A 57385-nucleotide genomic window follows, 5' to 3' on the forward strand; every position below is an offset into this window, starting at 1 on the left:
CCTCGCGTATTGGAAAGGCACGATCGTCATCTGCACGATCGACGGCCGCCTGATTGCGCTCGACGCCAAGACCGGCAAGCAGCGCTGGAGCACGCAGACCACCGACAAGAGCAAGCCGCTCTACATCTCCGGTCACCCGAAGGTGTTCCGCGGCCTGGTGCTGATCGGTAACGGCGGCACCGAGTTCGGCGCCTCGCGCGGCTACGTCAGCGCCTACCACATCACCACCGGCAAGCTGGCCTGGCGCTGGTTCGTGGTTCCGGGCAATCCGAAGGACGGTTTCGAGGATCCGTCGCAGGAGATGGCGGCCAAGACCTGGACCGGCGAGTGGTGGAAGTTCGGTGGCGGCGGCAACGTCTGGAACGGCCTCACCTACGATCCCGAGTTCAACCAGATCCTGCTCGGCACCGGCAACGGTTCGCCGTGGAACCGCAAGGTGCGCAGCCCGGGTGGTGGCGACAATCTGTTCCTGTGCTCGATCGTCGCCCTCGACGCCGACACCGGCAAGTACAAGTGGCACTACCAGACCAACCCCGGCGAGACCTGGGACTACAACTCCAGCATGGACATCGTGCTGGCGGACCTGGATCTGAACGGCAACGGCAAGAAGACCAAGGCGCTCATGCACGCGCCGAAGAACGGTTTCTTCTACGTGGTGGATCGCTCCAACGGCAAGCTGCTCAAGGCCGAGAAGATCGCCAAGGTGACCTGGGCCACCGGCATCGACATGAAGACCGGCCGTCCCATCGAGGTCGAGGGCGCACGCTACGAAGATGGCGAGGAAGTCGTGTGGCCGGGTCCGCTGGGCGCGCACAACTGGCACGCGATGTCGTACAGCCCAAAGACCGGCCTGGTCTACATCCCGAAGTCGGAACAGCCGGCCCAGTTCAACGACACCAAGATCAAGATGGTGGACTGGCGCTCGCCGTACTTCGCCACCGACACCGCGGTCGGCATGGGCCTGGAGAACGACGTGCCGCCCGGCGTGTCGACCAGCAGCCTGATCGCCTGGGACCCGATCAAGCAGGTGAAGGTCTGGGAGCAGCCGACGAAAGAGTTCTGGAATCCCGGAACGATGGTCACCGCGGGCGACGTGGTGTTCCAGGGCGGCATCGACGGCAGCTTTTCTGCCTACCACGCGGTCAGCGGCGAAAAGCTGTGGAGCGTAAACCTCGGCTCGGGCATCAGCGCCCCACCGATCACCTATGAAGTGGACGGCAAGCAGTACGTCTCGCTGTTGGTGGGCTTCGGTGGCGCCGGCGTGTCGTTCGTCGGTGGCGAAGCGCTGCGGCAATTCGGGTGGGCGTACGGCGCGCAGACGCGCCAGCTCTACACCTTTGCGCTCGATGGCAAGACGCCGTTGCCCAAGGTCGGCGATCCGTTCATCCCGAAGCCGATCGTGCCGACCGACTTCAAGGTCGATCCCGCCCTCGTCGCCAAGGGTGAGCCGCTCTACGTGTCCCACTGCACGATGTGCCACGGCGCCGGCGCCGCGTCGGGTGGATACGCGCCCGACCTGCGCGCCTCGCCGATGGTGGTGTCCCTGCCGGCGTTCAAGGCCGTGGTCCAGAACGGCGCCAAGGTCCAGCCCTTTGGCATGCCGCAGTTCAAGGAGATCAGCGACTCCGATCTCGAAGCGCTGCAGCACTTCGTGCGCTCGCGTGCGGAGATCGCGGTCAAGAACAGCGAGAGCGCGGCGAAGAAGGAATAACGGCTCCGCGCCAGGCGGCACGCAGCAACCGAAGGGAGCCTAGTGCTCCCTTCGTTCTATGTGGGCGGCGATCCAGCGAAGCGGTTCGGCGGCATCGCCGAGCCCGCTCAGCGCCAGGCGCGCATCGCAGAACAGTTCCGCTGCGCGCTCCTTGGCCGCGCGCAGGCCCATGACGGCCGGGTACGTCGACTTGTGGCTCGCCTCGTCCTTGCCCGCGGTCTTGCCCAGGGTTGCCGTGTCGCCTTCGATATCGAGCACGTCGTCCTGGATCTGGAACGCAAGGCCGATGCACTTGCCGTAGCGATCCAGCGCCTCGCAGCGGGCCGCATCGAGATCCGGCTGCGCGTGGCAGGCCAGCCGCAGGCAGGCCAGGATGATCGCGCCGGTCTTGTGGATGTGCAGGGCCTCGAGTTCGGCCAGCGACAGCTGCTTGCCCTCGGATTCGAGATCGATGGCCTGTCCGCCGACCATGCCGCGCGAGCCGGCGGCTTCCGACAGCGTTTCGATCATCTTCACGCGCTGTGCGGGATCGAGCGCCTCTTCGCGGGCGATCACCCGGAACGCCAGCGACTGCAGGGCATCGCCGACCAGGATCGCGGTGGCCTCGTCGAACTTGCGGTGCACCGTGGGCTGACCGCGGCGCAGGTCGTCGTCGTCCATCGACGGCAGGTCGTCGTGCACCAGCGAGTACGCATGGATCATTTCGATCGCGCAGGCGGCGGCATCCACCTGGCGAGCGTCGAGGGCGAGCGTCTCGGCGGCCGCGTAGACGATCAGCGGGCGCAGGCGCTTTCCGCCGGCGGTGGCGTAGTGCATCGCCTCGTGCAGCCGCGCGGGGTATTGCGTGGCAGGCGGCAGGCGCTGCGTGAGCGCCTCGGAGAAGCGCGAGCGGACGTGCTCGACCCTCGACCCGAACGTCGGTCCGGTCATGCCCGGTCGCTGTCGGTGTCGTCGCCGAGCAGGGTTTTGACCTTCAGCTCGGCTGTATCCAGCGACTTGCGGCAGGAGCGCGCCAGGTGCGTTCCGCGCTCGAACAGCTTCAGCGAATCTTCCAGGCGCAGGTCGCCTTTTTCCATCTGCGACACGATCGTTTCCAGTTCCTGCATCTCCTGCTCGAAGCGCGCGACGGCGTCGTCGGCGGCGGCAGGGACGGTCGCGTCCGGCACCTCGAGCGGCAGGGTCGGTGCGGCGGGTTCGGAGCGCTTGGGCATGATTCGAGGACGGCGAAGCGGGGCGGCAGTTTAACTCCGGCATCCGGTTGCGGGGTCCGGAACCATGGGCTACGGTTCGCGCCGCTCCAACACCAGATTCTCCCTTTCCCGCTTCGCGGGCGAGGGATATCCGCATCGCTTCACGATAGACAGGTTCATGGCCGACTCCAAGAATTACGGCGCAGACGCCATCGAAGTCCTCGAAGGACTCGACCCGGTACGCAAGCGTCCGGGCATGTACACCGATACGACGCGGCCGAACCACCTTGCGCAGGAAGTGATCGACAACGCGGTCGACGAGGCGCTGGCCGGCCACGCGTCGAAGATCGACGTCGTGGTGTTCGCCGACGGCTCGCTGCAGGTCGCCGACGATGGTCGCGGCATGCCGGTGGACATCAATCCGAAATTCGGCGTCAGCGGCGTCGAGCTGATCCTGACCAAGCTGCATTCGGGCGCGAAGTTCTCCAACAAGATGTACACGTTCTCCGGCGGCCTGCATGGCGTCGGTGTGAGCGTGGTGAACGCGCTGTCATCCAAGCTCGAGGTACGCGTGTGCCGCGGGGCCGCCGAGCACGCGATGGAATTCCGTGACGGCAACAAATACACGGCACTCAAGCCGATCGGCACGGTGCCGAAGTCGCGCACCGGCACCACGGTGCGCTTCTGGCCCGATCCGAAGTATTTCGACTCGCCCAAGTTCGCGCTGCCGCGCCTCAAGCAGGTGCTGCGCGCCAAGGCCGTGCTGTGCCCGAACCTGCGCGTGAGCCTCGATGACCAGATCAACAACGAGCAGATCGTCTGGCAGTTCGAGAACGGGCTGACGGACTACCTCAAGGATTCGCTGCGCGGCGTCGACGTGCTGCCTGCCGAGCCCTTCGTCGGCCACTTCAAGGGCGAGCGCGAGGAATCGGACTGGGCGCTGTTCTGGATCAACGGCGATGGGCCGAGCGAGCCGATCGCCGAGTCCTACGTGAACCTGATTCCGACGACGCAGGGCGGCACGCACGTCAACGGCCTGCGCACCGGCCTGACCGAGGCGATCCGCGAGTTCTGCGAGTTCCGCAACCTGCTGCCGCGCGGCATGAAGCTGACCCCTGAAGACGTCTGGCAGGGATGCGCCTATGTGCTCAGCGTGAAGATGCAGGACCCGCAGTTCGCCGGTCAGACCAAGGAGCGGCTGTCGTCACGAGAGACCGCGGCTTTCGTCGGCGGCGTCGTGCACGACTCGTTCGGCCTGTGGCTGAACCAGCATCCGGACCAGGGTGAGCTGGTCGCGCAGCTGGTGATCGCGAACGCCAACGCGCGCATGAAGCTGGCCAAGCAGGTCGTGCGCAAGAAGATCACCAGCGGTCCCGCGCTGCCGGGCAAGCTCGCCGACTGCGTGCTGACGGACCTGGCGCTGACCGAGCTGTTCCTGGTGGAAGGTGACTCGGCTGGCGGTTCGGCCAAGCAGGCCCGCGACCGCGACACGCAGGCGATCATGCCGCTGCGCGGCAAGATCCTGAACACCTGGGAAGTGGATTCCAACGAAGCGCTCGGCTCGCAGGAAATCCACGACATCAGCGTGGCGATCGGCGTGGATCCGGGATCCAGCGATCTGACGCAGCTGCGCTACGGCAAGGTCTGCGTGCTCGCCGATGCGGACTCCGACGGCCTGCACATCGCAACCCTGCTGTGCGCGCTGTTCCTCAAGCATTACCGTCCGCTGGTCGAAGCCGGACACGTCTACATCGCGATGCCGCCGCTGTTTCGCATCGACGCCGGCAAGCACGTCTACTACGCGCTCGACGAAGCCGAGCGGCAGGGCGTGTTCGATCGGCTCGCCGCCGAGGGCAACCGCGCCAAGATCCAGGTCACGCGCTTCAAGGGCCTGGGCGAGATGAATCCGATCCAGCTGCGCGAAACCACGATGGCGCGCGATACGCGTCGCCTGGTGCAGCTGACGCTCGACGAGAGTCCGGCGGATGTGGTCATGGACATGCTGCTGGCGAAGAAGCGCGCTTCGGATCGCAAGGAATGGCTCGAGCGCGAGGGCGACAAGGCGGAGGTGTAGAACGCCATCGCCGCAACCGTAGCCCGGATGAAACCCGGGGCTGCGTTCCGCATCCGAGGGGAACCCCGGGTTTCACCCGGGCTACGATCGCGGCAGCACCGCATCTGCGTACCCGGTCCCACCCGCAACCGTTTGCTAGTCTGCCCGGGTCTCCCCGGCGTTCGCTTTCCATGTCGTCATCCTCGTCGCCAACGGCTGTGGCAGAAGTACCGCCTGCGCCTTCCGGCTCGCTCGCCGCCGCGCTGAAACGCTGGTTCGGTTTCGACGCCTTCCGCCCAGGCCAGGAAGCGGTCGTCCGCGATGCGATGGCCGGCCGCGACGTGCTGGCGATCATGCCCACCGGCGGCGGCAAGTCGCTGTGCTTCCAGTTGCCGGCGCTGCTGCGGCCGGGGCTGATGATCGTGGTGTCCCCGCTGATCGCGCTGATGCAGGACCAGGTCCGGCAGCTGCGCGTGATGGGCATTCCGGCGGGCTTCCTGAATTCGAGCCTGAGCGCGCGGGAATCCGCCGAGGTGCTGTCGGCCGCCGCTGCCGGCACGTACCGGCTCTTGTATCTGGCGCCCGAGCGTCTGCTGATGCCGGACTTCCTGAACGGGCCGCTCGCGCGTCTCGCGGAATCGCCGGGCCTGTCGGCGTTCACGATCGACGAGGCGCACTGCGTGTCCGAGTGGGGCCACGATTTTCGGCCCGAGTACCGCCAGCTCGGCAGCCTGCGCGACCGATTCCCCGATGTGCCGGTGTTCGCGTTCACCGCCACTGCGACCGAGCGCGTGCGCGCCGACATCGTCGCGCAGCTGCGCCTGCGCAAGACGGGCCTGCACATCGCGAGCTTCAATCGCCCGAACCTGTTCTACGCGGTGCGGCCCAAGGCCAAGCAGGCCTGGCCCGAACTGCTGGCGCAGGCGCGCAAGGGCGGAGCGGGCATCGTGTACTGCCTGTCGCGCAAGCGCGTCGACGAGCTCGCGTTCCAGCTCGCCGAGCAGGGCATCCGCGCGTTGCCGTACCACGCCGGGCTCGATGCCGAGACGCGCCGCGTGAACCAGGAGCGCTTCATCCGCGACGACGCGCAGGTCATGTGCGCGACCGTCGCTTTCGGCATGGGCATCAACAAGCCCGACGTGCGCTGGGTGATCCACTACGACCTGCCGCGCACGATCGAAGGCTATTACCAGGAGGCGGGGCGTGCCGGACGCGATGGCGAACCGGCTGCCTGCACGCTGTATTTCGGACCCGGTGACATTCGCACCGCCGAGTTCCTGATCGCGCAGAAAGTGGACCCGAACACGCAGCAACCGCTCGAAGCCGAACAGCGCATCGCGCGGCAGCAGCTGCGCCAGATCATCGACTACGCCGAATCCACCGCCTGCCGGCGCACGATCCAGCTGCGTTACTTCGGCGAGGAATTCGCCGGCGACTGCGGCGCCTGTGACAACTGCACGCAGCCACGCGACACGCAGGACTGGACGCTGGAGGCGCAGCAGCTGCTGTCCTGCGTGGCGCGACTCGCGCAGCGCGGCCAGCGTTTCGGCGCGGCGACGACGATCGAGATCCTGCGCGGCGTCGAGAACCAGAAGCTGATCGATCGCGGCCATCAGAGCCTGAGCACCTACGGCATCGGCAAGCATCGTTCGCAGGACGAATGGCGGCACCTGGTGCGTGCGCTGCTGCACCAGGGCCTGCTGGCCGAGTCCAACGACGGCTATCCGGTGCTGAGCCTGATCGAGGCCAGTCGCGCCGTGCTCAAGGGTGAACGGCGCGTGCAGGTTGCAGCGCCGCCGCCGCGCGTGCGCGTCGCGCGCGGCAAGAAGGGCGCGGCCAAGCGCCAGGAGACCGAGGCCGTCGAGGCGCAGCCGCAATCCGAAGCGCTGTTCATGCGGCTGCGCAGCCTGCGCAAGGAGATCGCCGATGCGCAGAGCCTGCCGCCCTACGTCGTCTTCAGCGACGCCAGCCTGCGCGAGATGTCCACGCGCCAGCCCTGCGAAGCGGAAACCTTCGCCGAGGTGTCGGGCGTCGGCAGCCGCAAGCTGGCGCAGTACGGACCGGCGTTCGTCGCCAGCATCCGCGCATTCCGTGCGGAACTGAACCTGCCGGTGGCCGGTTCGGCTTCGGCAGGTTTCGAGCCCGAGCGCAGCGAAGCGGTGGGTGCAGGCGCCGATGCCGTCGACACCGAGACGGTGCGCAAGACGCGCGCGATGTTCGACAGCGGCATGAGCCCGGAACGGATCGCCGCCGAGCGCGGTCTGTCGAGCAACACCGTCGCGGCGCACCTGGAAGCCCTGCTGGCCGCGGGCACACCGCTGAACCTGAGCGCCGTGCTGTCCGCGGATCGATTGCAGACGATGGTCCAGGCGCTGCAACTGCACGGCGATACGCGGCTCAAGCAGGCCTGGGATGCGCTGGGAGGCGAGTACGCCTACGACGAGCTGCGACTGGCACGCGGATGGCTGAGGGGGCACACCACTTGATGCCCCGGCGAGTGGGGGGTTAGCTTCGGACGAAGCGACCCGGTCCACGAAGGTCGCACCACGCGAAGCTGGAGATACGAGACATGGAGAAGCAGATTCCGGGTGTCGGCGAACTTCTGAAGAATGCCCCCAAGAACTGGGGTCGCTGGGGCGCCGAAGACGAGGTCGGGTCGCTGAACTTCCTGACGTCGGCCGAAGTGTTGCGCGGCGTCGGCAGCGTCAAGCAGGGCAAGACCTTCACGTTGCAGGTGCAGATGGGCAATCCGAAGGGCGATCCGGTGTGGCCGGGCCGCGATCCGTCGAAGCGCATGAACGTGCTCGACGAGGGTCACTTCCTGTGCGGCAAGGGCCCTGCGTTTCCGGGCGGCCTGCACTATGCCGACGACGTGATGTTCATGTACCTGCAGGGCTCCACGCAGTACGACGCGCTCGGCCATGTCTGGTGCGACGGCAAGCTCTACAACGGTTACGACGCCATGAGCACGATCGGCGGCATGTCGAAAGTCAGCGTGCTGCCGCTGGCCGAGCGCGGCATCGTCGGTCGCGGTATGCTGATCGACATGGCGCGCCATCGCGGCAAGACCTCGCTGGATCCGGGCGAAACGTTCACGCACGAGGATCTGCTGGCCGCCGCCAAGAAGCAGGGCGTCACGATCGAGAAGCACGACATCCTGGTGGTGCGTACCGGCTGGATCAGCGCGTTCTACGAGAAGGATCGCGTCGAGTTCTACAAGAACTTCGTCGAGCCGGGCCTGACGTACACACCCGAGCTGGTGGACTGGTTCCACAAGATGGAAATTCCCAACCTGGTGACCGACACCATCGCCAACGAGGTGACGATCGATCCGGTCTCCGGCGCCGCGCTGCCGCTGCACATCGCGCTGATGAGCTATCTGGGCATCACGTTCACCGAGATCGCACAGCTCGACCTGCTCGCGGCGGACTGCGAGAAGGACGGCCAGTGGTCGTTCCTTTACGTTGCCGCGCCGCTGAAGGTCGTCAACGGATCCGGTGCGCCGGTGAACCCGGTGGTCATCAAGTAACCATGCGAAAGATCCTGGCAGCGGTGACGTTTCTCGCGGCGACGCTGTCCGGGTCTGCAAACGCGATGTCGGCTTCGGCCTCCGGCGTGTTCGTGGCCGTCGACGACGCCGGACAGCCCACGGAGAAAGTGCTGCGCGTATCGCACACGCCGGTGGGCTGGAAGTTCGAGGATCGCCAGCCCGACGGCTCCTGGCTCGACGTGAGTTGCCACGGGGGCTGCGAACACCGTGAGTCGGCTCCCGAGGACCTCGAGGAATTCTTCGGCGGTCCGCCGCCGAACGACATCAAGCCCGAATGCGTGCAGAACGAGCAGTACGCGTTCTGCCACTTCCTGAAGACCGCGCCGGGAGCCGAGCGCGAGGGCTTCGTGCTGGTGGTGCGCATCGCCGCCGACTGGTTGCCGGTGTCGATGATCCGCCTGCCGGGGCCGCCGCAGGATGGCGACGACGAGGATGACGACGACGGCGGCAAGGCGCCGACGCCCAAGCTCGAGTCGGCACGCTACACCCACTGAAACCACGACGATGACGACGACGCGACCCTGGACTGCGCTGTATTCCCGCGGGCATGCCGCCGACATCACGATCGAACATCCGCACGCGCTGTCGTTGTTCCGCGCCGCCGTGGCGCGCGCGGCGGACAAGCCGGCGATCCATTATTTCGACGCCACGCTCAGCTATGCCGAGGTCGATGCGCTCAGCGATGCGCTGGCCTGCGCGCTGATCGAGGGCGGCGTTCGTCGCGGCGATCGCGTCGCGATGTACCTGCAGAACGTGCCGCAGTTCGTCATCGGCCTGGTCGCGAGCTGGAAGGCGGGCGCGATCGCGGTCTCGATCAACCCGATGAACCGCGAGCGCGAGCTGGGGCTGCTGCTGGCGGACTCCCAGCCGGCAGCGATCCTGGCGCACGAGTCGGCGTACCGCGACGTGCTCGGCAAGGTGCTGCAGGAACATCCGGTCCCGACCGTCATCACGACCTCGGAACTGGAATTCCAGACCCGGGGCGATGCGCGCCTGTTCGCATCGAGCGCGCACGACCGCCCGGTGACGACGATCGATTTCATGGAGTGCATCGACCGGCATCGCGGCGAGAAGCCGCCTGCCGTCGAGTACGACGGCAACGACGTGGCGATGCTCGTCTACACCTCGGGCACCACCGGCCTGCCCAAGGGCGCGATGAACTCGCATCGCAGCGTTGCGTTCACCGCGCAGGTCTATCGCGACTGGATGGGGCTGCCGGAAGGCGCCGGCGTGCTGGGCATCGCGCCGCTGTTCCACATCACCGGGCTGATCGGGCACATCGCGCTGTCACTGCTGATCGCGGGACCGCTGACGCTGGCCTATCGCTTCGAACCCGGCGTCGTGCTCGACGCCATCGCCGAGCATCGTCCGGTGTTCACGATCGGCGCCATCACCGCGCTGATCGCGCTGATGAACCATCCTGCGGCCACGCCGCAGATCCTGGGCAGCCTGAAGACGATCTATTCGGGTGGCGCTCCGATCGCGCCGGCCGTCGTCGAACAGTTCGAATCGAAGTTCGGCATCTACATCCGCAACGCCTACGGCCTGACGGAGACCACGTCGCCGAGCACCGTGACGCCCAAGGACCTGCGCGGTCCGGTGGACCCGGACTTCGGCGCGCTGTCGGTCGGCGTGCCGACGTTCAACACCGAGATCCGCATCGTCGATGTCGAGACCGCGCAGCCGGTGAAGTCCGGCGAGTCCGGCGAGATCGTGATCCGCGGTCCGCAGGTCGTCGGCGGTTACTGGAACAAGCCCAAGGAAACCGCCGAGGCGATCCGCGACGGCTGGCTGCACACCGGCGATATCGGCGTGCTCGATGCCGCGGGCTGGCTGTACCTGGTCGATCGCAAGAAGGACATGATCAACGCGTCCGGCTACAAGGTCTGGCCGCGCGAGGTCGAGGACGTGCTGTACACGCATCCGGCCGTGCGCGAGGCGGCGGTGGTGGGCATTCCGGACGAATACCGCGGCGAGAGTGTGAAGGCCGTGGTCAGCCTCAAGCCCGGCACGAGCGCGACGGCCGAGGAGATCACCGAGTTCTGCAAGGCGCGCATGGCCGCCTACAAGTACCCGCGCGTCGTCCAGTTCCTGCCCGAACTGCCGAAGACGGTGACGGGGAAGATCCTGCGGCGGGAGTTGCGTTAGGTCGTGCGCGTAGCGGCTGGCGAGTGGCGCAGCCAGGGTAAACGTCTGGGAACGAAGGCTCGGGCAGTGTCGTAGCCCGGGTGAAACCCGGGACCGGCACTCAGAACATCTTCGCCAGCTTCAACACCGCGTCATCCTTCGCATACGCGCGGAACAAGGTCCGCGCCAGCACGCCCATCATCCGGTGCACCTCTTCCGGCGTCTTGTAGCGCAGCGGCAACACCACGGCTTCCATCAGCGAGATCATCGCGCGGGAAATGTCCTCGAGATCGCCGGCCAGATCGAAGCGGCCCTGCTCGACGCCGCGGCGCAGAACCGCCTCGATCACCGCCTGCGAGGCCGATTCGAATTCCGCCTGCGCGTGCAGCATGGCCTGCGTTTCCGGCGCGTCGGGAATCAGCCAGTAGCCCGCGACGCCCTGTTCCAAGGTCGGGTCGCGCAAGGCCTGCTCGAGACCCCGGAACATGTAGAGGATGCCGGCGACAGGATCCTCGGTCCGGGACATCGGGTCGAAGATGTACTGCCGGAACAGTCCGTGCAGCCGGCCCAGGCAGTGCAGATACAATTCCGCCTTGCCGCTGAAGTGCCAGTAGAGGGCACCCTTGCTGAGCTTCGCGGCCTGGGCGATGTCGCCGATGGAGACACCCTCGTAGCCGTGGCGACCGAACAGGTGAAAGGCTTGATCCTGGATGGCCTTGAGCGTATCGAACTGCTCGTGCGCGGGTTTGCGAGGCATGAGGCAAGACGGATGGATAAGGTGAGGATTATGCGGTCCGTGCCGGTACGGCGCATCGACAGGGAGCTTCGGACAAGGTGAGCGTCGACGCGCTGATCCAGGAAGCGGGCGCGATGCTGCGACGGGCACGGCGGGTGCTGGTGATCACCGGCGCCGGCATCTCGGCCGACTCCGGCCTGCCGACGTATCGCGGCATCGGCGGCCTCTACGAATCGGATCTCACCGACGACGCCATTCCCATCGAGGTGGCCCTTTCCGGACAGATGCTGCGTACGCGCCCCGATGTCACCTGGAAATACCTCGTGCAGGTGGAGTCATCCTGTCGCGGTGCGCGGCCCAACGCCGGTCATCTGGCGCTGGCGCGCATGGCCAACGGATTCCGCAATTTCACGGTGCTGACGCAGAACATCGACGGTTTCCACCGCGACGCCGGGCAGGAGAAGCTGATCGAGATCCACGGCAACGTTCACGAGCTGTTCTGCACCGAGTGCAAGCGCCAGTGGTGGGTCAAGGACTACGCGCACCTGCAGGTGCCCCCGCGCTGCGACGACTGTCACGGCGCGGTCCGCCCCCGCGTGGTGCTGTTCGGCGAAGCCTTGCCACCGCGGGCGCTCGAGCGCCTGGAGGCCGCGATGCGTGAAGGCGTGGACCTGGTGATGAGCATCGGCACCACCGCCGTCTTTCCGTACATCTCTGGCCCGGTGGTCCATGCTGCGCGCATGGGTGTTCCCACGATCGAGATCAACCCGGGCGAATCGGAAATCTCCCCGGTGGTGCGCGTGCGCATTCCCGAGCGTGCCGCCGTGGTGCTGCCGCGCCTGCAGGCGCTCGCCAGCCAGACATGATCGCGAGCCTCGCACGATGGCAGCAGCCCTGGGCCGAGCTCGGCCTGGTGGCGCGCATGGAGCTGAACGCCGATCTTCGCAAGCGCTACTCCGAGCCGCATCGCGCGTACCACACGCTGCACCACATCGCCGAGTGCCTGGAACTGCTCGCCCAGACGCAGACGCTGGCACAGAGCAGTGCGTCGATCGAACTGGCGATCTGGTTTCACGACGCCTTCTACGACCCGCGCAAGACCGACAACGAGCTGCGCAGCGCAGAATGGGCGCAACGCGAGCTCAAGCGTGCCGGCGCGTCGCCGGCCCTGCAGGACCGCATCGTGTCCTTGATCATGGTCACCTGCCACGACGGTGATCCGCAGACGGCCGACGAGGAGCTGATGTCGGATATCGACCTGTCGATTCTCGGCGCAGGCGCGAAGCGCTTCGACGAGTACGAGCAGCAGGTGCGCCAGGAGTATCGGCACGTGCCGATGCAGCAGTTCCGCAGCGGGCGGCGCAAGATCCTGAGCCAGTTCCTGGAACGCGATCCGATCTACTTCACCGACTGGTTCCGTTCGCGGCGCGAGGCGCAGGCGCGGACCAACCTGCAGCGATCGTTGACGAGGCTGGCGGGAAAGTTCTGGTAGCCGGCGGGCGGGTGAGTCTCTCCGGAAAATTCACGACGACTCGCGTTTCGATGGCGTCCGCCGACGGCCACTTGTTTCGCATCGGCGTGCCCGAGGTCGCGACCGATGCATTCAGACTCGTCACCGACGGGCGACTCGACACGTCGCCGGCCTGGTCGCCGTTGCACCGATGAGGGCGAGAAGCACCCATGAAAAAGGCCGGTCGCAACCGGCCTTTTTCCCCGGCGCGAAGCCTCAACCGGGGATGCGCAGGACCTGCCCGGGGAAAATCTTGTCCGGGTGCTTGAGCATGGGCTTGTTGGCTTCGAAGATTTCCGGATAGCGGTTGGCGGTGCCCAGTGTTTCCTTGGCGATCTTCGACAGCGTGTCGCCGCTCTTGACCGTGTAGAACACCGACGTCGGCTTGACGTCTTCCTCGGGTGCCAGCGCCGCCGGCTTCTCTTCCGCGGGAGTGGGGGCTGCGGTCGTTGCAGCCGGTGGCGGCGGCGGGGCGCCGATGCGCAGATGTTCGTTGACCTTGCTGATGCCCTGCAGGTTGCCGACAGCAAGGATCAATTTCTCCTTGGTCGCCAGATCGGGAACGTAGCCGAAGATGTCCACCGATTCGCCGTCCTCGTTGAACGAGGCCAGGAAGCGTTCGACCGGCAGGCCCAGCGACTTGATATGCGCCGAGAGGTTTTCCTTCTGGATTTTCTCGCCACCGCCAAGTTTTTCGCCGATGGACTTCACGAAGCTGAACAGACCCATGCGCATACCCCTTGCGTCGAATGAATGGGAAGACTGCACGGGCGTTATGACAGGCGGCCATGCCGCAGACAAGAGCACCCGCGACACCGGGAAGCGGAAGTCCGCGGCGCCTGCAGGACCGCGCTGACGGGCGCCCGTATTCACGAGCCCTTTGCGGACCCGGTCCTGTGCCGTCGAGCTGCGATCGGGAGGGTCTCGACGCTGCGAGCGCTAGCGCCGACCGGATGCGTCCGAATCGACGTCTTTCAGCCGGCCTTGGCGAGCACCGGCGCCGTCATGCGGTCCTCGCGGCGGCGTCCTTCCTTGCGATCCTGCGCGATGCCTGCGAGGTAGGGCGGCCGTCCGCGCAATTCGCGGAAGTGTTTCAGCGTGGCGACGGCGTTGGTGTCCCGGCCGCGGCTGTCCAGCAAGCCGAATGAGGCGTCGAGCAGTTCGGCGCGCGGTCCGTTCGCATCGGTCGTGAGCTTGACGAAGCCGGCGCGGGCCAGGCTGTCGAGCGCATTGCCGAGGTCGCGCTGACGCAGGCCGGTCAGCGACCAGACATGCATCATCTGTTTGACGCCCATGCCCTGACCGGTACGCAGCACGCCTGCGTCGCTGAGGGTGCGATGGACGGCGAGCCAGAGAGCCTTGGTGGTGACGATCATGGGGGTGTGGGGACCGAGCAGGAAGAAAAAGCGCGTCCCGCGAAGGGATTGCGCAGGTGTCTTCCAATCCTTGTGCCACGTCATGCCGGATCATCCCGGGCGTCGATCAGCGGTCCGCCACGGCAGACGAGCGGAGCGAGGAAACGCCGGGCAAAGGCGTCCCCACGAGCGTGCGCGACGGCTGCCGGAAATCCGTATGTTCGCGACCTCTTCGTTGCCGCATCGGGTGCCCGCTTCTAGAATCGACGCTCATCCAGCGAGCCCGGCGGATCACGATCATGGCGCTGAGTACCTCACGCTGCGCCGATGTCCTGCTTCTGCGTCCCAAGGGGCGCATCGATCACAACAATGCCGAAGAATTCGCCGATGCGGTCAAGCCGTACTTGGCGGACTGCAAGGCGGGTGGCGATTCGCTGATCTTCGATCTGTCGGAACTCGAATACATCTCGAGTGCCGGCCTGCGCGTGCTGATGCTGGTGTCGAAGAACGTCGGCCCGAATGGCGGCAAGGTCGCGTTGGCCCAGCCGCAGCGGGTGGTCGGAGAAATCCTGCAGATCAGCCGCTTCAAGTACGTGTTCCCCATTCACGACACGGTCGCGGCCGGAATCGCGGCGCTCTCGCCGGACGCCGCGGCGGCGTACGCGAGGACCTGAGCGTGCGGGTCCGCTTCTGGGGCACCCGGGGCTCGCTGCCGGTTGCGCTGACGGCGGCGGAGCTTCGGATGCGAATGGCGCGAGCCTTGGTTGCGGCGCGCGGCCGCAAGTTTTCCGGCCAGCGCGAGGCGGAAAGCTTTCTCGACGAACTTCCGCGCGGATGGGCGCACACCTGGGGCGGGCATTCGAGCTGCGTGCAGATCGAACTCGACGGGCCGCGCGATCAGGCGCGCGAGTTCGTGCTCTGCGATCTGGGCTCCGGCGTGCGCCGCTTCGGTCAGGAACTGCTGGCGACGCTGGGACGGGACATGCGCTGCACGTTTCATGTGTTCATGTCGCACCTGCACTGGGACCACATCATGGGGTTCCCCTTTTTCACGCCGGCTTACCTGCCGGGCAACACGGTGCGCATCTACGGCGGTCACGCCAACCTGCGGGCCGCATTCGAACGCCAGCAGGACGCACCGTCTTTTCCGGTGCCGCTGTCGGCGCTCGGCGCGCGTCTGGAATTCGTGCAGCTGGAGCCGGATCGCCGCTACGACATCGCCGGGCTGAACGTGAAGGCAAAGCTGCAGCGGCACTCCGGCGGCTCCTACGGATTCCGCTTCGAGCGCAATGGGCGCGCGGTGGTGTACTCGACGGATTCGGAGCACACGCTGGAGGCACGCGAGGAGATCGACGGCTTTGTCGATTTCTTCCGCGATGCGGATCTGGTGATCTTCGATGCGATGTATTCGCTGGCCGACGTGATGACGGTCAAGGCCGACTGGGGCCACTCGAGCAACGTCGTCGGCGTGGAGTTGTGCCAGCTCGCCGGTGCACGCCATCTTGCGCTGTACCACCACGAACCGATCTTCGGCGACGAGCGCATCGCCGAGATCGAGGCCGAGACGCGTCGCCTCGAAGAGATCACGCGCGCAGGGCGCTCTCCGCTCCAGGTCACGGCAGCCTGGGACGGCCTTGAAATCGAACTCTGAGGCGCCTGCATCGCGGAGCCCCGCATCGTCCGGCAGTGGCCGCCGGATGCGGATTCTCGGCGCGCTGCTCACCTGTCTGATGCTGCTGCTCCAGCATGCGGATACTGCGACGCGGCTGTCGCTTCGTTCCGAGGTGTTCGACGCCTATCAGCGCGAAGTGCCGCGCAGGCGCGGCGACGACCGCGTCATCGTGCTCGCCATCGACGATCTGAGCCTGCAGCGTCGCGGGCAGTGGCCGTGGCCGCGTTGCGATCTGGCAGACCTCGTCGACAAGCTGGCGGCGCAGCGGCCCGCGGCGATCGCCATCGACATGATCTTTGCCGAGGCGGATCGCCTGTCGCCGCGCATCCAGGCGCAGCGGCTCGAGGCGATGGGGTACGCGGCGGGAGCAAGCGCGGCCGCGAAGCTGCCGGACTGCGACCGGATCTTCGCCCAATCCGTGCGCAACGCAGGCGTGGTGCTGGGCGTGGGTGGCCTGTCCGGAGATCCGCGGCTGAAGGATCCGGTCGACTACCGCGCGCCGGTGGTCGAGATCGGCGGCGCTGCCGGGCCGTTCCTGCGGCCGTTCCCGTCGGTGTTGCGGAGTCTCGACAGCATCGATCGGGCAGCGGCCGGCCACGGCGTGCTCAACGCGGACGCCGAAGATGGCGTGGTGCGCAGCGTCCCGGCCCTGGCGGCCGTCGGCGGACACGTGATTCCCGGATTGGCGGTCGAGGTGCTGCGACAGACGTCCGACGATCCGGTGTTGCGGGCTCACGTGACCGGGCATGGCCTGTCCCAGGTCGAGGTCGCGGGCCGCGCGGTGCCGACATCGGGCGACGGCAGCTGGTGGATCCATTTTTCCGATCCGGAGCTGAGGCCGATCTTCCCGGTGATCGCATTCCTCGACGGCACGCTTCCCGCGGAGCTGATCACAGGGCGCATCGTGCTGATCGGCGCCGCGGCCTCCGGGCTGCAGGATCGCGTCATCACGCCGCTCGGTCCGATGCCGGGCGTGTCGGTGCACGCCGAGGCGCTGGACAACGTGTACGACGGCCGTCTGCTGTCCCGCCCTTACTGGAGCACATGGGTGGAGGCAGGACTGCTGGTCCTGCTGTGCCTGTTCTCGATCGTCGCGGTTACTGCGCTGCGACCGCTGCACTCGGTGCTGATGTTCGGCGCCGTGCTGCTGCTCGATGCCGCGATCGGCCTTGGGGCATTCGTCTGGCGCGGCTGGCTGCTCGATGTCGGGACGCCGATGGCCGGGGCGGGCATCGTGTTCGCGATGATGCTGTCGGTCGCACTCGGACAGGCGCAGCAGCAGCGGCGAACGCTTCGCGTGGCGCTCGCGGTCTCGCGCGAGGAGCAGGCGCGCATGGACGGCGAGCTGGATGCCGCGCGACGCATCCAGAGAGGCATGCTGCCGGATCCGGCCGAGGTGCTGGCCGGCGAAAGGCGCGTGGATCTGGCCGCGCTGATGCACCCCGCGCGAACCGTCGGCGGTGATCTGTACGACTTCTTTCGGCTCGACGACGATCGCCTGTTCTTCCTGGTGGGCGACGTTTCGGGCAAGGGCCTGCCGGCGAGCCTGTTCATGGCCTTGAGCAAGGCGCTGATCAAGAACGCTGCACTCGATGCGGACGGAGATCCCGGTCGCGGGCTTTCGCAGGCGGCACGCGTGCTCGCGCTGGAGAATCCGGAATCGATGTTCGTCAGCGTGGTGGCGGGCGTGCTGAACATGACCACCGGCGAACTCGTCTGGTGCAGCGCCGGGCACGAAGGCCCTTATCTCGTGAGCGCGGCCAAAGCGGTGGTCATGCAGCTCGTCACGGCCGGCGGTCCACCGCTGTGCATGCTCGACGGCTTCGACTACCCGATCGAACGGATCAAGCTGAAATCCGGCGATGCGTTGTGCCTGATCACGGATGGCGTCACCGAGGCGATGGACGCGCGCGATCGGCCGTATGGATCGGCGCGGCTCGTCGACGAGCTCGCGTCGGCCGAGTCCGGCATGGCCAGTCGCAGGATCGTGGAGCGGCTGCGCCGCGACGTGGAGAAATTTGCGTCGGGACGCGAACCTGCCGACGACCTGACGATCCTCGTCATTCGCTGGAAGCCCTGATCGCCGCCACGCGGCGCGATGTCAGCGCGCGTGCAGTTCGACGCGGCGATTGCGCGGCTCGTCGACGCCGTCAGGGGTGGGCACGATCGGGCTGCGCTCGCCCATGCCCGCAACGGAGATGTTGAACGCGCTGATCCCTGTTGCGATCAGGCGTGCACGCACGAGCATCGCGCGCGTCAGCGAAAGCTGGTCGTTGTGCCGCTCGCTGCCCTGCGTGTCGGAGTGGCCGACGAGCACGATCTCCACCGCCGACCGGGCCGCGAGCTCGTTGAAGATCGCCGTCGCCTCGGCCTCGGATTCGGCCGTGAGCAATGTCGAGTCGGCGCGAAAGTAGAGGTTGCGTGTGACCGGACGCGCCGGAAGGCCGGCCAGTTCGGCGTCGAATTCCTTGCGCACGTCCGCGGCCTCCAGGATGGCGCTGTCCAGGTGGCCGCGATCATCCGTATTCGCCGACGCATACGGCTCGCCGATGACGGTTTCCTGGCCGTCGCGCAGGATCGCGATCTTGCCGACACCGCCGTCGGAGTTCGGCAGCAGGATCACGCGATCGTGCGTGGCACAGCCTGCCAGCAGCACCACGAGCAGCGCCGCGCGCAGCTTCACGGAACGCGATCCGCGAGCGGCTTCACCGGCCCGCCTCGACGACGAACTCGGTTCCGCGTACGCCGAGCAGCGACGTGGGCGTGCGTACCTTCATCGCGTCGATCTGCGACTTGGCGATCTTGCCGGAGACCACCGCCATGCGGCCCTTGGACAGCGTGCTCTGGAACTCGCCGCCGTTCGATGTGCGGTCGAACCGGAAGCGATCGATGACGAAGCGGCTGCGGGCGCCCAGCGAGATCAGCGTGTTGTCCGCGAAGGTCAGGCCGGCCGAACCATCCGAGCCGGTGACGATCGTGTCCTCCTGCAGCAGGGCGGTGCCGACCGCGACCGGAAGTTCGCGGCCGCCGCGCTGGATGCGGACGTCGCCCTTGAGCGATTTGACGGTGGCGACACCGTCGATGACCGCAGCCGCCGGAACAACGGATCCGGCCAGGCACAGGGCCAGCAGCAGACGGGCGAGGGAGGGCAGGGTCATGAGAGGCGTAGGCGCGTGGGCAGCGCCCGCATCATAATCCCGGCCCTGCGTAGCGGGCCGTTTGCCGTAAAGGAAATCGGGCCGTCGCGCGCCGCACCCGCCCCTCCCGCTTTCCCGGTGCATGGCCGACTTTCCCGCCCGACTCGATGAGCTGACCGCAGTGCTCGCCTTCGTCGAGCGCCGCAGCGGAGAACTGGGCACGTCACGCGACGTCGCACTGCGGGCTGCCCTGATCGCCGAAGAGCTTTTCGTGAACTGCCTGCGTCACGGCCTGGCGCCCGAACGAAGCCGGGTGCGGATCGAACTCCAGTGTGTCGACGGCGAGCTCGAACTCGGTTTCGAGGACGAGGGCCTTGCGTTCGACCCGTTCACGCGACCCCTGGCGGACGCACCTCATCTCAGGCCGCCGCACGAACGTCCGATCGGCGGGCTGGGGGTGGTGCTGGTCGACAGCTTCGCGCTGCGCCGTGATTACCGCCGTCTGGATGCGCGCAACTGCGTGCGCATCTGGCTCCCCGCCGGCACGGCCTGAGCCGGAACGCGCTGCCGTCCAGGCGGCTGGCGGCACCCTTGATCGACTCGTCGGACCTGTTCCGCCGCTGACCCGACGGGGACGGCACCCGACTTGCAGCTTGCGCTCCAGTAGACGCGCGACGACGGCCTTCCGGCACCAAGGGGTCGCCGCGCGGCGCAACGCGAAGAGGGTGGGGACCGACATGATCAACTGGGTTATCGCAGGGGCACTGATGGCCGTATTGCTGGCCGAACTCGTGGACGCCTGGGCGTTGCGCCAGCTCACGCTTCAGTGCCTGGGCATGCGTCCGCGCTCGCAGGCCGAGCTGCGGCAGATCCGCTGGTACGCCGAGGGCTTCGACCATTCCATCGCGGTCACGTCGTGGCTGTTCGGCGGCAGCCTGTTGCTCGCCGCGGTGGCGGGTGCGTGCAGCGCTCACCCCCTGGTCATCGGCGCCTGTCTGTTGCTGGCGCTGGGGGCGGCCGGCGAGCGCGGTTTCAGTGCTCACCTGCGCCGACGCGTGCGCAGCGTGCGGCCGGTGCGCTGAACCAGTCTTCGCGCCGCACCGCGTCCATCGTCGCGCTCGGGCCTCTGTTGCCTACGACGCGTTGATCGCACCGCTTTGGCGGTGCCGGGCATAGGCCGCCACGAGATGGGCGCACAGATGCGCCTCGGCCCAGCAGACCGGCTCGCCGAACCGGCCGGCCGAGATGAAGCCGACGTGTCCTCCGCGCGGTGACAGTTCCAGCGTCACGCTGGACGACAGCCGCGAGGCATCGGGCACCACGGACGGCACCATGAAAGGGTCGTCCAGCGCGTGCAGCACCAGCGTCGGCCGCTGGATTCGCGGCAGGTACTGGCCGCAGGCCGCGCGCGCGTAATAGTCCTCGGCGTCGCGATAGCCGTTCAGAGGCGCCGTGAAGGCGTCGTCGAATTCGAAGAAGTCGCGAGCGGCGAGGGCCTTCCCGAGATCGGCGGGCGCCGTCACCGGCTGTCGCGCGTGCTTGCGGCGCACCATGTCCTTGAGCGAATCGAGCAGGCGCTTCTGGTAGTGGCGGGCAAAACCGATACGCAGATGCTCGGCGCACTCGTGCAGGCTGAACGGAACGCTGACCGCGCAGGCGACATCCGTCGGTGCGCCCGCGCCTTCCTCGCCCAGCGCCTTGAGCGTGACGTTGCCGCCCAGCGACCAGCCGATCGTGGCGATGAAGGCGCCGGGCTCGCGCTCGCGCAGCACACGCCACAGATGACGCAGATCGGCGGTGTCGCCCTGGTTGTAGGCGCGCGGCAGACGGTTGGGTTCTTCGCTGGCCCCACGCAGCAGCAGGACGCACACGCGCCAGCCCGCAGTGACGAGGCGCAGGGCGCTGCCGCGCAGGTACTTCGATTCGAAGTTGCCGCCCAGGCCGTGGACGAGCACGGCGATCGGCGCTTGCGCGTGCTCCTCGCCGGTCCATCCGAGATCGACGAAATCGCCGTCCGGCGTCTCCAGCCGCTCGACACGAAGGCGCAGGGCCGGCGTCGGCCGCAGCAGGGCCGGCGCGATGGTCTGCGCATGCGCGCCGCGCAGCAGCGGATGCGGCCGGAAGGCGGAAGCGAGAATGCGGCCGGAGGTCGTGGACATGCGCAAGCCAGGCTTCGTGTCGGGCATCGAGACCGGCGAACTCGCCCGGAAACCGGGCAGGCCCGCCACCCCTCAGCGCGGCGTCGGAGCCTCCTGCGTGGAGGAGTCGCCGGCGGGCTGCTGCGCCTCGGCTCCCGGTTCCGCCGACGCCTTGTCGGCGTCGTGGATCCACACCGAGGTCTGCGGAAACCGGACCGCGGGATCCGCCGCGGCGATGCGGCGCAGCAGTTCGAAGCGGATGTCGCTGGCCACGGTGCCGCGCGCGTGGATGTTGCGCACCGACGCGCCCATCTCGAAGCGCAGGCTGCTCTCGGTGATGTCCTTGAGCACCACCGAAGGACCGCCGATGTCGCCGCGCTCGCCGGTCTTGAACACCTGCGGATGCGCGTTGGCGACCTCCAGCATCATCGTGCGCACCACGTCGGCATCACTGCCGTGCGCCACGTTGATGCCGATCACGGCGCGACCCAGGCTGTTGCGATAGTTCCAGTTCTGCACCTCGGCCTGCAGCAGCGAGGAGTTGGGGACGATGACGCTGATGCGATCGTCGTTCTCCAGTTCGGTGGAGCGGATGCGGATCTGGCGCACGTAGCCTTCGGTGCTGCCGACCTTGATGAAGTCGCCCACGCGCACCGGCCGCTCGAACAGCAGGATCAGGCCCGACACGAAATTGTTGACGATGTTCTGCAGGCCAAAACCGATGCCCACCGACAGCGCACCGGCCACCAGCGCGATCTTCGACAGGTCGAGCCCCGCGAACGACAGGCCCACCAGCACCGCGATGACGAACGTGACGTAGCCGTAGAGCGTGGCCACCGACATCCGCACGCTCGGCTCCATCTGCGTCATCGGCAGCCAGTCGCGCTCGAGCTTGCGCTTGAACCAGCGCGTGAACGTGACCAGCAGCAGGAAGGACATCAGGCCGAACAGCACCTTGCCCGGAACGATCGTCGTGGTCTTGCCGACCTTGACGCCGGTGTCGAGCAGCTTGTCGATGAAGTTGTGCCCCAGCTCTTCGAGATTCCAGAGTCGCAGCAGCACGTAGCCCAGCAGCGGCCACAGCGCGAGTAGGACGGTCAGGGCAACCCAGCGCAGCTCGCCGATGCGGCGCTCCGGCAACACGCCCATGCGCTGGCGCACCGCGCGCGACCACGCGTGCTTGCCTTCGTTGAGCGACTTGGCCAGCCACTGGACGAGCCAGCTGAGGAACACGCCACCGACGAAGACGGCGAGGCCGGTCTGGATCCAGTTGGGGGGAAGGTCGTACATCCGCCGATTTTAAGCGTGCCGCGGCGATTGCCGCCGCGGCACGTGAAACTTCAGCCGTTGACGGCCTTGCGGTACTCGAGCCCGCCGTCGTCGTTGACCTCGGCGAAATACTGTTCGGGCGTGAACTCGTCGACCTGGATCGCGTCGATGCGCGCCTCGAGAGCCAGCTTCAGCCGCTTGGCGTCCTCGCCGTCGATCACGGCGGCCTTCACCGCCTCGTCCGCGATCTCGGCCGGCAGATAGCCGCGCGGCAGCTTGCGCGCCTTCTGCGCCTGGATGATGCGGTCGGCAGCGGGCTGCGCCTGCGAGACGATGCGGAACGCGCGCAGCAGCCGGCCCAGCCCGAGCGTTTCGTCCTTGGGCAGGTAGATGCCGGCGGCGAGCCGCTGGAACTGGGCGTTGTCGGTCTGGATGCAGCGCGCGGCGCGCGCGCTCTGTGCATCGGTCGGCGCGCCGCCCAGCGGATTGATGTGCGCTTCGAAGACGCCGATGGTCTTGGTCCACCATCCAAGCGGCCCGTCGAAATTGCGGTAGATGCCGACAAAAGCCTCCTGGATCTTCCACAGCGCATGTTCCGCCGCGTACTGCACCAGCGGCAGGTCCTCTTTGCGCCGACCTTCCGCCTCGTAGCGACGCAGCGCGCTGCTGGCGAGCGTCAGCCAGGCCAGCACGTCGGCGTAACGGCCGGTGAGCTTTCCGCGCTTCTTCAGGCGTCCGCCGATGGCGAACATCGCGAGATCCGTCATCACGCCGAAGCGGGCGGTGGCCCAGCCCAGCCGGCGATAGAAGCTGCGCGTTTCGGGCGCCACATCCGGCACCGAAACGAACAGTCCGCGCGTCAGGTAATGGCCTTCGGCGCGCAGCAGACCAAGGATGAAATGACCGATCCAGCCCAGCAGCTTGGAGCGGAACAGGCCGACGTCGTTCTTCTCCACGCCCTCGACCACGCTCAGCGCATACGGATGGCAGCGCGTCGCGCCCTGGCCGAAGATCATCAGGGTACGCGTCAGGATGTTCGCGCCTTCCACCGTGACGGCGACCGGCGCCGACTTGTAGCCCATGCCCAGGATGTTGTTCGGGCCTTGCATCACGGCGGCGCCGGCGAACACGTCCATGCCGTCGATGACGAGTTGCTGCGAGATCTCGGTGGTGTAGGCCTTGAGCACGGCCGAGATCACCGGAGGCTTCTGGCCGTTGTCGACCGCCGAGCAGCCGAACACGCGGGCGCCTTCGAGCATGTAGCTCAGGCCGGCGATGCGGCCGACTTTTTCCTCGACGCCTTCCATGCGGCCGATCGGCAGCCCGAACTGCTGGCGCACGGCGGAATACGCGCCGGTAGCGGCCGCGACGACCTTGGTGCCACCGACGGCGCCCGCGGGCAGCGACACCGCGCGACCGCCGGCGAGCTGCTGCATCAGCATCTTCCAGCCCTGACCCGCGTACTCGGGGCCGCCGATGATGTTGTCGAGCGGAACGACCACGTCCTTGCCGTACAGCGGGCCGTTGTAGAACGGATCGCCGATCGGATCGTGGTGATCACCGCTGGTGAAGCCCGGCGTCCCCTTGTGCACCATCACGCAGGTGATGCCCAGGTCGCCATCGGTGTTCTGCGCGTTGCGGCCCAGCAGGTTTTCCGGGTCGCGCAACCGGCACGCGATCGTGCAGAGGTTGGCGATCGGCGCGAGCGTGATGTAGCGCTTGCGGAAATTGAGGCGGATCTTCGTGGCGCCGTCGGCATCGCGGAACAGCAGGCCCTCGGCCTTGATCGACGCGGCGTCGGAACCGGCGGTGGGTTCGGTGAGACCGAAGCAGGGCAGGTACTCGCCGCGCGCCAGCCTGGGCAGGTAGTGATCCTTCTGCGCCTGCGTGCCGTAATGGATGATCAGCTCGGCGGCCCCGAGCGAATTCGGGATCACCACCAGCGTGCCGACGGTGGCGCTCACCGGGCCGATCTTGGCCATGATCGTGCTGATGGCGAGCGTCGAGAACTGCTTGCCGCCGTACTCGCGCGGAATCAGGAAGCTCATGAAGCCCTGGTCCTTGATGAACTGCATCAGTTCATCCGAGACCTTCCGGGTCCGGCCGATCTCGAAGCGGTTGGTGCGGGCCAGCAGTTCTTCGACGGGCCCGTCGAGGAAGGCCTGCTCCTCGTCCGAGAGCTTCGAATACGGCTCGGCGATCAGGCGCGCGAAATCCGCCTTGCCCCTGAAGAAGTCGCCATCGATCCAGACGGTGCCCGCCTCCAGGGCCTCGCGCTCCGTGTCCGAGATGCTCGGCAGGATCTTGTTCGACTTCATCCACTTCATCAGCAGAGCAAACATGCAGGTCGTTCTCCGGGTCGGTCAGGCCCAAGCCTCGCCAATCCGGTGAGGGGGCGGCAGTGCCGTCAGGACGCGGCGGCACTGGCGCGCGGGTTTCGCAATTGCGGTGCCCGGCCTCCCGGGGGCGCTCATGTCCGGCTGCCCGCCGGGCGGGTTGTGGCCGTACAATCGCCGCCCCGCTGGCCCGACGGCCTTGAAACGCGGGACGTGGACCTCAAGGTCTGGACCGTCACTCACCGCTCCGTAAACGATATGTCTGGTACGCCTGTTCCCGAAGAAGGCTCCGTTACGAACGACGAGAACGCGGCTGCCCGCGACGAGGTCGCCGATTACGCGACCGTTGTCGGACGTCTGGCGGAAGCCGAGGCCAAAGCCGCTGCGGCGCGGGACGCGCAGCTGCGTGCGGTCGCCGACCTCGACAACGTGCGCAAGCGCGCCGAGCGTGAAATCACCAACGCGTCGAAGTATTCGTCCGAGAAAATGCTGGGCGAGTTGCTCGGCGTGGCGGACAGCCTGGATCTGGGTCTCGCGGCGGCGGCCAAGCCCGAGGCACAGATCGCCGCGCTGCTCGAAGGCATGATGCTGACGCAGAAGCAGTTGCTGTCGGTGCTCGAGAAGAACGGCGTCAAGCAGGTCGATCCGCGCGGCGAGCTGTTCAATCCCGAGTTCCACGAGGCCGTCACGATGGTGCCGTCGGCCGACCTGCCTCCCAATCACGTGGTGGCCGTCATGCAGAAGGGTTACCGCCTGTACGACCGGCTGCTGCGTCCCGCGATGGTGATGGTTTCCAAGGCCCCGCCCGAGGGCGCCTGAGCCATCCGTCTTGCGGCCGGGCTCTTGAAAGCCGGCCAGCGGACAACAGATATCTGTCATCTCAGCGTCAAATCCCTCAACCCCGGGTCCCCACCCGAACCTCGTTATCCGGAGCACCTAGTCCCATGGCCAAGATCATCGGCATCGACCTCGGCACCACCAACTCCTGCGTCGCCATCCTCGAAGGCGGTGTCGCGAAGGTCATCGAAAACTCGGAAGGCGAGCGCACCACGCCGTCCATCGTCGCGTACGCCGACGACGGGCAGGTCATCGTGGGTCGCGCCGCCAAGCGCCAGGCGGTGACCAATCCGCACAACACGCTCTACGCGGTGAAGCGCCTGATCGGCCGCCGCTTCGAAGACGGCGTGGTGCAGAAGGACATCGACATGGTTCCCTACAAGATCGCCAAGGCGCCCAACGGCGACGCCTGGGTCGAGGTCAAGGGCAAGAAGATGGCGCCGCCGGAGATCTCCGCGCAGGTGCTGGCCAAGATGAAGAAGACCGCCGAGGACTATCTCGGCGAGACGGTCACCGAGGCGGTCATCACGGTGCCCGCGTACTTCAACGACAGCCAACGCCAGGCGACCAAGGACGCCGGCCGCATCGCGGGCCTGGAAGTGAAGCGCATCATCAACGAGCCGACCGCGGCCGCACTCGCGTTCGGCATGGACAAGGTCAAGGGTGATCGCAAGATCGCCGTGTACGACCTCGGCGGCGGCACGTTCGACGTCTCGATCATCGAGATCGCGGAAGTCGACGGCGAGCACCAGTTCGAAGTGCTGTCCACCAACGGCGACACCTTCCTGGGTGGCGAAGACTTCGACATGCGAGTCATCGACTACATCGCGTCCGAGTTCCAGAAGGAACAGGGCATCGACCTGAAGAAGGATCCTCTCGCGCTGCAGCGCCTCAAGGAAGCGGCCGAGAAGGCCAAGATCGAGCTGTCGAGCACGACGCAGACCGACATCAACCTGCCGTACGTGACGGCGGACGCGTCTGGCCCGAAGCATCTGAACATGAAGCTGTCGCGCGCCAAGCTCGAAGCGCTGGTCGAGGACCTGATCCAGAAGACCATCGCGCCCTGCCAGACCGCGCTCAAGGATGCCGGCCTGAAGGCCACCGAGATCCAGGAAGTGATCATGGTCGGCGGCCAGACCCGCATGCCCAAGGTCCAGGAAACGGTGAAGGCGCTGTTCGGCCGCGATCCGCGCAAGGACGTGAACCCGGATGAAGCCGTGGCCGCGGGCGCCGCGATCCAGGGCGCCGTGCTGGCAGGCGACGTCAAGGACGTGCTGCTGCTCGACGTCACGCCGCTTTCGCTGGGCATCGAGACGCTCGGCGGCAAGATGACCAAGCTGATCGAGAAGAACACGACGATCCCGACGCGCAAGTCCGAGACGTTCACGACGGCCGACGACAACCAGACCGCCGTGACGATCCAGGTCTACCAGGGCGAGCGCGAAGTGGCCTCGGCCAACAAGAAGCTCGGCCAGTTCAACCTGGAAGGCGTGGTGCCGGCCCCGCGCGGCGTACCGCAGGTCGAAGTGACCTTCGACATCGACGCCAACGGCATCCTGCACGTGGGCGCCAAGGACAAGGCCACCGGCAAGGAGCAGAGCATCCGCATCACCGCCAACTCGGGTCTCACGGATGACGAGATCAAGAAGATGGTGAAGGACGCCGAGATCCATGCCGAGGACGACAAGAAGTTCAACGAGCTGATCACGGCGCGCAACCAGGCCGACCAGCTGATCCACGGCGTCGAGAAGTCGCTCAAGGATCTGGCGACCGAGGTGCAGGACGACGAGAAGAAGTCCATCGAGGACGCCATGGCCGCGCTGCGCGAGGCGACCAAGGGCTCCGACAAGGACGACATCGAGACCAAGACGCGCGCGCTGGCCGAAGCCTCGGCGAAGCTGGCCGAGCGGGCCTACGCCAAGGCCGGCGGCGGTGCCGAAGGCGGCGCGCCTGGCGCGGCGCCGGGCGGTGCGAGCGCCTCGAAGGACAGCGACGTCGTCGACGCCGAGTTCACCGAGGTCAAGGACGACAAGAAGTAAGATGACATGAGGTCCAAGGGGTGAGGTGCCGAACAGCGCCTCACCCCTTCGCCGTTTCTGGGAAGCGGCGTCAAAGCCACAAATCGGGGATTGGAATGGCTCGTTTTTCCGGCGCGTTGCGCCGCAGGTTTCGCGGATCACGATGAGCAAGCGCGACTACTACGAAGTGCTCGGTGTCAGCCGTCAGGCGACCGATGACGAACTCAAGCGCGCCTACCGGCGCTGCGCGATGAAGCTGCACCCCGATCGCAACCCCGGCGACGTGGCGGCTGAAGAGAAGTTCAAGGAATGCAGCGAGGCGTACGAGGTTCTCTCGGACGAGCAGAAGCGTGCGATCTACGACAAGCACGGACACGAGGGCCTGAGCCGCAGCGGCGGATTCGGCGGCAATGGTGCGGGCTTCGCCGACATCTTCGGCGACGTCTTCTCGGACATCTTCGGCGGTGGCCGTGGAGGTCCACGCCGCGGATCGGACCTGCGCTATTCGATGGAGCTGACGCTCGAACAGGCGGCGTCCGGGACGACCGAATCGATCCGCATCCCGACGCTGGAAGCCTGCATCGAGTGCGCAGGGCAGGGCACCGCCAACGGCAAGCCGGCGCCCAAGTGCCCGACCTGCGCCGGCGGCGGGCAGGTGCGGGTCCAGCAGGGCTTCTTCGTCCTGCAGCAGAGCTGCCCGCACTGCCGTGGCCGTGGCACGCAGATCTCCGACCCCTGCAAGTCCTGCCGCGGCGCCGGCAAGCTGCGCAAGGAAAAGACGCTGGAAGTGAAGATTCCGGCGGGCGTGGACACCGGCGATCGCATCCGCCTGGCGGGTGAAGGCGAGCCGGGCGATCGCGGCTCGGTCGCCGGCGATCTGTACGTGCAGATCACCGTCAAGCCGCACGACTTCTTCGAGCGTGACGGCTCCGACCTGCATTGCTCGGTGCCGATCGGGTTCGTTTCCGCCGCACTGGGCGGCGAGCTCGAGGTGCCGACGCTCAACGGCAAGGCACAGCTCAAGATTGGCGAGGGCACCCAGAGCGGCAAGGTGTTCCGCCTGCGCGGAATGGGCCTGAAGTCCGTTCGCGGCGGCGGCGTCGGTGACCTGCTCTGCACGGTCCTGGTCGAGACGCCGGTGAGCCTGAACCGCAAGCAGAAGGATCTGCTGCGCGAGTTCGGGGAGTCGCTGGGCGGAGACGACCGGCACAGCCCCGAAGCTTCGTCGTGGGTGGACAAGGCCAAGAAGTTCATCGAGACGCACCTCAAGCCCTGATCCGGCGAGGGCTGCACCCGTTGCTGCGCGTGTGAACCTCAGCGCACGCGGTAGCGGCTGACCGGAATTGTCAGCTTGTGCGTCGACGTTCTGGCCGACGCTCGCACATTGACAACGCACGTCAGGTTCGGCGACGCGGCGTTCCTCGACAGAAGTAGAAAAATCATGCGCTTGAGGTCTTCCCGCGACGTGGGAAGGGATTGGCATGGCTTTGGCACTGTCTTGCTTGCGTCCGCACCACGGGCGTGGTTCCCGATTGCTGAGCCAAGGAGATTCGATGTCCGCGCAACGACCCGACGTGAGCCGTCTGTTCCAGCATTTCGGCCTCGATCCGTCGGATTACCTGCACTTCGCCGAGCCGGCCAAGGTCGTCACGGCGCTCGCTGCTTCGCTCGCACCCGGCGGCTCTGCCGACGCGGCGCGACATGAGGCGGATCCGGCAGCGCGGGCTGCCCAGCTTCGCGCGCGTCTGCTCCAAGATCGCTCCTGAGGATCCGGATCCGTCGCTTCTCCGCGAGGTCGCACGCGGGGTGACGTCGCGCACGGCCGGGCCGCTCTGAAGATTTCTGGCCGAGGTCGATGCGCGTTCGGGTCGAGTCCTTGAAACAGCCCGGCCGCAAGGTCTCTTCGAGCAGGGTCGCCGCGAGCGGGACGCCGCAGATTCGCGCACACGGATCAAAATCGACCAGTCCCTTTCGTTATCGTGACGTCGATTCCGTTGCGCCCGAACGTCGCTGGGCGTGCACGGATTCGCAGACGGCGACGGCCGCCTGGCATCCGGAACAGGCCAAAAATGCAGTTTCCGGCGCACTCCTGACGCGACGCTCATATCGGTGCGCTGGCGGGCGCGTCCTGGACGCACCGTGCCGGTTTCGTGGTCGCTTGCCCGATCGGGCATCCCAGGCGGCACGCAATTACGTTACCTTTCGTTTCCTGGGGCCGGTCGCGGCGACGTGCCGGATTGATAAGAACAAAAAGCGGGATCGCCGTGGCGAGTTCTGTGCCGGACGTGGACAGAGGATGTGCGGGCGCCGCGTCTCCAGAGCGGAGTCCCGAGATGTGCGCGCCCCGGTTCCGTCGGACGTCCGTGCATGGATCGGGTCGTGAAAAAAACGTTTCTCCGAAGCTCTGAGATCGCAAATGGCTGAGCAGAACCTGTCTGTCCGATCCGTTGCTCCTTCCGGTAATTGGGACGCCACCGCGGAGTCGTACGCGGGGCATATCGGGTCGGGCAACCGCGTCCTGCTGTTCGCGCTGATGGTGCTCGCGGTGGGGCTGGGCTACGCCGTCGTGGCGGCACCGCTGCCGCTCGGCGCGCAGGTCCTGTTCGGCATCGTGTGCCTCGTGATCGCCATCCTTCTGAACCGGATCGAGGGGCGCCTGGTTTCGATCGGCCTGATGGCGTTCTCGACCTTGCTCAGCGCACGCTACATCTACTGGCGCCTGACCGAGTCGCTCGACTACAGCGACCCCCGCTACAACTGGGTCGATATCGGTTTTGCGTACGGACTGATCGCCGCCGAGCTCTACGCCTTCACGGTGCTGCTGCTCGGCTATCTGCAGACCCTGTGGCCCCTGCAGCGTCCTCCGGTGCCGATGCCGCGTGACCTCGCGATCTGGCCCACGGTCGACGTGATGATCCCGACGCTCAACGAACCTCTGGCGGTGGTCCGTCCCACCATCATCGCGGCGATGGACATGGACTGGCCGCGCGACCGCATGCGCGTCATGGTGCTGGACGATGGCGCGCGTCCCGAGATGCAGGCGCTGTGCGAGGAACTGGGAGCGCTGTACATCAGGCGCCCGAACAACCAGCACGCCAAGGCCGGCAACGTGAATCACGGTCTGGAGTATTCGTCGGCGGAGTACGTTGCGATCTTCGACTGCGACCACGTTCCGACGCGTTCCTTCCTGCAGATCTCGATGGGCTGGTTCCTGAAGGACAGCCAGCTGTCGATGTTGCAGACGCCGCATCACTTCTTCTCGCCGGACCCGTTCGAGCGCAACCTGGGTACGTTCCGCTCGATCCCCAATGAAGGCGAGCTGTTCTACGGTCTGCTGCAGGACGGCAACGATCTCTGGAACGCCACTTTTTTTTGCGGATCCTGTGCGGTGCTGCGGCGCTCGGCGCTCGACCAGATCGGCGGCATCGCCGTGGAAACGGTGACCGAAGACGCGCACACCTCGCTGCGCCTGCAGCGCAAGGGCTGGAACACCGCCTACATCAATCTGCCGCAGGCGGCCGGTCGGGCCACGGAGTCGCTGGCCGCCCACATCCGGCAGCGCGTCCGCTGGGCGCGCGGCATGTCGCAGATCTTCCGCATCGACAATCCGCTGCTGGGACCGGGTCTGAGCATCGCGCAGCGGCTCTGTTATCTGAACTCGATGCTGTACTTCTTCTTCGGCCTGCCGCGCATCGTGTTCCTGACGGCGCCGCTGGCGTTCCTGCTGTTCGACGCGCAGATCATCATCGCGTCGGCGCTGGTGTTCGCGGCCTATGCGTTGCCGCACCTGATCCATTCGCAGATGACGCATTCACGATTGCAGGGGCCGTTCCGCTACTCGTTCTGGGCCGAGGTCTACGAGACGATCCTGTGCGTGTACATCGTGCTGCCGACGTTCCTCGCGCTCATCAGTCCCAAGCTCGGCAAATTCAACGTCACAGCCAAGGGCGGCAATCGCGACCGAAGCTTCTTCGACCGCAAGATCGCGCTGCCCTACATCATCCTGCTGTTGCTCAATCTCGGCGGCTTCGGCCTGGGCCTGTGGCGCCTGTTCACCAACTTCGGTGACGACGCGGACAGCCTGGTGCTCAACCTGGTCTGGACCAGCTACAACGTCGTGATCCTCGGCGTCTGCACCGCCGTGGCCTGGGAACAGCGCGAGATCCGCCGTGCCGTGCGCGTCTCCGCGGAACTGCCGGCGCGCGTCCGTCTGCCGGACGGAACCGAGATCAGTGCCCGCACGCTCGATCTGTCGGAAGGCGGCACGATGCTGCGGCTTCCGCGTGCGGTGAGCCTGCCGCTGGGTTCGCGGATCCAGGTGGCGCTGATTCCGGAGTTCGACCTCGTGTGGATGGATGCGGACGTCACCCGCTCGAGCAACGAGATCCTCGCGATGAAATTCAACGCGCTCAGCCTGCCGCAGGAGCGACAGCTGATCTACGCGATTTTTGGCCGTGCCGATGCCTGGTTGCATTGGGCGGAGCGGCGACCGCCCGACAAGGTCGGAACATCATTCGGCAACCTCTTCAGGCTCGGTTTGACCGGTGCAAAGAAGATCTTTTCTCCATCCAGGAACTGACGGGCAGGATCATGAAAGGGATGAACAACGGGGCGCGCAGCGCACTGTCGGTGGGCGCGGCCTCGATGCTGCTTGCGATGGTCACGGGTCTTGCAGCCTCGCAGAGCGCTTGGGCAAAGGAAGAATCGCCGGGCAGAGCCGTCGCGCTGCCTGCCGTGTCGAACGCAGGACAGGAGTCGCGGGAGATACCGCTCAAGGATATCGGCGCCGACGAGCCGGTGCGGCTGCGCGGCACCGAGCACCAGATCGATTTTCCGGTTGCGATCCGCAACGACGAGGTCGTGACCAAGGCGCAGCTCAAGCTGCGCTTCGCTCATTCGCCCGCGCTGATCTTCGAGTGGTCGCACCTGACCGTGCTGGTCAACAACGAGGTCGTCGGCAACGTGCCGCTGAAGGCCGAGACGGCGGACGGCGGTGAGCAGACCGTCGACATCGATCCGCGCACGCTGGTCGGATACAGCCGGCTCGGCCTGCGCGCGGTGATGCACTACACCAAGGAGTGCGAGGACCCTGCGCACTCGACGCTGTGGTCGGTGATCGCCAACGAATCGGTGCTCGAACTGGAACTGCAGCGCGTACCGGTCACCAATGAATTGGCGCTGTTGCCCGAACCCTTTTTCGATCCGCGGGACAAGCGCGAACTGGTGCTGCCGTTCGTGCTGCCCGCCGACCCGACGCCGGAAGAACTGCAGGCCGCGGGCATGGTGGCGTCGTGGTTCGGCGCGCTGGCCGAATACCGCGGGGCGAATTTCCCTGCGCAGCTCGGCCGCCTGCCGGCCAGCGGCAATGCCGTGATGATCGCCACGCGTTCGCGTCTGGGCACGGCTGCCGATCTGCCCAAGGGCAACGGTGCGCAGGTCGCGATCTCCGACAACCCGACCGATCGCAACGGCAAGCTGCTGGTCGTCACCGGCGACGACGCGGCCTCGCTGCTGGCGGCGGCGCGTGCGCTGACGCTGGGGACGGCCGGGCTGTCCGGTCCGAGCGCCGGCGTGCGTGATCTCGCCGAGCCGCCGCTGCGCATTGCGTACGATGCGCCGCGCTGGGTGCCGACCGATCGTGTCGTGCAGATCGGCGAGCGGGTTGCGCCTGACCAGCTTCAGGTACGAGGCCAGTATCCGCCCGCGATCCGCGTGCCCTGGGATCTGCCGCCGGATCTCTTTTACTGGAAGAGCAAGGGCGCCAAGCTCGACGTGGGCTATCGATACACGCCGACGCAGGGCCAGAAGTCGACGCTCGACTTCGACGTCAACAACCAGTTCGCGCGCGCCGTTCCGCTGCTGATGGTCGACTCGCCGACGCCGCTGAGCGACGAGGCGAAGAAGAAGGCTGGATTGCCCGAAGTGACCAAGCGCGAGAAGTACTACGTGCCGGTCTACAAGTTCGCGTCCGACAACGAGCTCAAGTGGCAGTACAACTTCGAGATCCGCAAGAAGGGCGAGTGCCAGGACGTGCCGGACGACAATCTGCGCGGTTCGATCGACGCCGACTCGACGATCGACCTGACGTCGCTGCCGCACTACACCTATCTGCCCGATCTCAAGCTGTTCACCGACGGCGCGTTTCCGTTCAGCAAGTACGCGGATCTCGCGCAGACCGTGGCAGTGTTGCCGACCCGGCCGAGCGCCGCGGAAGTCGGCACGTTTCTCAACGTGCTGGGCCACATCGGCGACGCCACCGGATTTCCGGCGACGCGCCTGCGCGTGAGCGACGCCAGCACCGTCAAGGCCATCGGTGCCGATGCCGACCTGCTCGTGTTCGGAACGCCGGCCAGCCAGCCGCTGCTGACGGAGTGGGCGGATCGCCTGCCGATGACCAACAAGGACGGCGGGCTGCAGCTGCAGGTCGTCGGCGCGGTCGAGCGCCTGCGCGCCCGTTTCGAAGGGCGTGATCTCGAGGGTGCCCGCGCGCACGCCACGCGCATGATCCTGGAAGCCGGCAAGGCGCTCGGCAGCCTGATGAGCTTCGAGTCGCCGCTGTCGAGCAAGCGCACCGTGGTGGTGTTCGCGGCGCTCGACGAAGCGCGCCTGCTCGAGCTGTCGCAGATGCTCGACGATCCGGCGCGTCGTCATTTCATCGGCGGCGACCTGACTTTGCTCAACACCACCAAGGTGTCGCATTACGAGCTGGCGCCGCAGTACTCGGTAGGCAGGCTTCCGTTCTTCCTCGGCATCCGCTGGTGGTTCGCCAAGCAGCCGCTGATCCTGTCGATCGTCGCGGTCCTGCTGTCGGCGTTCCTGGCGCTGGTCCTGTACCGGCTGATGCGCAACCTCGCGCAGTCGCGGCGCGGCGGCCGCTGATCGTCAGCGGCCCGGAACAAGGAAAGACCTCATGCGGCTCAGACTCGGACCGACCGTATGCCTGGCACTGGCCATGGCATCGGTCACGGGCCTCGCAGCGGACGCGGCGACGGGGCTGATCGCCTCGCAGGCGCGCTATTGGGAGCAGAAGGGGCGCCATGATCTGGCGCGCGAATCCTGGCTCAAGCTGTTGCGCGCGGACCCTGGCAGCGCCGAGGCGCTGTCGGGTCTGGCGGCGGCGGAAATCCGCAGCGGCCGGCCTGAAATGGCCAAGCAGTACATCCAGGGCCTTCGGCAACTGCAGCCGGATCATCCGGATCTGCGGCGCCTGGAAACGGCCCTTGCCACCGGCGCGGCAACGCCCGGCACAGCGTCCGACGGACTCGCCAAGGCGCGCGAACTCGCGCGCAGGCAGCAGTACGACCAGTCCATCGCGGAGTACCAGCGCCTGTTCGGCGGCAAGCCGCCCGAGGGGGCGGTCGCGCTCGAGTACTGGCAGACGCTGGGAGGTGCAGAAGGGGGTTGGGCGGAAGCGCGGACCGGCCTGGAGAAACTGGTCAAGGCGAATCCGGACAACGCCGACTACCGCCTCGCACTTGCGCAGCACCTGACGTATCGCGAAGAGACCCGGCGGCAGGGACTGGATCAACTGATCGAGCTCGCCGAGTCCGACGCGGCGCGCCAGCCGGTGCAGCCGGTGTGGCGGCAGGCGCTGCTCTGGATGGGTGGAAAGCCGCGCGACGAGCGCTATTTCCAGGCGTACCTGCGCCGCTATGGCGACGACACGCAGGTCAGCAGCAAGCTGGCGTCTGCGCGCTCCGGCACCGCAATCGCCGGTGCGACGTCCGACGCCCCGCAAGTCGATGCGCGCGGCCGTGCGCTGAAGAATGCGTGGACGCTGTTCAACGCCGGCAATGTCGAGGAGGCGGAGAAGGCTTTCGCCTCCATGCAACGCAAGAATCCGCGGGACGCCGAGGCGCTCGCAGGCCTCGGCATCATCCGCCTGAGGCAGGATCGTTTCGCCGAATCGCGCGAACTGCTCCAGCAGGCCTCGAGGCTGTCACCGGGCCGTGCCCGGCAGTGGAGCGGGGCCCTGGCTTCCGCTCGTTTCTGGGAGCAGGTGCGGCTGGCCGACACCGATCGCGCGGCCGGGCGTCTGCCGGAGGCGGAGCGTCGCCTGCGCGCCGCCATCGCGGGTTCGCCGGAGACGGCCGCCAAGGAGCCGAGCGTTCGACTGTCGCTGGCCGACACCCTTCTCGCGCAGGGCCGTTACTCCGATGCAGAGGCGCTCTACCGCGAAGCCCTGAAGCAGGATGCCGGCAACGTGGACGCGGCGCGCGGCCTGATGGCCTCGCTCTCGCAGAGCGGACGCATCGCCGATGCCTTGCTGATCTACCGGGATCTGACGCCGGAGCAGCAGACCCGGATCGGTTCGGTCCGTTCGCTGCAGACGCTGGCCTTGCGCCAGCAGGCCGCGCAGGCCTTGGCGCACAAGGATGAATCCGGCGCCGAGCACCTGCTGCGCGAGGCGCTCGCGATGGATCCTCAGAGCACGTGGCCGCGTCTGGACCTGGCCCGGCTGTATCTGAGCCAGAACCGGCGTGCTGATGCACGCAGCCTGATCGACGCGCTGCCCACCAGCGGTCCGCAGCGCGGTGAGGCCTCGTTCATCCGTGCGCTGATGGCCTCGGAAGAACAGAACTGGTACGACGGCCTGATGTGGCTCGAGCAGGTGCCCGCGGCCGAACGCAATGCGGACATGGCGAGTGTTCAGCAGCGTCTGTGGGTCCGATACCAGACCGAGCGCGCCGCGGTGCTGGGTCGTCTCGGGCGTCACGATGAGTCGCTGGCCTTGTTGGCCGGCGTCGAGCGGTATGCGCGCTCTCCCGAATTGGTCGGCGCGGTCTCGTTTGCGTACACCGAAGCCGGAGAATCCGGGCGCGGGCTCTATCTGTTGCGCCAGGAACTGGCGCGCAATCCGGATGCGGATCCCGATCTGAAGCTCGCGTACGCCGGCATCCTGCTCAAGCTGCAGCAGCATGCGGAATTCGACGCGGTCGTCGATCAGCTGGCCCGTGGTCCGCGCCTGAGCCTGCAGCAGGAAGGCACCCTGACCGAGATGCGCATCGCGCAGCGACTGCGCCAGGCCGATGCGGTGCGCCAGAGCGGCAACGTCGCACGCGCCTACGATCTGCTGGAACCTGCGCTGCGGGCCAACCCGGACGACCCTCGTCTGGTGATGGCGCTGGCGGCACTCTACGAGCAGGCGCGTGAACCCGATCGCGCTGTCTCGCTGTACCGCTATGCGGTGAAACTCGACGAGCGCAACCTCGATGCCTATCAGGGCGTCGTGCAGTCGAGCCTTGCGACCGGTCAGGACGACGAGGCCGATCGCTGGCTTGCGCAGGCGCTGCGCATCGCGCCCGACAGCGGCAAGCTGCACGCGCTCGCGGGCCGTGTCGCCAAGGCGCGCGGCCAAGATCGCCGTGCGCTGGCGCATTTCCGGCGCGCGCTCGAACTGGGTCCGGACGGAGGTGGCGGCGGTCACGGCGCCTTGCGCCTGCAGATGCTCGACACCTATCTGCGTCCGGTGAGCAGGGCGTCGTCTACCGCACGCACGCGGCCGTTGCATCGGTCGGTTCGCGGCGACTACTCGCTGTCCGCGCCGCGTCGCCCGGTCGTGTCCGGCAACCAGGGTTCGTTGCGCAAGGTCGCGACGAACGTGCAGGACATCGAGCTGGCGCAGGCGCAGCAGTCGACTCCGGTCTATCGGCGTGCGGAGGATCTGCCGCCGATTCCGCCGCCGGGCTACAAGCTGCCGCGCTTCGAGCCGCCGGTGAATTCGGGCGCGCTGAAGATGGACGTGCCACGCACGTTCATCCCGCCGCCGATGGGTCCCGAGCCGATGCAGCTACGCATGGACCCGACGCTGCGCACGCGCGACTACGCGAAGGAAGAGCCCGCCGTTCCGACCACCGAGACCGACCAGATCCTCGCGGAGATCGCGCAGATCCAGTCGAAGCGCTCGACGTGGGCAGCGGGCGGTGTGAGCTTCCGCAATCGCGATGGCGTGGCGGGGCTGGATCAGCTCGACGATTTCGAGCTGCCGGTCGAAGTGAGCCTCGCAGGCTCCGCGGGCCGCGTGAATCTGAGGCTCGTGCCGGTGTTCCTCGACGCCGGATCGGTGAAGGGCGCGCAGTTGCCGCTGTTCGGCACGCTGGCATTCGCCGACACCACCGGGCTGAGCTTCGATCAGAACGACGCGGGAATCGCGTTGGGCGGCAGCTACCAGATCGGCAGTTTCAGCGTCGACGCCGGCTCCACGCCGATCGGTTTCGAGGTGGGCACCGTGGTCGGCGGCGTGCGCTGGGCGCCGAAGTTCGGCAACTGGATTCTCGACATGGACGTTTCGCGTCGTCCGGTCACCGATTCGCTGCTGTCCTACGCCGGCACGCGGGATCCGGTGTCCGGTCGCGACTTCGGCGGCGTGACGGCCAACGGCGGACGTCTCGAGGTCACCTACGACATGGGCCAGGTCGGCCTGTACGCACTCGGCGGCTTCCACTTCTACGAAGGCAAGAACGTGGAGGACAACACCGCGACCGATGTGGGCGCCGGCGCCTATCTCCACGTGTACAAGGATTCACTGCAGCGCGTGACGGTGGGCGTCAACATCACCAGCTTCTTCTTCGACGAGAACCTGCGTCACTACAGCTTCGGGCACGGCGGGTATTTCAGCCCGCAGCGCTATGTTTCGTTCGGCATTCCGGTGGAATGGGTCGGCGGTCAGAACCGCTACTCGTGGAAGGTCTACGGCGCCATCGGCATCCAGAATTTCCGCGAAGACGGTGCGGCGCTGTATCCGGGCGACAGCGCGGCGCAGGCCGAGATCGAAGCGTTCGCGGCGGCCAATCCGGATCCGGTCATCGCCACCGGCTACGAGGCGAACAACAACACCGGAACGGGCATGAGCTTTGGGGGGCAACTCGAATACCTGGTGGCGCCTCATCTGGTGCTCGGGGCACGCGCGGGGTTCGACAATGCCCGTGATTACGACGAAACCCGCGTGATGGCCTATCTGCGCTGGTCGATGAGCCGCGATTACGGCGTACAGGCGCCGCCGCAGTCGGTGGTGCCGTTCTCCGACTACGGAAAGAAGCTGCCGTGAGAGCAGCGATGAATTTTTCGACGGTTGCCGCGCTGCTGCTCGCAGCCCTGTGCGCGTGGCCGAGCCATGCGCAGGACGAGATCGGTACGGAGGCCAACCAGTTCCGATTCGAGCGGCAACTGCGCGTCAATCCGTTCGATCCAGCGGCGCTCAACAATCTCGCGGTGGTCAAGGCAGGGCAGGGACGTTACGCCGACGCCTACGACCTGCTGCAGCGGGCCGCGCGTCTGGCGCCGCAGAGCGAGGAGATCCGGACCAACGTCGGTCGGCTCAAGGCCTGGATGGACACGATGGGCGCGCGCGATCCGCTGGCGGAGCCGGAATTGACGCTCTCACAAGTTCCGCCCGAACCGCCGCGACTCTGGAACAGCGCGCCGCCGAAACGGTAAGGCCGGACGCGTTGTTCCGGCTCTGAGGAATCAGACGAAGCGCATCGACAGGTCGACGGCGCGCACGTGCTTGGTCAGGCTGCCGATGGAAATGCGGTCCACGCCGCTCTCGGCGAGTTCGCGAATGCGGGCCAGCGTGGCCCCACCCGAGTATTCGATCAGCGTGCGACCACCGCCGGCGCGGTGGTCGCGCGTCAGGCGCACCGCTTCGCGCAGGCGTTCGCCGTCGAAGTCGTCGACCAGCAGCAGGTCGACGTCCGCGCGCAGCGCCGCGCGCACTTCGTCGAGGGTTTCGGCTTCGGTCATCAGGGGCACGGCGGCGCCCAGCGCCCGGGCCTGCGCGATCGCCTGCTCGATGCCGCCGGCCGCCGCGATGTGGTTTTCCTTGACCAGGATGCCGTCGTACAGCCCGATGCGATGGTTCACGCCGCCGCCGACGGTCACCGCGTACTTCTGTGCGTTGCGCAGGCCGGGCAGCGTCTTGCGCGTATCGACGATCCGGGCTGCGGTACCGCGCACGGCTTCGACGTAGCGCGCGGTCTCGGTCGCCGTGCCGCTCAACGCCTGCAGGAAGTTGAGCGCGGTGCGCTCACCGGTCAGCAGGCTGCGTGAAGCGCCTTGGAGCGTGAACAGGATCTGGCCGTCTTCGACGCGCGCACCGTCGGCCACCTGCCAGGTCACCTTCACATTCGGATCGAGCTGGCGAAACACCTCGTCGACCCAGGGCTGTCCGCAGATGATCGCCGACTCGCGCGCGATCACCTTCGCCTCGCCTTGCTGTCCCGCCGGAACGAGTCGCGCCGTGACGTCGCCGCTGCCGACGTCTTCGGCCAGCGCGCGGGTGACGGTGAGAGGGAGATCCGACAGCAGGTGAGCGGGCATGGCGCGACGGGTAGAGGGTCCGGAGCGCCGCAGGATACGGTGCTTGACGTCACTCCCGCGACGTCCAGGGCCGCTGTCCGGCGGTCAGCTCGTCGCGCGATCCTGCCCGGTGTTCGTGGGGCTGTGCAGGTAGTCCGTGAGCGTCTCGGGCGACATCGCCGCGCAGAACAGATGGCCCTGCACTTCGGTGATGCCGATGGCGCGCAATGCCGCGAGCTCGGCGTCGGTCTGCACGCCCTCGGCCGTACAGCGCAGTCCCAGGTCACGTGCGAGCTGGGCCAGCAGTCGCAGCTCCTCGATCGCGCCCGGGTTGTCGGGACTCAGACCATCGAGGAAACGGCGATCGAGCTTGAAGCCGGCCATCGACGCGCGCGCCAGCCGCGTGACCGCCGAGGGGCCCCCGCCGAAATCGTCCACTTCGACACCGATGCCCAACGCCAGCAGTTCGCCGAACGTGGAGAGCGCGAGGTGAGGCCGGTCGAGCAGGACGTCCTGCGAGATCTCGAGCGTCAGTCGGGAGGCGGGAAGATCGAGGCTCTCCAGGACGCGCTGCGTTCGAGACGCGAAGTCGGCGGCGTGGATCTGCCAGGACGCCACGTTCACGGCCAGGCGCATCGCAGGAATTCCGGCGGCTTGCCATTCGAGCATCTGGCGCGCGGCGGTTTCGAGCAGCCAGTCGCCGACGTCGAGCGACAGGCTGGATCTTTCGAGGATCGGAATGAACTGGGCCGGATGCTGGAGGCCGCGCGTCGGGTGGTGCCAGCGCAGCAGGGCCTCGCAGGCCACCGGCGCCAGATCGTTCGCGCGCAGGATCGGCTGGTAGGCGATTTCCAGCTCGCGCGCCTCGAAGGCGGCGCGGACCGAGGCATGGCTCAGCGGCAGATCGCGGGCGGCACCCGACAGCTCCGAGGCACGTCCCTGGTAAAGCGTGGAGCCGGCGACTGGGTTCATCGGACGAAGCGTGATGGCAGTAAAGGACCCGCAGCAAAACCCTCGCCAGGCGCGGAAGCTACTGTCGGATGCTACAGGTGGCGCTCATCTTCATGACGGACCTGAAGAAAGAATCGATCCCTGCCGTGCGATCTACTCGTGCATCACCGGAATGGTCGTGACCGAGCGCAGGGCATGTTGGTGCAACTCGATCTCGCCCAAGGTCACCGCCCGGGAAATGATGCTGTGGCGACCGCTGACGCCGAGCTTGCGACCGGCGCTCTCGATGTGGAACAGCACGGTGCGCTCGGTGATGCCGAGCGCGCGGCCGATGTCGGCGGAGTTCTTCCCGTCGGCGGCCCACAGCAGGCAGTCCTTCTCGCGTTCCGAGAGGGGCGCCGAGACACGCGGCGCCCCCTCGTGGTTGAGGACCAGGCGGCGCACCGATTCGTGCAGCACGGTGGCGAACCAGTGGAGCCGCCCGCGCAGGCGATGCCGCGCGACCGGATCGGCGCTGATGGGCCGGGCGATGTCGCGCGCCAGGGACAGCAGCGCCAACTCGCCATGGCGTCCGGATACCGGCGCCGAGATGCCGTGGCCCAGGCCGTAGTCGGCGGCCTCCTGGAAGAACACCTCGACGGTCGCGTCGCTGCGGTCGATGTCGTCCCAGATCAGCGGCAGCGATGAACTCATGATGTGCCGCACTACCGGATCGATGCGCAGATAACCCAGCGAGTCGTAGCGCTGCCGCCACTCGCGCGGATAGCCCGACAGGCAGAAGTGGTACGGATCGGAGAACGACAGCGGCAGCCTCACCGCGTAGAAGTAATGCTCGAAACCGAAGGATGCGGTGAGTTCCCGGCACGCAGCGTGCAGTTCAGGCGCGCCGTCGGCATTGGTCAGCGCCTCGGTGAGGTGGGCGTCGCGGGTGGCCGGGTCAGCGGTGGATGGGTCGAGATCGCGCATGAGGGGAAGCTAGTTCAGCGCGCCGCGAGCCGCAAATCGCGTCCGCATCGTTCCGTTCGCCCCTCGCTGCGCGATGACCGGAAGACAAGATCGAACCGCGCAGGTCTTCTCTAGGCGATCAGGAACTCGAGCAGCGCCATCTGCGCCCACAGGCGGTTCTCGGCTTCGTCCCAGACCACCGATTGCGGCCCGTCGATGATGGCCGCGGACACTTCTTCGCCGCGGTGGGCGGGCAGGCAGTGCATGAAGATCGCGTCGGGTTTCGCCAGCGCCATGAGCGCCTCGTCGACCTGGAAGCCGGCGAAGGCGGCGAGCCGGCGTTGCGTTTCGGCTTCCTGGCCCATGCTGGTCCAGGTATCGGTCACCAGCAGGTCGGCGCCGCGCGCCGCGTCGGCGGGGGACGACACCATCTGGACCTGCTTGCCGCCGCTGCGCACGAGTTCCGCGTCGGGCTCGTAGCCCTTGGGCGCGGCGATGCGCAGCGTGAAGCCGAACATCGAGGCCGCCTCGATCCAGGAATGGCAGACGTTGTTGCCGTCGCCGATCCACGTGGCGACCTTGCCGGCAGGATCACCGCGGTGCTCGAACCAGCATTGCAGGTCCGCCAGCATCTGGCAGGGGTGGTGAAGTTCGGACAGTCCGTTCACGACCGGCACGCGCGAGTGCGCGGCGAGCTCCTGCTGCTGCGCCTGCGAGTCGTTGCGGATCATGATCGCGTCGCACATGCGCGACAGCACGCGCGCCGTGTCCGAGATCGGCTCGTCCCGCCCGAGCTGCGTCGTGGCGGTGGTCAGGAACAGCGCATGGCCGCCGAACTTGGCCATCCCGGCCTCGAAACTCACGCGGGTGCGCGTGGAGCTCTTGGTGAAGATCATCGCCAGCGTCTTGCCCGTGAAAGGGCGGAACGAGGGGTCGCGCAGGTTCTTCAGCGCGCTCGCGCGAAGCACGATCTGCCGCGCTTCGACGGGACTCAGGTCGGTCAGGCGGAGAAAATGGCGGGTCATTCGGGTGCCTCAAAATGAAAACGGGCCGCACCCATGGGTGCGGCCCGGAAAACGGCAGGTACCGCGACGGGTCTAGAACAGCAGACCGTGCGCCGAGGCGCCCATGAACAGCAGCATCGGGATCGACAGCATCGTGTTCGTGCGCGAGGCCAGGAACGCGACGCGACGGGCCTTGGCCTTCTCTTCGTCGGTGGCCGGCACGATGCCCAGGATCTTCTTCTGGTTGGGCCAGATCAGCACCCAGACGTTGAACAGCATGACCGTGCCCAGCCAGGCGCCGACGCCGATCGCGTTGCCGTTCGGGGCCGGGGTTCCCAGCAGGCCGAAGCTGAAAGCACCCAGGAACCAGCCGATGTGCGCAAGGTAGGCCGCGCCGGTCACCCAGGTCACGACGGCACCCCAGCGGAACCACAGCAGCGCGCGGGGCGCGACGTACTTGGTGATGGCCGCGCCACCCGGGCCACCCTTGTCAGCGGCTGCCGCGGCGAGCGCCGGCACCTGGACGAAGTTGAAGTAATAGAGCAGGCCGATCCACACCACACCGGCGCCGATATGCGCCCAGCGCAGCAGGCCCATGCTGTTGAACCCAGCGTACGAACTGACGACCGCTGTGATGGCGAGGGCGATGATCGCGCCTGCGATCACGGTGCCCTTGATGCTGTCCAGAGGGTTCACGCTTCACTCCCTAGGTGAAAGGCGCCAGTGCGCCGCGAAGGCCGGGAGAATAGAGGACGGGCATCCGACATTCAATTGGAACCGGGGCTCGGTACGAAAACTGCTTCCTTGCGAAATCGGGCGCGATTCGAAGCGCGGCACGTTTATAATCCCGCCCCGTCGGTTCCCTGCCACTTTCCAGGAGCTCGCATATGGATGCTCTCGAGCGCATCAACAAACAGGTCACCGAGAACCCGATCATCATCTACATGAAGGGAACGCCTGACTTCCCGCAGTGTGGGTTCTCGTCACGCACCATCCAGGCCCTGAACGCCTGCGGTGTCGAATACGCTTACGTCAATATCTTCGAAGACGAAGAGGTCTATCGCGCGCTGCCCAAGTTCGCCAACTGGCCGACGTTCCCGCAGGTCTACGTGAAGGGCGAGCTGCTGGGTGGCTGCGATATCACGCTCGACCTGTTCCAGACCGGCGAGCTGCAGAAGATGCTCAAGGAAGCGGTGGGCGCCAAGAAGGCCGCCTGACCGCATCCACGCGTGACCTGAAACGCCCGCTCATCGAGCGGGCGTTTTTATTGGGCGATCGATATCAGTGCAGATGGACGAGCATCTCTTCGGTGAGGCGCTTGCGCTCCGCATCGCCGGCGAGCTTCTCGACCCAGGCCAACGCGAACTCCATCGTCGTGCCCGGCCCCTGGCTGGTCATGCAATGCCCGTCCAGGACGACGCGCTGATCGACGTAGTGCAGCAGCCGATCGCGGAACAGCGGATGGCAGGTCGCTTGTTTCCCGTCCAGCAGCCCGTGCGGAGACAGCGTCAGCGCTGGCGCTGCGCACACCGCGCCGTACCAGCGATGCGCGACGCGCTGCGCGGACAGTTTCTCGATCAGCGGGCGATGCTGCGCGAGTCGCTCGGCGCCTTTCTCGCCGCCGGGAAGAATGATGGCGTCGAAGTCGTCGCGCAGGATGTCCGACACTGCAGCGTCGGCGACGAGGCGGATGTCGCGTGTGGCGTTGACGACCGTTTCGGTTTCGATGCTCGCGAGCGTGACCGGAATCGAGGCACGTCGCAGCACGTTGACCAGTGTGACCGTCTCAAGGCTCTCCGAGCCGTGGGCGATCGGAACGAGAATTCTCATGGCTCTCTGTCTCCACCCGTGGGGTCGGGTCGATGCTAGCGCTTCGTCGCCGGGGATGCTCGCTGCGGGCGAGCCCGCATGTCGATCCGGTTCGGCGCGCGGCACCTCCTCGGTGACGGCCGTCACTCGATCCCACCGCGGGAAATGCGGGCTAGAATTCAACTCGTTCGACGGATGTTGCAGCGCGCTCGGCGCGCCCCACCAGGAGAATCACGCCATGTCGTACCGTCATATCAAGATTCCCACGACTGGCGAGAAGATCAGCATCAAGGACGGCAAGATGGTGGTGCCCGACCAGCCGATCGTGGGCTACGTCGAAGGCGACGGCATCGGTCCCGACATCACCAAGGCCTGCCTGCGCATCTGGGATGCGGCCGTCGACAAGGCCTACGGCGGCAAGCGCAAGATCCACTGGTGCGAAACCTATCTCGGCGAGAAGGCCGCGGGTCTCTACGATGGCAACTACTGCCCCGATGAAACGCTCAAGGTTCTGCAGGAACTCGTCGTCTCCATCAAGGGCCCGCTGACGACGCCGGTCGGCGGCGGTTTCCGCAGTCTCAACGTGGCGCTGCGCCAGGATCTCGACCTCTACGCCTGCGTGCGTCCGGTGCGTCACTACCGCGGCGTGCCGAGCCCGCTCAAGCATCCGCAGAAGGTCGACATCGTGCTGTTCCGCGAGAACACCGAGGACGTCTACGCGGGTATCGAATACAAGACCGGCACGCCCGAGAACGCGAAGATCGCGAAGTTCCTGCGCGAGGAGATGAAGGCCAAGTTCTTCGAAGGCGCGGGCATCGGCATCAAGCCGATTTCCGAATTCGGCTCCAAGCGTCTCGTGCGCAAGGCGATCCAGTACGCCGTCGACAACGGCCGCGAATCCGTCACGTTGGTGCACAAGGGCAACATCCAGAAATTCACCGAAGGCGCGTTCCGCAACTGGGGTTACGAGGTGGCGCGCGACGAGTTCGGCAAGGTCACGATCACCGAAGAGCAGCTCTACGGCGAGTTCAAGGGCAAGCTGCCGGAAGGCAAGATCGTCATCAAGGATCGCATCGCCGACATCATGTTCCAGATGATGCTGCTGCGGCCCGACGAGTTCGACGTCATCGCCACGACCAACCTCAACGGCGACTACCTCTCTGATGCGATTGCCGCCGAAGTCGGTGGCATGGGCATCGCGCCGGGCGCCAACATCGCCGACCACGTGGCGGTGTTCGAGGCCACGCACGGCACCGCGCCCAAGTACGCCAACCAGAACAAGGTCAACCCGGGTTCGCTGCTGTTCTCCGGCGTGATGATGCTCGAGTACATGGGCTGGAAGGAGGCGGCGGACCTGATCACGCTCGTCTATCCGGAAGTCGTCTCCGACGGCATCGTGACCTACGACTTCGCGCGCCAGATCGACGGCGCCACCGAAGTCGGCACGTCGCAGTTCGCCGATGCGCTGATCGAGCGCATCAAGGGCGGCGTGGACCTCGACGCCAAGCGCAAGGCGCAGCAGGAGCAGCTGGCCAAGGAGCGCAAGCAGCGCGAGATCCGGCGCCTGTTGCAGCCGCTCGAGGAGATGATCGAGTCCGGCCGCGTGCCGCACACGGTCGGCGACCTGATGACGCGCAGCCTGATCACGGCCACCGACGACGAGACCATCGAAAGCGCGATGCACACGATGACCGACAACGGTGTCAGCTCCGTCGTCGTCGAGGCCAACGCCAAGGGCGAGTGGGGAATCCTGACGCGCCGCGACATCGTCTCCAAGATCGTGCGTGGCGGGCAGAACCCGGCGCATGTGAAGGTCAAGGACGTGGCCAGCCGTCCGATCGTGTCGGTGCCGGTCGAGACCAGCATTCGCGAGGCCGCAAAATTGCTGTCGGAAAACAACTTCAGCCGTCTGACGGTGGAGCAGGGCGGCCGCATCATCGGCATCGTCACCGAGACCGACATCTTCAACGCGGCGGAGAAGTTCGGCTCGCTCGGGGACTGATCCCGGCGCGTCCTTTCGTAGCCCGGGTTGCGCTCCATATTCGAGGGAACCCCGGGCTTCGCCCAATGGCACTACCTTCAGGTCTGCACAGGCCAACGTGAAGGACGCAAAGGATTAAAGAAAGGCGCAAAGGATTTTCATTGATCCTTTGCGCCTTTCTTTGCTGTTCTCTGCGCCCCTTTGCGTTGGCCGTTGCCGTAAGGAACGGCCCCAAAGCCGTGATGCAGCACGCGGACGAACGGGGCGATACGCCAGCTACGCAGAGTTTCCTTAAGGTAGTGCCATTGGAGCTTCGCCCGGGCACGGTTGTTGTTTTCCCCGTTCACCGCATCCGCATTCTGCGTCAGGAAAATTCATGAAGATCGGCTTGTTCGTGCTCGGCGACGAGCTGCTGTCCGGCAAGCGTCAGGACCGGCATCTACCCAAGGTCATCGAGCTGCTCGGCGCTCGCGGCATGAGCCTGGACTGGGCCCGCTTCATCGGCGACGACATGGCCGACATCGCCGAGGCCATCCGGCAGACCCGGGTACGCGGCGACCTGGTGCTGTCCTGCGGCGGTATCGGCGCGACACCGGACGACCTGACGCGGCAGGCCGCCGCGTTGGCCTTCGAACGCCCGCTTGTGCGGCACCCCGAGGCCGAGGCCCTGATCGAAGCCGAGTACGGCGACAAGGCGCATCCGCGGCGCGTGCTGATGGCCGATTTCCCGGAAGGCGCCGGCCTGATCCCGAATCCGGTCAACCGCGTCGCCGGCTTCTTCGTCGACCATCACCATTTCGTGCCCGGGTTTCCGGACATGGCCTGGCCGATGATCGAGTGGGTGCTGGACACCCGCTACCCGCACCTGCGAAATCCCGACCCGGCCGTGGAGTTCCGGCTGCGTGCGCTGGGCTCCTCTGCCGAGAGCGACCTGCTGGACCTGATGGAGGACGTGCTGGCCCGTTTCCCGGGCGTGAAGCTGTCCAGCCTGCCGTTCCGCGGCGACGCCGAGCGGGGGCGTCACATCGAGTTCGGGCTGCGGGGGGAACGGCCGCGGGCCGCGGCGGCGTTCGAGCACTTTCGCGAACAGCTTTGCCGTCGCCCGGGCGTGGTCCTGGAATTGCTGCGTACCCCTGCCGATTCCTGATCCGGGTCGTTTCCCCGCCGTGCATCGCTTTGCCGGCGTCGGCCATCCGAATCGCTGTTCAGGAAGAATTAGCGCGGCGTACCATCCCTTCCCGCATGCACCGTGGAGATGTCATGAGCCAAGCCGCAGCATCCAAGCCGGTCATCATGCTGGTCGAGGACAATCCGGCTGACCTGCGTCTGACCCAGGAGGTCTTCGAGGAAGCGGCATTCGAGCACCGTCTGCTGGTGGCGCGCGACGGCGAACAGGCCCTGGCGATGCTGCGGGGCACGCCGCCCCACGGCGACCTGCCGCTGCCCGACATCGTGCTGCTCGATCTCAACATTCCCCGCAAGAACGGCCTCGAGGTGCTGCGCACGATGAAGCAGGATCCCCGGCTGAAGCGCATTCCGGTTCTGATCCTGTCGACCTCGCGCGCCGAAACCGACTTTGCGGCCGCCTACGACGCGCACGCCAATGCCTTCGTGACCAAGCCGACCGACTGGGGCGAATTCGCCGAGCTGGCGCGGCTGATCCGCGATTTCTGGCTCAAAGTTGTGCAATTGCCGCCGGGGGTGGTGTGAATCGAGGTGCACCCATGGGCGTCCTGTTGCTCGAGGACAGCCCCGCCGATTCGCGATTGCTGGTCGAGAGCCTGCGCGACCAGACCACATCCGGAAACCTGGTCATCCAGACCGTCCGCCGGCTGGCCGACGCGTTGCGCGAACTCAAGCGCTTCCACTTCTCCTGCGTCCTCGTCGATCTGGGGTTGCCGGATGGCGAGGGAGTGCGAAACGTCGCGCGGATCCGCGAGGCGGATCCGAACGTGGCCATCGTCGTGCTGACCGGACTGGCCGACGAGCGTGCCGCCGAAGAGGCGTTCGAACTCGGCGCCCAGGACTACCTGATCAAGGGGCAGCGGCTGGGCGACGAACTCCTGGCCTTCGTGCGGCTGGCAATCGCCAAGCGGCACAGTCAGGTGGGCGAAGCGACGACGCCCGCGGACACCGATGCCGCGGCGGCCGGCTCCGTGCTTTCGTACCAGCCCTGGGTCGATCTGAGCCGCGGAAGCTTCGGGGGTGTCCACGTCGGGCTGTCGGGCGAGATCTCTAACCTGAGCACGGCTCTCGGCGCGTTTCGCGGCTGGCACGGACCGGGCTTCGAGGACGTGACCCTGGCGATGTCGATTCCGGCGAACTGGCTGCCGCGACTGGCCAGCCAGCTCGCCGCCCGAATGGGCCAGGCCGACGTCAAGCCGGCCAAGGTCGCCTTGCGGCTCGAGGCCAGCGAAATCGGCATCGAGCCTTCGATGGTGGACAACCTGCGCACCTTGCGCGCAACCGGCACGCAGATCTGGCTCGAAGGCTGGCGCCCTGCCACGGCGCTGCTCGAGCGGCTCGTCGAGCTCCCGCTCGACGGCATCGTCATCGATGCCCGCGCCGTGGACGCCATCACCCGCGACGCGCAGGAGCCTGCACTGCGGTTCGTGCGAGCCACGCTGGCCCTCGGCGGCGCGCTGGGGCTGGACGTGATCGCAGACGGTGTGGCGCTCGCCGAGCAGCACTCGCGCCTGTTCATGGTCGGTTGCACGCAGATGCAGGGGGCACGTTTCTGCCAGCCCGAACCGGCCGAAGAGTTGCCCGCGCGCTGGCGCAAGGGCGCGTGGGGACTGGAGCGATAGGGCCCATCCCGGCTCGAGGAGAAAAGATGCCCGATTTCCTGTTGCAGGCGGTTGATCTCTTGCCCACGGGCGGCAGCCTGCTGCCGCACGGCTACTGCTTCATGCGCAAGCCGGATCTGATCTGGCTGCACGTGATCAGCGACGGCGTGATCGCGCTCGCGTATTTCATGATCCCGGTGGTGCTGGTCTATTTCATCCGTCGCATGCGCGCGCGGATCAGCTTCAACTGGGCGATCGCGCTGTTCGCGTCGTTCATCGTGCTCTGCGGCACCGGCCATATTCTCGACATCGTCGTCATCTGGAAGCCGATCTACTATCTGCAGGGCTGGGTGCGCGCGCTGACGGCGGTGGTGTCGCTGGCCACGGCGCTGGCCATCGTGCCGCTGGTTCCCAAGCTGCTGTCGATGAAGACGCCGGACGAACTCGAGGAAGCCAACGCCAAGCTGCGCGCCGAAGTCATCGCGCGCGAAGCCGCCGAAGAAGATCTGCGACGTTCGCTGGCCGATCTGAGCCGCGCGGTGCACGAGCTCGAGCAGTTCGCGTACATCACCTCGCATGACCTTCAGGCGCCGCTGCGCAACATCGCGGGCTTCTCGCAGCTGCTGTCGCGCCGCTACACGCAGAAGCTGGACGGCGACGCGCTGGAGTTCCTGCAGTTCATCGAGCAGGGTGTGCGCCAGATGCAGGCCTTGATCAAGGATCTGCTGCTGTTGTCGCGCGTGGGTCGTACCGAGGCCCGTGCCGAACGCCGGCCGCTCGACGAGGCGCTGCGCACGGCGCTCAATACGCTCAGGCCGGACATCACCGCGCGCGGTGCCAATGTGGTGTTCGATCCGATGCCTGACGTGCCCGCGGTGCAGTCGCTGCTGGTCCAGCTGTTCCAGAACCTGGTAGGCAACGCGATCAAGTTCCACAAGCCGGATGCCCATCCCGAAGTACACGTCGGCTGCCAGCGCGAAGAGCGGTTCGTGCATCTGACCGTGAAGGACAACGGCATCGGCGTCGCCTCCGACCAGCTCGAAAACATCTTCGCCGTGTTCCGCCGGCTGCACAGTGCCGATGAATACGAGGGCACGGGCATTGGCTTGGCCATCTGCCGGAAGATCGTGCAACACCATCGCGGCGAGATCTGGGCCGAGTCCGACGGCAGCGGCACGACCATCCACGTTCGCCTGCCGCTCGAAGAGCCGGCGCCGGTGCGCCTGACCGACGGCGTCGTGCCGCTGGCGCGGCCGCTGCCGGTCTGAGCAGCGGGTCATGGGCTTGGTCATCGACCGCGAGGTGGACGTCGCCGCTCCCGCGCAAATCGTGTGGCAGGTGATCACCGACCTGCCGGCCTATGGGCAATGGAACACCTTCGTCCCGGAGTGCCGTTCGACGTTGCGGCCCGGCGATCCGATCGAGATGCAGGTCCGCCTGGGCCAGGCGTTGAGCCGTCAGGTGGAGTGGATGACCACATACGACGAGGGCACCGGTTTTTCCTACCGGATGAAGCCCGTGCCGCTCGGCGCCCTGTGGAGTGCACGCGTCCATCGCATCGAGTCTCTGGGCGACGAGCGCTGTCGCTACCACACGCATTTCGAGCTCAACGGCTGGTTGTCCGGCCTGGTGCGCGCGCTGATGCGATCGAAGCTCGAGCAGGGTTTTTCGGCGATGACGCGGGGCATCCAGCAGCGCGCCGAACAGCTCCGGTCCGCGCAGCGGCCCTGAACGCCCCGGCCTACTGCGCGCGGCTGCTGGCCGATCTCGGCGCACGACCCACGCGCGCGCCGCGGGTTTCGGATGACGCGGCTGCACTCGCCTGGGCTCGAAGCGGCGCCATGTGGCTCACCGGGACACGCGACGGCGAACCGCAGCTGTGCCCGGTGTCGCTGGCTGCAGCTGCCGACGGCGCGCTCGCGGTGATCGGCGCCCTGTCGCTCGATCCTCTTCCCACATCGCTCGATGGCGCGCGCTTGCTGGGCGAGCGAGCGGCGACGAGCGCGCTCACGCGGGCGGGCGCCGAATCCTGTGGTGGCGCCTGCCGCTTGCTGGAAGCGGCGAACGGCACGATCGCCTTGAACCTTGCACGCGACGCGGACTGGGAACTGCTGCCGGCCTGGCTCGAAGCCGACACGCCGCACGACTGGAATGCCGTACGCGACGCCGTCGCGTCGCGAGAAGTGGAAGCGCTGGTCGCGCGCGGCCGCGAGCTCGGGCTGGCGCTGAGTGCCGTCGATGCGCATCACGCAACCGCAGCGCAGTGGTTTCGTGTCACGACGGAACATGCGGCGACACGATCACGACGTCGTGCAGCACCGCGCGTGATCGACCTGTCTTCGCTGTGGGCCGGGCCGCTGTGTTCGCACCTGCTGCAGCTCGGCGGCGCCGATGTGATCAAGGTGGAAGGTCTCGCGCGACCCGATGGTGCGCGCCAGGGACCGCGTGCGTTCTTCGATCTGCTCAACGCGGGCAAGCGCAGCGTCGCGCTCGATCTTGCCCACGCCGCAGGTCGTGCGCAGCTGCTGGCGCTGCTGCGCGACGCCGACATCGTCGTCGAGGCATCGCGTCCGCGCGCTTTGCGCCAGCTCGGGATCGACGCCGGAAAAATCGTTCTCGAATCTCCGGACCTCACCTGGATCAGTCTCACCGGACATGGCCGCGGCGAGCCGCAGGAGCAGTGGATCGCTTATGGCGACGATGCCGGAGTCGACGCGGGACTCTCGCGCGTGATGCGGCAGATCACCGGCGACGCGATGTTCGTCGGCGACGCGATCGCCGATCCGCTCGCAGGGCTGCACGCGGCGGCGGTCGCTTGGTGCAGCTGGCGCAGCGGCGGCAGCCGGCTGGTGTCGATCGCGCTCAGTGACGTCGTGCGATCGATCGTCGAGCGATCGGCACCGGCCGGGTCGGATATGGATTGGCGCGAACTGCATCGGGGAGGGATCGCGCTGCTACGGGAATCCGGCGCGATCGTCGAGCCGCCTTCTGCGAGAACCCCGTCCGGATGCGCACCCGATCTCGGTGCGGACACCGTCGCCGTGCTGCGGGAACTCACGGGCACGTGCTGATCCGCGACGCCGAGATCGGATGTGGCCGGCGGCGCGTGGATCTGCGCATCGACGGCGCGCGCATCGTCGCACTCGATGCTCGTCTGCAGCCCCGCGCGGACGAGATCGTCGTCGACGCGCGTGGCCACGCGCTCGTTCCCGGGCTGCACGACCATCATCTTCATCTGTACGCGACTGCCGCTGCGATGCAATCTCTCGATTGCGGACCTCCCGCCATCAACGACGGCGATCAGTTGAGAAGCGTCATCGCGGACGCCGATCGTGCAGGAGATGGGCAGTGGATCCGGGGCACCGGCTATCACGAATCCGTGGCCGGCCCGCTCGATCGCGCGATCCTCGACATCTGGGCGCCGCGGCATCCGTTGCGCGTCCAGCATCGCAGCGGCCGTCTGTGGATCTTCAACTCGCGCGGGCTGGAACGTCTGGGTGTTCGTGAGGATGGCGCGGATCCGCTGGAGCGCATCGACGGCGATCTGACGGGGTGTCTGTACGATGCCGATGCCTGGCTGCGATCGCGCATCGGCGGACAGCGGCCGCCACTGGATGCCTTGTCGCGCAGGCTCGCGCGTCTGGGCATCACCGGCGTCACCGATACCGGCCACGCAAACGATCTCGCCGTGCTCGCGGCGATGGCGGCCAGCATGGCCAGCGGAGAGCTGATGCAGCAGCTCGCCGTGATGGGCGATGCCTCGCTCGATATCGCGGAACCCGAAGCGCTCGACGGACGGGTCATCCGCGCTGCGCACAAATTCCATCTGCACGATCACGATCTGCCCGATTTTCAGGCGACCTGCGAAGCGATCCGCCGCAGCCATGCGGCCGGGCGCTGCGCGGCCTTCCACTGCGTGACGCGCGGCGAACTCGTGTTCGCACTCGCGGTGCTCACCGAAGCGGGAACCAGCGGACGTGATCGCATCGAGCATGCAGGCCTGGTGGCACCGGAGCTGATCGACGAACTGCTTCGCTTGCGTCTGCGCGTCGTCACGCAGCCGCAGTTCGTGTTCGAGCGCGGCGATGCGTATCTGCGCGACGTCGACGCCGTCGAACACGCGCACCTGTATCGCCTGCGCAGCTTCCTCGGTTCCCGGGTGCCGCTCGCCGCGGGATCCGATGCGCCTTACGGCGATCCGGATCCCTGGAAGGCGATGTCGTCGGCAGTCGCGCGCCGCACGCGCGCAGGCGAGCCGATGACGCCAGGCGAATCGCTGACGCCGGAGCAGGCATTGGACCTGTTCATGGCGCCGCTCGATGATCCGGGTGCATCGCCGCGAAAGGTCGAAGCCGGCGCATGGGCCGATCTGTGCCTGCTCGATCGCCCCTGGGTCGAGGCGCGCAAGGCGCTGCACGAGGTCGCGTCGCGCATGACGCTGATCCGCGGCAGCGTGGCCTGGAGCGAAGACGGGTTCCTCTGAAAGAGGTAGGCGCGCGCTCGCAGGCGGTGCCAGCATGCTGAAAGCCGGGGATGCACCGGCCTTTGGAGCAAGCCCGATGAAGCACGAGATCCGATCGCGTTACCCGGTGTCGTCGGAAGTGGTCATGCGCATGTTTGCCGATCCCGCCTTCCACACCGCGAAGCTGCAGGGCCTTGGACTGAAGTCTTACAAGGTGCTGGATCAGCAGGCCAAGGGCGACGAGTTCCGGATCAAGATCGAACGAAAGGTGCCGCTCGATGCGCCCGCGCTGGTCAAGAAGGTGGTGCCCGCCGAAACCTCCGCCACCTCCGAGGAGCGCTGGAATCTGAAGACACGCAAGGGAAAGGTGAGCATCGATCCCGGTATCCCGGTGGACATGAGCTGCGAAGTCTCGATGGCGGACATCGGAGCCGAATGCGTCGTCACGTATGTATGGGATGTGCGCGCCAGGATTCCGCTGATCGGTGGCCCGCTGGAGCGCTTCATCTGCTCGGATCTGGAATCCAAGATGGTGGACGAAACCCGCGTGACCGCCAGCCTGATTCCGCAGTACCGCGGATAGCAAAACCGCACCGGTACTCATTTCGGACGAAGCCCTCCTGCGTGCGAGGGCTAGGATTCGCTCACATAGAGTGGGTGCGAGCCCGCCACATCGACATCATTGCGGTGCGTTTCGAGGAGGATTCATGAAGCTCAGAGTCGCCATCCCGTCCGGCCTTTTCGCCATGGGTCTCGCACTGGCCGCGATGCCGGTGCAGGGAAAGGTCACGGCCGAGAAAGCCAAGGAGCTCGACGGGCCGAAATTCACGTGCATGGGAGCGGAGAAGGCCGGCTCGGCGTCGGGCGTGGCCGAATACACCGGAAAATTCCAGGGCACCTGGCCCGGGCAGAGCAAGCCTTTCGGTTACGAGCCGGGGCCTTACGCCAACGAAAAGCCCACGCTGAAGATCACCGCCGCGAACATGGCGGAGCACGCGCAGTTCCTCACCGAGGGCCAGAAGGCGCTGCTGAAGAAGTATCCGCAGACGTACTGGATGAACGTCTACCCGAGTCATCGCGACTTCAAAGCGGAGGACTGGGTCTGCGACACCGTGAAGAAGAACGCGACGACCGCGGAAGTGAAGCCCAATGGCCTGGGCATCACGGGCACGACCGGTGCGCATCCGTTCCCGTTTCCCGCCAACGGCGGCGAGGCGATCTGGAACATCATCAATCCGCATCGCACGTCGACCGAGTCCGCGGTCTGCGACATCGCCGACGTCTACGCCAACGGCAGCGTGGCCTGGGGCCGCAACAAGTTCATGACCCTCAACCCGGGCCTGGACCCGAACAAGCGCGGCTCGTTCGAGGAAAAGATCAACGCGTACTTCTACACCGGGTATCTGCTGCCCGAACGCGACAAGGGTTTCGTCGCGGTGGGCTTCCAGCCCAACGACTTCACGAAGGACAGCACGTCGTCGTGGCAGTACCAGCCGGGCATCCGCCGCGTGCGCCAGGCGCCGGAAGTGGGTTTCGACTACCCGGTGCCGCCAGCGGGCCTGCGCTTCGTCGACGACGACTACGTCTTCAACGGCTCGCCCGAGCGTTACACCTGGAAGCTGGTCGGCAAGAAGGAAATCTACGTGCCGTACCACAATTTCAAGTTGCAGGACCCGGCGCTGAAGTACAAGGAAGACATCATCAAGCCCAACACGGTGAATCCCGAACTGGTGCGCTACGAGCTGCACCGGATGTGGGTGGTGGAAGGCAATCTCAAGGACGGCGTCCGCCACAGCTACAAGAAGCGCACCTTGTATGCGGACGAGGACACCTGGATCGCGATGTGGGCCGACAACTACGACGGCCGCGATCAGCTCTGGCGCACCGCATTCGTCGCCTACTTCTATTCGCAGGAAGCCAAGGCCTTTCATCGCGGCGCCTCGATCTATCACGACCTCACGGCCAACGCGTACGAAATCGGGTACATGGTCAACGAGCGCGGACCGGACGCCTGGTGGCGCCTGAACATTCCGATGACGCCCGCGATGTTCAGCCCGGAAGCGGCGGCGCGCGGCGGGCGCTGATCGGAGAGCGCACGCCAGGCCGGATTCGAGCGCGCCGGGTTCTTCGGCCGCTCGAAGTCGGCTGAAGAGGTGGCGCCGGTGTGTCGGCGTCGCTTAGCCTCGGAAGATGAACACGTCCGAATCCTTCCTGAGCAAGCTGGGCGCACCGGGCTGGATCGTGATCTTCGCGATCGCGATGGGTCTGCTGGCCTGGATCTTCAACCCGACATCGCGCATGGGTCTGTTCATGTTCCTGGGCGCGGCTGTGCCGGCTGGCATCGGCATCTTCTGGATGTACCAGGTGCAGACGCAGAACGCAGCCTGGCAGCTGATGCGTGAACAGGGACTGGCCGGCACGGCGCGCGTGCTGCAGGTCGAGAGCACCAACGTCCGGATCAACAAGCGGGCGCAGGTGCGGATGCGGTTGCAGGTTCGCGTTCCAGGCGATCCGCCGTACGAGATCTCGCGGGTCGACGTCGTGCCCCTGGGGCAGGCGGTCACGCCGGGCAACGAGCTCGTGGTCTACGTCGACCGCGCCGATCACCAGCAGCTGATCATCGACTGGACGGCGGCCGCGCCGGAGGGATCTTCGGGCAAGCCTGACGTCTCGGCGAGGCTCCAGGAGCTCGAGGCGCTGCGCAAGAACGGGCAGATCACCGAGGACGAATATCAGGCGCATCGTCAGCGCCTGCTCACCGAGCTGTAGTCCGCAGAGCCGTGCTCCCGTAGCCCGGACGAAGTCCGGGGTTGCGCTCGGTATACGAGGGAATCCCCGCTCTTTCGCTTCGCGAAATTCAACGTCCGGGCTACGAGTCAGGCGCCCCGCGCCTCGCTGCGCACCGAGCGCGCCGCACAGCCGTGCCAGCGCCGGAACGAGCGGCTGAACGCGCTGAGTTCCGAGTAGCCCAGGATTTCCGCGATCTCGCTCAGGCCGAGCTGGGAGTGGCGCAGGTATTTCATCGCAAGGTCCGCCCGCACGCGATCCTTGATGTCCTTGAAGCGCTGGCGGTTGGCGTCCAGCCGGTGCTGCAGGGTGCGCACCGGCATGCCGAGCGAGGCGGCGACATCGCGCAGCGTGCACGGCGCGAACGGCAGCACGGCGCGCACCACGCTCTCCACGCGCGCCGCGATGCTGGCGCTCATCGCGTCTTCCTCGCGGCGCAGCAGCGCGCCCACCAGCGCGTGCGTGCGTGCCGCACCGGTCGACAGCGGGCGATCGAGCAGCTCCTGCTCCACGAACATCGCGTTGCGATCGCGGTTGAAGCCGACGTTGGGACCGAACAGCGTGCGGTGCTCGGCCGGGTTCTCCGGCGGCGCGTGGCGGAATTCCACGCTGCGCGGCTGCCAGCGCGAGACGGTCTGGCGGCGGACTTCCTGCACGCAGACCGCGAGCGCCAGCTCCGCCATCTGCACCTCGCTGTCGGTCTGCCCGAGCGTCGAGGACCACG

The 57385-nt window shown here is 66.7% G+C and carries 50 protein-coding genes (2 of these 50 only partly in view); 33 read left to right on the plus strand and 17 right to left on the minus strand.

The window, feature by feature from the left end; translation table 11 throughout:
• Positions 1-1711, plus strand: the 3' portion of a protein-coding gene (locus DFR24_RS01140) for a PQQ-dependent dehydrogenase, methanol/ethanol family (RefSeq protein WP_133879518.1). Its footprint begins 428 nt before the window's first position; the window shows 1711 of its 2139 coding nt (coding positions 429-2139); its start codon lies beyond the left edge, outside the window; it ends in the stop codon at positions 1709-1711.
• 39 nt (positions 1712-1750) lie between these two features.
• Here DFR24_RS01140 and DFR24_RS01145 read toward each other — a convergent pair whose 3' ends face one another.
• Together DFR24_RS01145 and DFR24_RS01150 are read right to left on the minus strand one after the other, a co-directional pair.
• Positions 1751-2641, minus strand: coding sequence for a polyprenyl synthetase family protein (locus DFR24_RS01145; protein WP_133879519.1), 891 nt, complete (start codon positions 2639-2641; stop codon positions 1751-1753).
• Positions 2638-2922, minus strand: coding sequence for an exodeoxyribonuclease VII small subunit (locus DFR24_RS01150; RefSeq protein ID WP_133879520.1), 285 nt, complete (start codon positions 2920-2922; stop codon positions 2638-2640). Before DFR24_RS01150 ends, DFR24_RS01145 begins: the two co-directional genes overlap by 4 nt.
• A 157-nt stretch (positions 2923-3079) precedes the next feature.
• On the opposite strand from DFR24_RS01150, the gene parE reads away from it, so the two are divergent.
• From parE to DFR24_RS01175, 5 genes are all read left to right on the plus strand, one after another.
• A complete protein-coding gene (gene parE, locus DFR24_RS01155) occupies positions 3080-4975 on the plus strand; it encodes a DNA topoisomerase IV subunit B (protein ID WP_133879521.1) in 1896 nt (631 codons plus the stop codon).
• A 197-nt stretch (positions 4976-5172) separates the two neighbouring features.
• Entirely contained in the window at positions 5173-7440 is a 2268-nt protein-coding gene (gene recQ, locus DFR24_RS01160) for a DNA helicase RecQ (RefSeq protein WP_246051468.1), read from the plus strand.
• A gap of 83 nt (positions 7441-7523) precedes the next feature.
• Positions 7524-8483 (plus strand): cyclase family protein, encoded by a 960-nt coding sequence (locus tag DFR24_RS01165; RefSeq protein ID WP_133879523.1) that lies wholly within the window; start codon positions 7524-7526, stop codon positions 8481-8483.
• Positions 8484-8485: 2 nt separating this feature from the next.
• Positions 8486-8998: a hypothetical protein gene (locus DFR24_RS01170; RefSeq protein WP_133879524.1), complete on the plus strand. Its 513-nt coding sequence runs from the start codon at positions 8486-8488 to the stop codon at positions 8996-8998.
• Positions 8999-9008: 10 nt separating this feature from the next.
• Complete coding sequence (locus DFR24_RS01175) at positions 9009-10652, plus strand: class I adenylate-forming enzyme family protein (RefSeq protein ID WP_133879525.1); 1644 nt, start codon at positions 9009-9011, stop codon at positions 10650-10652.
• Between the two features lie 100 nt (positions 10653-10752).
• Here the strand turns inward: DFR24_RS01175 and DFR24_RS01180 are convergent, their stop codons facing one another.
• Positions 10753-11388, minus strand: coding sequence for a TetR/AcrR family transcriptional regulator (locus tag DFR24_RS01180; RefSeq protein ID WP_133879526.1), 636 nt, complete (start codon positions 11386-11388; stop codon positions 10753-10755).
• Between the two features lie 77 nt (positions 11389-11465).
• On the opposite strand from DFR24_RS01180, the gene DFR24_RS01185 reads away from it, so the two are divergent.
• Together DFR24_RS01185 and DFR24_RS01190 are read left to right on the plus strand one after the other, a co-directional pair.
• The gene (locus DFR24_RS01185; protein WP_210772574.1) at positions 11466-12233 is read left to right on the plus strand and encodes an SIR2 family NAD-dependent protein deacylase; all 768 of its coding nucleotides are present in this window, start codon (positions 11466-11468) and stop codon (positions 12231-12233) included.
• On the plus strand, positions 12230-12859 hold the full coding sequence (locus DFR24_RS01190) for an HD domain-containing protein (protein ID WP_133879527.1): 630 nt from the start codon (positions 12230-12232) through the stop codon (positions 12857-12859). Before DFR24_RS01185 ends, DFR24_RS01190 begins: the two co-directional genes overlap by 4 nt.
• Positions 12860-13093: 234 nt before the next feature.
• On the opposite strand, the gene lysM is transcribed toward DFR24_RS01190, so the two are convergent.
• Positions 13094-13606 (minus strand): peptidoglycan-binding protein LysM, encoded by a 513-nt coding sequence (gene lysM / locus DFR24_RS01195; RefSeq protein ID WP_133879528.1) that lies wholly within the window; start codon positions 13604-13606, stop codon positions 13094-13096.
• Between the two features lie 245 nt (positions 13607-13851).
• On the minus strand, positions 13852-14253 hold the full coding sequence (locus tag DFR24_RS01200) for a hypothetical protein (protein WP_136249399.1): 402 nt from the start codon (positions 14251-14253) through the stop codon (positions 13852-13854).
• Between the two features lie 278 nt (positions 14254-14531).
• Here DFR24_RS01200 and DFR24_RS01205 point away from each other — a divergent pair, with 278 nt between their 5' ends.
• The 3 genes from DFR24_RS01205 to DFR24_RS01215 all read left to right on the plus strand — a co-directional run bounded on the left by DFR24_RS01205 (position 14532) and on the right by DFR24_RS01215 (position 17984).
• The gene (locus DFR24_RS01205; RefSeq protein WP_133879530.1) at positions 14532-14906 is read left to right on the plus strand and encodes an STAS domain-containing protein; all 375 of its coding nucleotides are present in this window, start codon (positions 14532-14534) and stop codon (positions 14904-14906) included.
• A 74-nt stretch (positions 14907-14980) separates the two neighbouring features.
• Entirely contained in the window at positions 14981-15883 is a 903-nt protein-coding gene (locus DFR24_RS01210; RefSeq protein WP_210772573.1) for an MBL fold metallo-hydrolase, read from the plus strand.
• A 46-nt stretch (positions 15884-15929) separates the two neighbouring features.
• Positions 15930-17984 carry a CHASE2 domain-containing protein gene (locus DFR24_RS01215; protein WP_133879532.1) on the plus strand — a complete coding sequence of 685 codons (2055 nt, stop codon included), beginning with the start codon at positions 15930-15932 and terminating at the stop codon, positions 17982-17984.
• 21 nt (positions 17985-18005) lie between these two features.
• Here DFR24_RS01215 and DFR24_RS01220 read toward each other — a convergent pair whose 3' ends face one another.
• The gene (locus DFR24_RS01220) at positions 18006-18587 is read right to left on the minus strand and encodes an OmpA family protein (RefSeq protein WP_133879533.1); all 582 of its coding nucleotides are present in this window, start codon (positions 18585-18587) and stop codon (positions 18006-18008) included.
• A 22-nt stretch (positions 18588-18609) separates the two neighbouring features.
• Entirely contained in the window at positions 18610-19062 is a 453-nt protein-coding gene (locus tag DFR24_RS01225; RefSeq protein WP_133879534.1) for a FecR family protein, read from the minus strand.
• A gap of 121 nt (positions 19063-19183) precedes the next feature.
• On the opposite strand from DFR24_RS01225, the gene DFR24_RS01230 reads away from it, so the two are divergent.
• Positions 19184-19594: an ATP-binding protein gene (locus DFR24_RS01230; RefSeq protein ID WP_133879535.1), complete on the plus strand. Its 411-nt coding sequence runs from the start codon at positions 19184-19186 to the stop codon at positions 19592-19594.
• Between the two features lie 184 nt (positions 19595-19778).
• A complete protein-coding gene (locus tag DFR24_RS01235; RefSeq protein ID WP_133879536.1) occupies positions 19779-20123 on the plus strand; it encodes a hypothetical protein in 345 nt (114 codons plus the stop codon).
• A 51-nt stretch (positions 20124-20174) separates the two neighbouring features.
• Here the strand turns inward: DFR24_RS01235 and DFR24_RS01240 are convergent, their stop codons facing one another.
• The 3 genes from DFR24_RS01240 to DFR24_RS01250 form a co-directional block, all read right to left on the minus strand.
• Complete coding sequence (locus DFR24_RS01240; RefSeq protein WP_133879537.1) at positions 20175-21200, minus strand: hydrolase; 1026 nt, start codon at positions 21198-21200, stop codon at positions 20175-20177.
• Positions 21201-21272: 72 nt separating this feature from the next.
• A complete protein-coding gene (locus DFR24_RS01245; protein ID WP_133879538.1) occupies positions 21273-22469 on the minus strand; it encodes a mechanosensitive ion channel family protein in 1197 nt (398 codons plus the stop codon).
• Positions 22470-22519: 50 nt separating this feature from the next.
• Positions 22520-24790 carry an acyl-CoA dehydrogenase gene (locus DFR24_RS01250; RefSeq protein WP_133879539.1) on the minus strand — a complete coding sequence of 757 codons (2271 nt, stop codon included), beginning with the start codon at positions 24788-24790 and terminating at the stop codon, positions 22520-22522.
• Positions 24791-25042: 252 nt separating this feature from the next.
• Here DFR24_RS01250 and grpE point away from each other — a divergent pair, with 252 nt between their 5' ends.
• The 8 genes from grpE to DFR24_RS01290 all read left to right on the plus strand — a co-directional run bounded on the left by grpE (position 25043) and on the right by DFR24_RS01290 (position 39075).
• Positions 25043-25603 (plus strand): nucleotide exchange factor GrpE, encoded by a 561-nt coding sequence (grpE, locus tag DFR24_RS01255; RefSeq protein WP_133879540.1) that lies wholly within the window; start codon positions 25043-25045, stop codon positions 25601-25603.
• A 125-nt stretch (positions 25604-25728) separates the two neighbouring features.
• On the plus strand, positions 25729-27660 hold the full coding sequence (gene dnaK, locus DFR24_RS01260) for a molecular chaperone DnaK (RefSeq protein ID WP_133879541.1): 1932 nt from the start codon (positions 25729-25731) through the stop codon (positions 27658-27660).
• A 142-nt stretch (positions 27661-27802) separates the two neighbouring features.
• Positions 27803-28915, plus strand: coding sequence for a molecular chaperone DnaJ (gene dnaJ / locus DFR24_RS01265; protein ID WP_133879542.1), 1113 nt, complete (start codon positions 27803-27805; stop codon positions 28913-28915).
• 277 nt (positions 28916-29192) lie between these two features.
• Positions 29193-29405, plus strand: coding sequence for a hypothetical protein (locus tag DFR24_RS01270; protein ID WP_133879543.1), 213 nt, complete (start codon positions 29193-29195; stop codon positions 29403-29405).
• 650 nt (positions 29406-30055) lie between these two features.
• The gene (bcsA, locus tag DFR24_RS01275) at positions 30056-32218 is read left to right on the plus strand and encodes a UDP-forming cellulose synthase catalytic subunit (protein WP_133879544.1); all 2163 of its coding nucleotides are present in this window, start codon (positions 30056-30058) and stop codon (positions 32216-32218) included.
• 20 nt (positions 32219-32238) lie between these two features.
• Positions 32239-34518, plus strand: a complete 2280-nt coding sequence (bcsB, locus tag DFR24_RS01280) for a cellulose biosynthesis cyclic di-GMP-binding regulatory protein BcsB (RefSeq protein ID WP_162850960.1) — start codon at positions 32239-32241, stop codon at positions 34516-34518.
• A 31-nt stretch (positions 34519-34549) separates the two neighbouring features.
• Positions 34550-38686 carry a cellulose synthase subunit BcsC-related outer membrane protein gene (locus DFR24_RS01285; protein ID WP_133879546.1) on the plus strand — a complete coding sequence of 1379 codons (4137 nt, stop codon included), beginning with the start codon at positions 34550-34552 and terminating at the stop codon, positions 38684-38686.
• Between the two features lie 8 nt (positions 38687-38694).
• Positions 38695-39075, plus strand: coding sequence for a tetratricopeptide repeat protein (locus tag DFR24_RS01290; protein ID WP_133879547.1), 381 nt, complete (start codon positions 38695-38697; stop codon positions 39073-39075).
• A gap of 30 nt (positions 39076-39105) precedes the next feature.
• On the opposite strand, the gene nadC is transcribed toward DFR24_RS01290, so the two are convergent.
• From nadC to DFR24_RS01315, 5 genes are all read right to left on the minus strand, one after another.
• Positions 39106-39957, minus strand: a complete 852-nt coding sequence (gene nadC / locus DFR24_RS01295) for a carboxylating nicotinate-nucleotide diphosphorylase (protein WP_133879548.1) — start codon at positions 39955-39957, stop codon at positions 39106-39108.
• Between the two features lie 84 nt (positions 39958-40041).
• Positions 40042-40908 carry an EAL domain-containing protein gene (locus DFR24_RS01300; protein ID WP_133879549.1) on the minus strand — a complete coding sequence of 289 codons (867 nt, stop codon included), beginning with the start codon at positions 40906-40908 and terminating at the stop codon, positions 40042-40044.
• Between the two features lie 132 nt (positions 40909-41040).
• Positions 41041-41853: a LuxR family transcriptional regulator gene (locus DFR24_RS01305; protein ID WP_133879550.1), complete on the minus strand. Its 813-nt coding sequence runs from the start codon at positions 41851-41853 to the stop codon at positions 41041-41043.
• 110 nt (positions 41854-41963) lie between these two features.
• The gene (gene argF, locus DFR24_RS01310) at positions 41964-42857 is read right to left on the minus strand and encodes an ornithine carbamoyltransferase (protein WP_133879551.1); all 894 of its coding nucleotides are present in this window, start codon (positions 42855-42857) and stop codon (positions 41964-41966) included.
• A gap of 72 nt (positions 42858-42929) precedes the next feature.
• Positions 42930-43433 carry a urate hydroxylase PuuD gene (locus tag DFR24_RS01315; RefSeq protein ID WP_133881412.1) on the minus strand — a complete coding sequence of 168 codons (504 nt, stop codon included), beginning with the start codon at positions 43431-43433 and terminating at the stop codon, positions 42930-42932.
• A gap of 290 nt (positions 43434-43723) precedes the next feature.
• On the opposite strand from DFR24_RS01315, the gene grxD reads away from it, so the two are divergent.
• Positions 43724-44053 (plus strand): Grx4 family monothiol glutaredoxin, encoded by a 330-nt coding sequence (gene grxD / locus DFR24_RS01320; RefSeq protein ID WP_133879552.1) that lies wholly within the window; start codon positions 43724-43726, stop codon positions 44051-44053.
• A gap of 64 nt (positions 44054-44117) precedes the next feature.
• Here grxD and DFR24_RS01325 read toward each other — a convergent pair whose 3' ends face one another.
• The gene (locus DFR24_RS01325; protein WP_133879553.1) at positions 44118-44666 is read right to left on the minus strand and encodes a DJ-1 family glyoxalase III; all 549 of its coding nucleotides are present in this window, start codon (positions 44664-44666) and stop codon (positions 44118-44120) included.
• A gap of 217 nt (positions 44667-44883) precedes the next feature.
• Between DFR24_RS01325 and icd the strand changes: the two genes are divergently transcribed.
• From icd to DFR24_RS01380, 11 genes are all read left to right on the plus strand, one after another.
• Complete coding sequence (gene icd, locus DFR24_RS01330; protein WP_133879554.1) at positions 44884-46647, plus strand: isocitrate dehydrogenase (NADP(+)); 1764 nt, start codon at positions 44884-44886, stop codon at positions 46645-46647.
• A gap of 355 nt (positions 46648-47002) precedes the next feature.
• Complete coding sequence (locus tag DFR24_RS01335) at positions 47003-47773, plus strand: competence/damage-inducible protein A (RefSeq protein WP_133879555.1); 771 nt, start codon at positions 47003-47005, stop codon at positions 47771-47773.
• 146 nt (positions 47774-47919) lie between these two features.
• Positions 47920-48336 carry a response regulator gene (locus DFR24_RS01340; protein ID WP_246051469.1) on the plus strand — a complete coding sequence of 139 codons (417 nt, stop codon included), beginning with the start codon at positions 47920-47922 and terminating at the stop codon, positions 48334-48336.
• Between the two features lie 14 nt (positions 48337-48350).
• Positions 48351-49433, plus strand: coding sequence for an EAL domain-containing response regulator (locus DFR24_RS01345; protein ID WP_133879557.1), 1083 nt, complete (start codon positions 48351-48353; stop codon positions 49431-49433).
• Between the two features lie 26 nt (positions 49434-49459).
• Positions 49460-50680 (plus strand): sensor histidine kinase, encoded by a 1221-nt coding sequence (locus DFR24_RS01350; protein ID WP_133879558.1) that lies wholly within the window; start codon positions 49460-49462, stop codon positions 50678-50680.
• A gap of 10 nt (positions 50681-50690) precedes the next feature.
• Complete coding sequence (locus tag DFR24_RS01355; protein WP_133879559.1) at positions 50691-51143, plus strand: SRPBCC domain-containing protein; 453 nt, start codon at positions 50691-50693, stop codon at positions 51141-51143.
• A gap of 110 nt (positions 51144-51253) precedes the next feature.
• Positions 51254-52483, plus strand: coding sequence for a CoA transferase (locus tag DFR24_RS01360; protein ID WP_133879560.1), 1230 nt, complete (start codon positions 51254-51256; stop codon positions 52481-52483).
• On the plus strand, positions 52477-53895 hold the full coding sequence (locus DFR24_RS01365; RefSeq protein WP_133879561.1) for an amidohydrolase family protein: 1419 nt from the start codon (positions 52477-52479) through the stop codon (positions 53893-53895). The genes DFR24_RS01360 and DFR24_RS01365 overlap by 7 nt, the downstream gene beginning before the upstream one ends.
• Before the next feature lie 76 nt (positions 53896-53971).
• Positions 53972-54457 carry a DUF2505 domain-containing protein gene (locus DFR24_RS01370; protein WP_162850961.1) on the plus strand — a complete coding sequence of 162 codons (486 nt, stop codon included), beginning with the start codon at positions 53972-53974 and terminating at the stop codon, positions 54455-54457.
• 124 nt (positions 54458-54581) lie between these two features.
• Positions 54582-55958: a DUF1329 domain-containing protein gene (locus DFR24_RS01375; protein ID WP_246051470.1), complete on the plus strand. Its 1377-nt coding sequence runs from the start codon at positions 54582-54584 to the stop codon at positions 55956-55958.
• Positions 55959-56064: 106 nt separating this feature from the next.
• Positions 56065-56643 (plus strand): SHOCT domain-containing protein, encoded by a 579-nt coding sequence (locus DFR24_RS01380; protein ID WP_133879563.1) that lies wholly within the window; start codon positions 56065-56067, stop codon positions 56641-56643.
• A 107-nt stretch (positions 56644-56750) separates the two neighbouring features.
• Here DFR24_RS01380 and DFR24_RS01385 read toward each other — a convergent pair whose 3' ends face one another.
• Positions 56751-57385: the 3' portion of an AraC family transcriptional regulator gene (locus DFR24_RS01385; protein ID WP_133879564.1), read on the minus strand. 376 nt of this gene lie beyond the right edge of the window; 635 of the gene's 1011 nt are visible here — the last part of the coding sequence; the start codon falls outside the window, past its right edge; it ends in the stop codon at positions 56751-56753.

Origin of the sequence: Panacagrimonas perspica (genome assembly GCF_004364935.1) — a bacterium.
Taxonomy (GTDB): domain Bacteria; phylum Pseudomonadota; class Gammaproteobacteria; order Nevskiales; family Nevskiaceae; genus Panacagrimonas; species Panacagrimonas perspica.

Bases quoted from the DNA above. Each gene is read 5' to 3' on its own strand.
- icd (WP_133879554.1), top strand. From the start codon at position 44,884: ATGTCGTACCGTCATATCAAGATTCCCACGACTGGCGAGAAGATCAGC.
- lysM (WP_133879528.1), bottom strand. From the start codon at position 13,606: ATGGGTCTGTTCAGCTTCGTGAAGTCCATCGGCGAAAAACTTGGCGGT.
- DFR24_RS01165 (WP_133879523.1), top strand. From the start codon at position 7,524: ATGGAGAAGCAGATTCCGGGTGTCGGCGAACTTCTGAAGAATGCCCCC.
- DFR24_RS01290 (WP_133879547.1), top strand. From the start codon at position 38,695: ATGAATTTTTCGACGGTTGCCGCGCTGCTGCTCGCAGCCCTGTGCGCG.
- argF (WP_133879551.1), bottom strand. From the start codon at position 42,857: ATGACCCGCCATTTTCTCCGCCTGACCGACCTGAGTCCCGTCGAAGCG.
- nadC (WP_133879548.1), bottom strand. From the start codon at position 39,957: ATGCCCGCTCACCTGCTGTCGGATCTCCCTCTCACCGTCACCCGCGCG.
- bcsA (WP_133879544.1), top strand. From the start codon at position 30,056: ATGGCTGAGCAGAACCTGTCTGTCCGATCCGTTGCTCCTTCCGGTAAT.
- bcsB (WP_162850960.1), top strand. From the start codon at position 32,239: ATGAACAACGGGGCGCGCAGCGCACTGTCGGTGGGCGCGGCCTCGATG.
- DFR24_RS01205 (WP_133879530.1), top strand. From the start codon at position 14,532: ATGGCGCTGAGTACCTCACGCTGCGCCGATGTCCTGCTTCTGCGTCCC.
- DFR24_RS01285 (WP_133879546.1), top strand. From the start codon at position 34,550: ATGCGGCTCAGACTCGGACCGACCGTATGCCTGGCACTGGCCATGGCA.
- DFR24_RS01370 (WP_162850961.1), top strand. From the start codon at position 53,972: ATGAAGCACGAGATCCGATCGCGTTACCCGGTGTCGTCGGAAGTGGTC.
- DFR24_RS01305 (WP_133879550.1), bottom strand. From the start codon at position 41,853: ATGCGCGATCTCGACCCATCCACCGCTGACCCGGCCACCCGCGACGCC.
- DFR24_RS01215 (WP_133879532.1), top strand. From the start codon at position 15,930: ATGCGGATTCTCGGCGCGCTGCTCACCTGTCTGATGCTGCTGCTCCAG.
- grxD (WP_133879552.1), top strand. From the start codon at position 43,724: ATGGATGCTCTCGAGCGCATCAACAAACAGGTCACCGAGAACCCGATC.
- DFR24_RS01340 (WP_246051469.1), top strand. From the start codon at position 47,920: ATGCTGGTCGAGGACAATCCGGCTGACCTGCGTCTGACCCAGGAGGTC.
- DFR24_RS01345 (WP_133879557.1), top strand. From the start codon at position 48,351: ATGGGCGTCCTGTTGCTCGAGGACAGCCCCGCCGATTCGCGATTGCTG.
- DFR24_RS01175 (WP_133879525.1), top strand. From the start codon at position 9,009: ATGACGACGACGCGACCCTGGACTGCGCTGTATTCCCGCGGGCATGCC.
- DFR24_RS01245 (WP_133879538.1), bottom strand. From the start codon at position 22,469: ATGTACGACCTTCCCCCCAACTGGATCCAGACCGGCCTCGCCGTCTTC.
- DFR24_RS01250 (WP_133879539.1), bottom strand. From the start codon at position 24,790: ATGTTTGCTCTGCTGATGAAGTGGATGAAGTCGAACAAGATCCTGCCG.
- DFR24_RS01200 (WP_136249399.1), bottom strand. From the start codon at position 14,253: ATGATCGTCACCACCAAGGCTCTCTGGCTCGCCGTCCATCGCACCCTC.
- DFR24_RS01180 (WP_133879526.1), bottom strand. From the start codon at position 11,388: ATGCCTCGCAAACCCGCGCACGAGCAGTTCGATACGCTCAAGGCCATC.
- DFR24_RS01360 (WP_133879560.1), top strand. From the start codon at position 51,254: ATGTGGCTCACCGGGACACGCGACGGCGAACCGCAGCTGTGCCCGGTG.
- DFR24_RS01350 (WP_133879558.1), top strand. From the start codon at position 49,460: ATGCCCGATTTCCTGTTGCAGGCGGTTGATCTCTTGCCCACGGGCGGC.
- DFR24_RS01230 (WP_133879535.1), top strand. From the start codon at position 19,184: ATGGCCGACTTTCCCGCCCGACTCGATGAGCTGACCGCAGTGCTCGCC.
- parE (WP_133879521.1), top strand. From the start codon at position 3,080: ATGGCCGACTCCAAGAATTACGGCGCAGACGCCATCGAAGTCCTCGAA.
- DFR24_RS01210 (WP_210772573.1), top strand. From the start codon at position 14,981: ATGGCGCGAGCCTTGGTTGCGGCGCGCGGCCGCAAGTTTTCCGGCCAG.
- dnaJ (WP_133879542.1), top strand. From the start codon at position 27,803: ATGAGCAAGCGCGACTACTACGAAGTGCTCGGTGTCAGCCGTCAGGCG.
- DFR24_RS01315 (WP_133881412.1), bottom strand. From the start codon at position 43,433: ATGGGCCTGCTGCGCTGGGCGCATATCGGCGCCGGTGTGGTGTGGATC.
- DFR24_RS01190 (WP_133879527.1), top strand. From the start codon at position 12,230: ATGATCGCGAGCCTCGCACGATGGCAGCAGCCCTGGGCCGAGCTCGGC.
- DFR24_RS01235 (WP_133879536.1), top strand. From the start codon at position 19,779: ATGATCAACTGGGTTATCGCAGGGGCACTGATGGCCGTATTGCTGGCC.
- DFR24_RS01325 (WP_133879553.1), bottom strand. From the start codon at position 44,666: ATGAGAATTCTCGTTCCGATCGCCCACGGCTCGGAGAGCCTTGAGACG.
- dnaK (WP_133879541.1), top strand. From the start codon at position 25,729: ATGGCCAAGATCATCGGCATCGACCTCGGCACCACCAACTCCTGCGTC.
- DFR24_RS01355 (WP_133879559.1), top strand. From the start codon at position 50,691: ATGGGCTTGGTCATCGACCGCGAGGTGGACGTCGCCGCTCCCGCGCAA.
- DFR24_RS01145 (WP_133879519.1), bottom strand. From the start codon at position 2,641: ATGACCGGACCGACGTTCGGGTCGAGGGTCGAGCACGTCCGCTCGCGC.
- DFR24_RS01380 (WP_133879563.1), top strand. From the start codon at position 56,065: ATGAACACGTCCGAATCCTTCCTGAGCAAGCTGGGCGCACCGGGCTGG.
- DFR24_RS01170 (WP_133879524.1), top strand. From the start codon at position 8,486: ATGCGAAAGATCCTGGCAGCGGTGACGTTTCTCGCGGCGACGCTGTCC.
- DFR24_RS01270 (WP_133879543.1), top strand. From the start codon at position 29,193: ATGTCCGCGCAACGACCCGACGTGAGCCGTCTGTTCCAGCATTTCGGC.
- grpE (WP_133879540.1), top strand. From the start codon at position 25,043: ATGTCTGGTACGCCTGTTCCCGAAGAAGGCTCCGTTACGAACGACGAG.
- DFR24_RS01375 (WP_246051470.1), top strand. From the start codon at position 54,582: ATGAAGCTCAGAGTCGCCATCCCGTCCGGCCTTTTCGCCATGGGTCTC.
- DFR24_RS01150 (WP_133879520.1), bottom strand. From the start codon at position 2,922: ATGCCCAAGCGCTCCGAACCCGCCGCACCGACCCTGCCGCTCGAGGTG.
- DFR24_RS01300 (WP_133879549.1), bottom strand. From the start codon at position 40,908: ATGAACCCAGTCGCCGGCTCCACGCTTTACCAGGGACGTGCCTCGGAG.
- DFR24_RS01335 (WP_133879555.1), top strand. From the start codon at position 47,003: ATGAAGATCGGCTTGTTCGTGCTCGGCGACGAGCTGCTGTCCGGCAAG.
- DFR24_RS01225 (WP_133879534.1), bottom strand. From the start codon at position 19,062: ATGACCCTGCCCTCCCTCGCCCGTCTGCTGCTGGCCCTGTGCCTGGCC.
- DFR24_RS01240 (WP_133879537.1), bottom strand. From the start codon at position 21,200: ATGTCCACGACCTCCGGCCGCATTCTCGCTTCCGCCTTCCGGCCGCAT.